Genomic DNA, 57,671 nt, shown 5'->3' on the forward strand with positions numbered 1-57,671 from the left:
GCCACTTGCGGTATTGGGTATCAAAAAACAATACGATGTATGGCAAGCAGGCAATCATTCTGGCACGTTTAGAGGCAATCAATTAGCCATGGCGACTGGCCTTGCCACCCTCAATTACTTAAAAGACAACAACGTTGCTGATTATGTTTTAGAAATAGGCGCATGGTTCATGTCGCAGCTAAAAATACGCCAACAGCGCTATCCAAAAATGGGTCAAGTCAGAGGGCGTGGTCTCATGATTGGCATAGAAATTATCAATCCAAGCCTACCTAAGCAAAATGACGGTAGCTATCCAGCAGATAGCGATATGGCTGCCAAAATCCAGCAATCATGTTTTAAGCATGGATTGGTGATTGAAAAAGGCGGTCGTGGTGGCACCGTACTGCGATTATTACCGCCACTCAATATAACCAAAGATGAGCTGCAGCAAGTCTTGCAAAGGCTTGAGTTGGCGCTAGAAGACAATCAATAGTCTTGCCAGCGCTTTAGCATGATTCACATAAAAAACTCTGATAACAACTCTAATAATAAGTCACTTATTTGCGATTTATACCATCGTAGAATAAACAAGTGAGGACATTTTGCATTTATTAAATCAGCAAACCAGTGAGCAATATGTCACGCATATGCAAAAAACCACAGCTGTCATCAAACAGTGGCTAGACGACAATAACGTCTATTTGGGCGGCACACCGCAACAAGTGCAAGCGACCAATTCCTTTAGCATCCGTGAACAAGGCCGAGACATCGACACGATACTCGCTGATATTCAAAGTAAGTTTTTACCCAGTTGTGTGTTGACGGCTAATACGAATTGCTTAGCCCACTTACATCCGCCCACACTAGTCATCGGTCAGATTGCTGAGATGATTATCGCAGCCACTAACCAAAGTATGGACTCGTGGAACCAAAGCCCAGCAGCGACCTATATCGAAAAAGACTTAATCCATTGGCTGTGTCAACGTTGTCAGTTTGGTGACATCTCTGGTGCCCTTTTTGATGAAAAAACAGACAGTAACGCTGGTGGAGTCTTTACCAGTGGCGGTACGCAGAGTAACCTGATGGGTCTACTGCTGGCACGCAATCAATTCTATAGGGTTAAGGGCGTTGATGTGCAAAAGGACGGCCTGATGGGTCAGCCTAGCGGCAGTATTCTATGCTCAGACCAAGCGCACTTTTCTATTGAAAAAAACGCGGCGCTACTGGGTCTAGGCCAACGTTCCGTCATTAAAGTAGCGACCGATGCATCAGGCACCATGCTAATGTCTGATTTACAACATCAGATAAATCGGCTAGGCGCTGACAATGTGATGGCCATCATCGCAACTGCGGGCACCACCGATTTAGGTGCGATTGATCCTCTAATGTCTATCGGAAAAATTTGCCGTGATGAACAGATATGGCTACATGTCGATGCGGCATGGGGCGGGGCATTGCTACTATCACAGCGCTATCAACACTTGATTGAGGGTCTGAATCAAGCTGACTCTATCACCTTGGACTTTCACAAACATTTCTTCTTACCGATCAGCTGCGGCGCTTTTCTCTTACGAGACAATCGGAATTTCGAGAGTATTCGCCATCATAGCGAGTATTTAAACTCTGCTGATGATGAACAGGACAATATCCCAAACTTGGTGACGTACTCTTTACAGACCACACGCCGATTCGATGCCTTAAAGCTGTGGATGGCGCTGGACTTACTGGGAACGGATGGCTATGCAGCCTTGATTGATAGCTGTCTGGATACTGCCAAGCAAGCAGCACAGCTGATTGATGCAAATGAAAATTTTGTGCTGGTACATGAGCCTATTATCAGCAGTGTTTTGTTTTACTTTACAACCAAAGACACCGCGCTATCTGATGAGCAACTCGCACAGCTCAATCGTCACATTGCCCAAGCGTTATTGGTCAATAACATTGCCAATGTGGCCACCACCCAGTTTGAGCAGTGCCTTTGCCTTAAATTCACCATTCTAAATCCCAATACCCAAATCAATGATATTGCAGACATCATTGAGCAGATGGCTATTGCTGGTTTTAACCGACTCAATTCTGACAACCTGAACGTTGATGGGAAAAAATAACATGATGCAGCATAAAACGCTTGATCGACTCACACTACAAAATCTAATCAATGCTTACTGTTTTGAAACTGGGCACGGCGATATTATTGCCGTAGAGCAGCAGGATGATATACAGAAGCAGGCCTCACAAAACAAGCCTCTATTAGTGCTAATGCTATTGCCTTCGAACACGGTAATGGTCGTACCTGTCGACAGAGTGAGCCAATTGGGTCAGCATCGTTTGGCGGGCACGCCGCTTATATTGAATAAGCAGGTAAGCATACGATCAGAATCAAAATTAGACACGCAACTGGACGACCCTTTGCAAAACAGCCGATGGATAAAGTCCTCTGCTATGAGCCTGGCGTCTTTGATTATTGAAGACATTGTACATCGTTATAAAGACAAAGCGACGCTAGATGCCAATGGTGTATTAAAACGCTGGATTGAGAGTTATGAGGGGCTACAGATTATTTTAGAGCATCGCAATGATGAGATTGATGACATCGTTGACTATCAGCAAGATTTTATTCAGACCGAACAAAACCTTATTTACGGTCATGCCATGCATCCTACACCCAAAGGCCGTGCCGGCTTTTATGGTGCCGAATGGGCGAAGTATGCGCCCGAGACCAGTAGCAAAACCCAGCTGCATTATTGGCTAGTGCACCCCAGCTGTATTACAGAAGAATTCGTAGATGGCGAGAGTATTACCACAGCGCTCAAATCAAAGCTACAAGCTGATATGAGTGGCTATCAGCAGCAACTTGTGGATGAGCATCCTGACTATAAGCTGTTGCCATTGCACCCTTGGCAAGCAAGGTTTTTGCAGCAGCAGCCGTGGTATCAAAAACTGCTAGAACAAGGTCAATTGTTTGACTTGGGTGAGCTCGGTTGGTATCTGCATCCAACGACATCAGTACGCACACTGGCTGCATTTGATGCACCTTGGATGTTTAAACTGTCGTTATCTGTAGCAATCACCAATTCGGTGCGGATTAACCTGCCCAAAGAGTGTAAACGCGGTATGCATGCCTGCCGAATCTGGCGTAGCGACTATGGTACTCAGCTCAAAACTGAGTATCCTACGATTGCGGTATTGAATGATCCTGCTTGGATTGCCTTACGTATGGATGGAAAAATCATTGATGAGACCATTTGTATCTTACGTGACAACCCTTTTACAGAAGATAAGCAAGTCACCAATCTTGCCAGCTTAAGCCAAGACCATCCAACTCGTCTTACCAATCGCTTAGATACATTGTTTAAGTCTATCCATAAACGGACAGATGAACCTTTAGAGCAGGTGGCTATCCAGTGGTTTGACACTTATTTACAAGTTGGTTTTATACCACTTATTCATATGTATTATCAGCATGGTATTGGGTTTGAGGTACATCAGCAAAACAGTCTGATCGAGCTAAAAGACGGCTATCCTATTAAGTTTTGGGCCAGAGACAATCAAGGGTTTGGCTATATTTCGGAGTATGCCACGCCGCTCATTGACGCTTATCCCGAGCTTATTAGCGAAGGAGAATGCGTCATTCCAGAAGACTTTGCCGACTCAAGATTTGCCTATTACCTAGTTGGTAACAGTATATTTGGTCTTATTACTGCTATTGCTCGTACTCAGCTTGTGAGTGAGGATGCATTAATCACGACGTTTAAAGAATGCTTAATAGCGTTAGAGCAACAATACCCACATCGCTCGTTATTTGACTTGTTGTTGCGTAGTCCTACATTGCCGTTCAAGGGCAATCTACTCACCAGACTCTATGCACTCGATGAGCTGACCGCACCTGTTGAGACCCAGTCTATTTATGTCGATATCCCAAACCCTATGATGACGTAGCACGTCATATTGGAACGGCAAAATTAGCACACGATAAAAGTTAGGGTTCAACAAGAATTAGTATCAGAATTAATGTGACCACCAGATCACTAAGGGGCGACAGTGTTAGATATTATTGGTATTGGCGTAGGGCCGTTTAATTTAAGTTTGGCGGCATTACTGAAAAAGACAAGCGTAACCGCCAAGTTTTTTGAGCAAAAAGCTGAGTTTAATTGGCATAAAGGCATGATATTGCCAAACACTACGCTGCAAGTACCTTTTATGGCAGACTTGGTGACGATGATAGACCCAACCAGTCCGTATTCTTTTTTGAATTATTTGCATACTCAGCACCGATTGCTCAAGTTTTACTTTTTAGAAGAGTTTAAAATTTATCGTAAAGAGTACAATCATTATTGCCAGTGGGTAGCAGGGCAACTGGATAGTCTGAATTTTGATGCGGCAGTGATAGACGTGGCGTTTGACGACACCAATGATGGATTTGTAGTGACAGTCTCTGAACAAGGCATTCAAAACACCTATCATACTAAAAATCTGGTCATAGGGACGGGCACACAAGCCACGCTACCACCATCGCTGCAAGACATTGCCAAACGAGCACCCAACCGCTGTATGCATACCGCCCATTTTGCAGACAATTTTGACTTGGACAGCCTCACTAGTAGCCTTGATCTGAATAGCACCAAGACAGACAACAAGCTGACCAAAATATTGGTGTTGGGATCTGGGCAATCTTCAGCAGAGGTGTATCGAACGCTGTTTGATCAGCAGTTTGATGGCGATGATAGTACTAATGACGACCCTAAGTTTCAATTAGATTGGATGACTCGCTCGGCAGGTTTCTTTCCCATGGAGTACTCGCCATTAGGTTTAGAGCATTTTAGCCCGGCGTATACAGATTACTTTTATGATTTAGACTCAGCAACCAAGCCACAAGTTACTGCCAAGCAAGATCTACTCTATAAAGGCATGGGCTTTGAGACCATACGTGATATTTATCATCGTCTCTATGAGCGCAGTATTACCAATCAAGATTTGTATTCGACGTTGCTGTCTAACTGTGAAGTGGTTGAGGCAACGCTGACAACAATGCTTGAAGTGCCAGAGCCGACAGACACCATAAAACTGGTAGTTAAACAGCGTGAGCAGAATCAAGATTTTACTGCTGAGTATGATTGTGTGATTGCTGGTACAGGCTATCGTTACGGTCTGCCTGAGTGCTTAAATACGCTACTACCTAGCATCGCGCACGATGAGTTTGAGCAGCCAATCATTGATAGAGACTATGCACTGAAATATGTGCTGACGGATCAAAAAGACATCGAGACTGAGAGCAAGATTTTTGTACAAAACCAAGAGGTCCATACTCATGGCGTTGGCGCACCAGACTTGGGGCTGGGTGCTTATCGAGCAGGATGCATCATCAATCAGTTGACAGGTGAAAAAACTTACGACACTGACGCCTTAAAAGTATTTCAAAAATTTGGCGCGTAGTGTTTTATAAGCATTATATTGAACAGAAACTATATTGAAAAACACTAGGGCGTGTCCTCATTTTAAAAATGGTAATAAAAATGAGATAAATTGCAGTCAAACAAGGAAAATAGCGCAGATAATATCGAGATATTAGTCAGCTATTTGACACCGTTTGGCAAGATTTAGACATTTTTAACCCATTTAGATAACTATCGATTGAATTGAGGACACGCCCTAACCACATAGCAAAATAATAATTAGGAGCAAGTCATGCCGACCATCACCCAAAACCTACCCGATACCTTTAGTATCGAAGCTTATCAAAAAACGTTTGCGTTGAGACCTGTCAAATACCCAGATGATATGCCATTGCTGTATAAATGGATGCATGCTGAGCATGTGGTCGATCAGTGGCAGCTACATCTCCCGATGCCGCAGCTAAAAACCCATTTTGAAAAAATGCTGGCCGATGATCATCAGCGTCTCTACCTCATACTTTGTGATGATAAGCCGATTGGTTATACAGAGATTTATGAAACGGCTCGTGACCGCTTGTCTCATTATTACAAAGCCAAGGAGACGGACATGGGCTGGCATATTTTGCTTGGCGATCCAGCGGTGGTTGGTAAGGGCTATCTCAAACCAACCGGCATGATGATCAGCAAGTTTATATTTGAGCATACTGAGGCCAAAAAAATCGTGGTCGAGCCGGATAGTAAGGTTGAGGTGTATCAATGGATTGCTGATAGCTTTGCCTATAGAGTGCAACGTCTGATTAAAATGCCAGAAAAAACCGCCTCATTATATTTTTGCAATCGCGATGAGTTTTTGGAATCTAGAGGTTATCTTAATTTCTATGGTGCCACTGCTTAATGAGCAAAGCACTTATAAATAAGGCATCTACAAATGAGTCGCCTATAAACGAAGCCTCGAATAGTAGCGGTAATGGCTTTACTGACAAACAGATAAAGCAGGTGTTACTGACACTACTGCTCGGCGGTACGGTGGTCAGCTTCAGTAATAGCGCGCTCAATCCGGCTATTCCTGTTTTTATGTCGGTGTTTGATGTCGATATCGTGATGGGCGGCTGGGTGTTAAATGCTTATGTCTTGGCCATGAGTGTGGGGCTGATGCTAAGCGGCTACTTAAACAAAAAATTTCCTTTTAAGCATGTTTATTTGGCGGCAATTTTTGGATTTATGCTGGGCTCAGTCATTGGGATGCTGGCGTCTAGTATGAGCTTTGTCATCATTGCCAGAGCCATACAAGGACTGAGTGGCGGTCTCATTATCCCGCTGTCTATTGGTATGCTGTATCAGATTTATCCGCAGCAGCAGCACGGCAGAGTCATGGCGCTATGGGGCATTGTTATCATGATGTCGTTGGCGTTTGGCCCTTTGGTCGGTGCTTATTTGGTTGAGCAGTTTGCGTGGTGGACACTGTTTGCCATTACGTTACCACTCAGTGCAGCGGTCATGGCGATGGTGTGGTGGTTAATACCTGATATGCGCTCACATGATGAAAAAATCCCTTTCGATACCATCGGGTTTATCAGCTTACTCACTTGGCTGCTTGCGATGATGGTTTGGCTGAGCACGCTGAAGGTAGACTTCACTGGTGGATTGTTCAGCAGTGACGGCTTATTAAAGATAGCCACGTTGGGTTTATTGTCTGTCGGATTTTTACTGTCCGCGATGGTTTGGTGGGCCTATGAGCGGCGGCAGCGTCATCCGTTATTAAACGTGCGTTTGTTTAACAACAAAACCTATTTGCACAGTAATATCATCAGCATTAGCCAAACAGTCGGTTTGATGCTGTGTCTCTTGCTATTGCCCGTATTGATACAAGACGTTATGGGCGAGAGTGCTTTATGGACAGGTGTTGTACTGATGGTCGCGACGCTCGTGGCCAGTATCACCACGCATTACGCTGGCAAGATAGTAGATAAGCAAGGTGCCAGAGGGATTGGCATCGTAGGAATTGCGATTAGTGCACTGTCTACCTTGATGCTGGCATGGTGCTTGTATCAGCCCACGCTTTGGCTGTTAATGTTGATTATGAGTATGCGCGGTGTCGGAGTGGGTCTAGCATACCTACCAACCACGACCGTTGGGTTTAGTAGCTTACCCAAAGACGCAGTCACTGATGGAGCCGCACTTAATAACATCAGTCGCCGCATCATCTCTACCATATTTATCACGCTGTCCACCCTTTATATAGGCAGTCGAAGTGCGCAGTTATTAGCAGCAGGTAGTAGTGACGGCATGGCAAGCGCGATCCAAGAAATACTGGTGGTCATCGCGGTGATTTTATTATTCACGATTCCTTCAGCGTGCAAATTACCACGATCCCCATAAACAAATACCCCGTATCGGGGTTTACTTTAACTTATTAACGTAAATAATTATCATTCGCTTTACATGTATATAAATTTATACTTTTATTTGATTCAATTTCCAGACAGGAAGCTTATATCTATGTCCAATAATCTAGCAAACTCTATCAAAAATAATAATAGTGCAAATGTCACTTATGCGACTAAACCGTGGCAAGCACCTGTTAATTATCAAATTATCGCACGCGCTGAGCAACGAGTGATGAAGCAATTGCTACAAGCGTTGTTATATGAAAATATCATTGAGTTTGAATCTGAAAGTGCGAACACAGCTCATGAAAGTACTAGTAATGAGACGCTGCTGAATTTTGTTATCAAAGCAGGTGATGATGTTCGTTATACCGCGCAAGGCCATATTCATTACAGTTTTGACATCATCCGTTTAAATGACTTGAATGTACAGCGAGTGGTTAACGGGGTTGCCGAAGACGCTATTCTTGAGCATGTAATCAGTGATATCTTGCTCAACATTGAGGGTGCAGAATTCAAAGACAGCTTTATCAAAGAGCTGCATCATACCTTAGTGAACGAAACACAGTCTCAGATACTGGCTTCTAATGTGCCTGTAGCTATTAATAAACTCACTTATGAGCAACTCGAAGGCTATTTGACGGCAGGGCATCCTTATCATCCTTGTTTTAAGTCTCGTATTGGTTTTGATTTGCAAGACAACTATGACTATGGACCAGAGTTTGATCAAAACATCGGTGTGGTGTGGTTGGCGGTCAAAAAACAGCTCCTGGTGAGCAATACCACTACTGACATCGATATAAATGAATGGGTGAAAGATTATGTGGGTACTAGTGAATTTGATGCACTCAATGCCAAACTCACAGAAGTACTTACAACCACAAATGAGACGGCTAATAATTATTGCCTAATACCTGCACACCCTTGGCAATGGCAAAACACCTTAATTCAAGCATTACAACCACTGATTGCCACGCAAGAAGTTATCTACTTAGGTAGTGCGGGTCATCAGTACCGCGCTCAGCAGTCTATTCGCTCACTGACGATGCTTGGTAATAGCGATGACAATGTTAATGGTGATAATGACGTTAGTAATAATAAAGCCTACTTAAAGCTGAGTATGCATCTGATTAATACCTCAAGCACGCGAATACTAGCAAAGCATACCGTGATGAATGCGGCTGTTGTCACCACTTGGTTAAATCAACTGATTGCAGATGACAAGACTGCCCAAGCATTACCCATTGCGTTTTTAGGTGAGACCGTTGGCGTTAGTCTAGACCATGAGGCGCTACGCACACGTGGCTACCAGCATCCAAATATGTATGGCGGGCTAGCTGCGATTTGGCGAGAAAACGTGAACCAGTATCTATCAAAAGGTCAAACAGCATTTCCGCTCAATGGTGTGAGCTATGTCAATGCTGATGGCTCGCATTTAATAGCACCTTGGCTTGACAAATATGGTGTAGATACATGGATTGCGCAGTTGATTAAGGTCACTGTCACCCCTTTATTACATATTTTATTTGGTTATGGTGTGGCATTAGAGTGCCATGCGCAAAACATCGTCTTGATACATGAAAATGGCTATCCCGTAAAAATAGTATTAAAAGATTTGCATGACGGGGTTCGTTATTCACCTAATCACTTAACTCAACAACATCTGCGTCCAGACTTTTATAGCTTGCCACCTGCTCATGCTGCCTTAAATAGAGGCTCATTCATCGAGACCGAAGATACAGATGGCATTCGAGATATGACGGTTGCTTGCTTGTTTTTTGTGGCGTTGTCAGACATTGCGATTTTCATGCAGACGCATTATCACTATTCTGAGGTGGCGTTTTGGCAACAGGTTGCTGACTGCGTGACCGACTATCAAACCTCCCATCCAGAGCATCAAGTACGGTTTGACTTGTTTGATGTATTCGCCGAACAAACACGCATTGAGTCATTGGCTAAGCGCCGATTATTCGGAGATAAAGCATTCCCGATTAAATACATCAATAACCCATTATTTAAAAGTCAGGGGTAAGACGATGCATACCTTATTTCCTGTACAAAATTATGTGAAAAACAGCCAACCTGAGGCAAATTCTGAACCAGATATCGAGGTCATCCAATGGTCGCTGATTAGTCATTTGGTAGAGTGCTTTCTATTAGAGCAGTGGGTGGATGAGCATTTTATTCAAGTGACAACTACCACTGAGTACTTGGCAAATCATCAGACGTCACAACCTCAAGACGCGCATCAATTTTTAGCTTCACTACCACAGCAGTATCAAGGCTTCTTTGACCAAAATAACCCATTAATGGTGATGCAAGTTGACCAAAATAGACAGTTATTACTACTGGTCGAGCCTGCTTACGCGTCACCGTGGCGATTGTCTAAATCATGTCTGCCTATCATACATAACAAGCATCACAAAGATAGCGCTTTGCTAGAGACAGTAGGCTCAGCACAGCACTTGTTAGATATCTTTTTATCAACGATGGATAGTGCCGCGTTATCTGATATCGGTGTGTTAAAGCTAAAAGAAAGCTTAGAGGCCTCCTTTATAGCGCAGCAACAGTCAGCGGTGGCAAATATCACAACTACAGTATGTCAGAACCCGCATTGGCATCAAACCTTGATTGCAGCGGAGCAGTGGGCATCACTGATGGATCGTCCATTTCATCCATTGGCAAAGGGTAAGTTGGGCTTTACATCAACAGAATATAAACGCTATATGGCAGAGTTTAACCAGCCTATCACGCTCGTATGGGTCGCCATTGCTAAAAGTCATGTCATGGTGGCAGAGCAGGTCAAAGACACGACAACACAACATCCAGCAGCCTATCTTTTGGACACTACGCAACAGCAGAGGTTGGCAAAAGAGCTAGATGACAAAGGTATTGCAGAGACGCACATTGCGATGCTCGTACATCCTTGGCAAATGACTCATGTGATTGATGCTATGTATGCCGACGATCTTGCCAATGGCACAGTTATCGCTCTGACTTTTGAAGCGCTTATCACTTATGCCAGCTCATCCATGCGCAGTATGTTAATTGATACGGATACACCAAATAGCATTAAGCTACCTATAGGTGTGTATGCACTGAACTCAAAGCGCTACTTGCCAGCCCTCAAGCTGATCAATGGTGAAAAAAACCAAGCCATATTGATGCAGGCAAGAACGTTAGACCCTGTACTATCAGCACAGTTACGGTTATGGGATGAGCGCCTATGGTGGGGTTACATGTCTCCGCCTCATTTACATGATAAAAGCGCTATCAATCCTTATTTTTATCAAGAAAAGCCCACGCATTTAGGCGCGATGCTACGTCAATTACCAGCAGATCTATGTGACGATACGATTCGACTATTACCGATGGCAAGCTTGGGTATGTTGGTCTACAAGCAAGGTGTTAGCCATCATTTTTTTGACGGCATTGTTCAGGAGGGTATTCATAGTACTACCCAGAATAGTAGCCAAAACAGTGATCAAGACAGCTTTCAAGAAGGCTCGCCACAGAATAAAAAACTCGCTGTCATAGCGTGCTTTAAGAATCTTTGTGATGTATTTTTGGGGACTATGCTGCGCTGTTTACGCCTAGGGTTCGCACCTGAGATGCATGGGCAAAATATTGTTATCGTATTAAAAGACAATCGTTTTACTAGTCTGTTATTGCGTGATCATGATTCCGTACGCATTCATCTACCATGGCTGGCACGTCATCAAATAGTAGATCCTGAGTATTTAAGTCCGCCAGATTTTAAAAACCGTCTATATCGCGAGACGCCGCAAGCGCTGATATTTTATCTACAGTCGCTAGGATTGCTAGTCAATATTCGAGCGATTATCGAGTCATTGGTTGAGCACTATCATATCAATGAAGATACGCTGTGGCACGAGGCAATGACCAGTATCGAGGAGGCATTAGCGACTATCGATTTTGATGATGATCAGCGTCAGATACTCCGTGACGAGTTATTAAACAGTTCACACTATCCGCATAAAACATTGCTATTGCCTGTGATTGCACGTGGTGCTGACCCTCATGGCAGTATGCCAGCAGGAGAAAGCAGGACGATCAATCCGTTTATGCATGTTAAGAAAGCAGCTAGCCGAACAATAAAAATTATAAAAAATAGCCATAATCTAAAAAGCACGATAGTGAGAACATCATGAATAACATCATAAATGACATCGATATTCACGACCTTATAGACAGTTATAAAGAGATAGGTACCTCAACCATTGGTCATCTGACAGGGGTAGGGTATTTGCCAGATATTAAGCCACTCAACCCCTACACGGCTACCATAGTAGGCCGAGTGTTAACAGTGCAACTAACCTCTGACAACACGGATGTGATCAATCAAGCATTGATTCGAGCAGCATCTAATGATGTGTTATGTATTGATGCTCAGGTATTAGGCATTAAAGCATGTTGGGGAGCGTTGCGTACTTGTGCGGCTATCTATGAGAAGCTATCGGCGGTCATTGTCATTGGACAGGTAACGGATTCGATACAAATTCAGCAGCTGGGCTTTCCTGTCTTTGCACAAGGTATCAGTGCTGTGACCACGTTCAAGAGCAACCAAACACAAGGATTATTAGCCTCTGATATTGCCTATCGCTTTGGTGAGCAAACAACGATTATCCGTTCAGGCGATATCGCTATGATGGATAATGATGGTGTGTTTGTATTGCCTATTGATGTAGCGCAGCAGCTGTTATCAGATTGCCAAAAGAAACATAAAGAGGATGAGGTTAAGTTTCAGCTATTTTTTGAGGCATATCGTAATAATCAGTTAGATAAGTTGTTTGAGAGCTAGGGCGTGTCCTAGTGAAGTTATCAAAAATTAGATTTTCAGCTGAACCCAGAATCATCATAAGTAAGCACTTACTAACAAAGTATAAATACATATAGAAATAAAAACGATTATCATTTACAATATCGTTCACAAAGTTAGTACACACAGTATTGTTAGCTAAATATAACTGATACCACTATTTGACTATCCAACTAAGTGAAGTAAATATGAAAAGCCATCATCAAGTTGCTCTATCCGTTCTTACCCTTTGCATCAGTCAGCAATTATATGCACAAACCGATGTCAGTACTACGGGTGTTGCTGTCAATACGGCTACGTCAGAAGCGTTGGCCTCAAATTCAACATCAAGTTCGGCATCAACTGAAACTCCCAATGTGACTTTAGACACTATCAATGTCACTGCTAAGGCCAGAACAGGTACGGCACTGGCGCAAAAAATTAGTGAGATGCCAGCCGTCACGCAAGTGATTACTGAAAATGAGATTCAGATGCAGGCAACGGGTGACCGTACCACTGGTGATATATTGGCTCAGCTGATTCCAAGCCTAGGTGCCAGTAGCGGTTCAACCAGTAACTATGGTACGACCATGCACGGCCGTCCAGTACAGTTCTTGCTGAATGGGGTGCCATTGAGCAGTTCACGTAGCCTCTCACGTGAGTTAAATAGTATTGATTCTGCACAGCTTGAGCGGGTAGAGGTACTCTCAGGCGCTACCAGTATCTATGGTGCTGGCGCGGCAGGTGGTCTTATCAATCTCGTGACCAAATCTTTGGTCGGTTATGGTCCTATCAGACAAACCAGAGTCGGCGTCAGTAGCAGTCGTGGCTTTGAGTCAGACTCATTGGGTTATCATGTGGGCCAGACCTTGGGGTATGGCGGAGAGCGGGTTTATGGGCGTTTAGATGTCGACTATGATAGCAAAGGCGGCAAGTTTGATAGCAAAGGCAATCGAATCAGCCCAGATGCCAATCAAACTGACCAGCAAGATACCGAATCGCTAAGTGTAAATGGTAGCTTAGGTATGGAGCTCACTGATAGCCAACGTCTTGATCTCGCCGTGACTTATTATAAAGATGAGCAGGACACCGACTACGGCCCAGATTATGGTGATAATTTACAGGTCTTGTTAAAACCTAAGGATGCACCACCGTCTTTGAAAGCCATTAATGGTGCCAACGTAGAAAATGAGCCATATACCGAAAAAAGCTCAGTAAATTTAAGCTATAACGATGATGACTTTGTAGGCTCAGGTTCTAGCTTAAGCTTGACAGGCTATTATAGAGATGAGAAAGGCCGTTTTTATCCTTCTGGTAAAGATTTCCCTAAACAAGCGGGCAAAGTCTGGGTGGCTAATGGCCTTACCGATGAGAATACGCTAAAAAAATTACTAGGCGGTGCAGTCGTCGTCACTCAGTCAGAAGCTGATATCGAAGTAATGGGTTTGCGAGCAGCCATGCAAACCGAGACGGAAGTCGCAGGTAAAAAGACACTGTTTAGCTACGGCGCTGATTTTGAACGCGAAAAAAGCGAGCAAACTTACGACGGACAAGACTTAAATAAATTTAAGGCCAGCAACGGTCTAAGCGCTCAGCCAAATGGACTTAGCTATAACGGTGGACCAGATACTACCATCGATAAATGGGGCGCTTTTGTCAATGCAGATGTAGACATCACTGATAAATGGCATGCCAGTGCTGGCGTGCGTTATCAAAAGCTTAAGTCAGAAACCGATACTTTTACGCCCATCTATGAGCAGCTGCTTGAAGAGTATTTTAATAACCCTGATATCAGTAGCATAAGCGATGCTTACGGCATTGACTATCAAGCAGGTACTGTCGAAAAGGGCAACACAGACCATGACAAAACCTTGTTCAATCTCGGTACTAGCTATCAGTTAACCCCAAATGATCAGATATTTGCCAATTTTTCACAAGGGTTTACCACAGCGGATATCCAGCGTGCGCTGCGTGATGTGCGTGCAGGTTTTGTGGTCAACTCAGACAACGTACAGCCGATTGCTATTAACAACTACGAGTTTGGCTGGCAAGGCAAGCATGGCGATACAGCAGCGCGCTTGAGCGGTTTTTATAACGAATCAGATAAAGTAGTGCGCTTTACTGACAGCTATACTGTAGAAGTCGTCGATACCGATGAGCGCGTTTATGGCGTAGAAGGGTCGCTCAGTCATGACATTAGTGATAAATGGCAAGTGGGCGGTAGTGTCGCCTATACCCGTGGTCAATATGACAAAGATGGTGACTGGTTGGAGCTAGATGCAGTACGTCTAACACCGCTCAAAGGTACCGCATTTGCACAATACAACTTTGATGAAGGCAGCAATATTCGTCTACAAGCATTGGCAATCGGCGGTGATGACAAGGCTTTTAAAGACCAACAAAAAGACCCTGACTCTAGTGCCTTGCCTGTCACTGGTTATATGACCCTTGATGTATTGGGACAAGTAAAAATGCCAGTCGGACGAGTAGATTATGGTGTTTATAACTTGCTCAATAAGGACTATTTAACAGTCTATCATCAAACCACATATGGCGACCTGAACCGTTTACCGGCATCAGGCACCACCTATGGCTTAAGCTACACCGTTGATTATTGAATAATAAGTACTCAAAAGCCTTTCATACTAACTGTTTGATAGTATGGAAGGCTTTTTTATTTAGGGCGTGTCCTCATTTTAAAAATGGTGATAAAAATGAAATAAAGTCTCTCTATTTGATATTATTTAATACTACTACTGAAAATGGAAGACAATATGCTTGAGCTAAGACCCAATTGTGAACGCTGTGATAAGGACCTGCCGCCTAATGCTACAAATGCGATGATCTGTAGCTTTGAATGTACGTTTTGCACCTCTTGTGCGGCTAATGTTTTAAATAACTATTGTCCTAATTGTGGTGGTAATTTAACTAGCCGCCCTATACGTCCTACGTCTTTACTTAAGCAGTATCCGGCATCATTAAAGCGTGTGGTCAAAAAAGACAGTTAAAATGCAGTTAAAATATAGTGTTTAGATGTCTATTTATTGCCATGCCATTTACTAGGGCGCGTCTTCAATTCAGTCGTTATCAATAAATGCGCTGCTTTATCCGCTACTAAGTAAGAATAGCCTTCCTTCCCAGTCCTATCTTCACATTAGCCAAAATCAGTCCAGATAAGATGAGCATCATCGCTAGCATCTTCCACCATGTCACCACCTCTCCTGTGAACAACACAGAGGTCGCCATACCGAATATGGGCACCAGTAGAGCAAAGGGCATAACTTTTGAGGCGGTATTTTGCGCCAGCAGATGTGCCCACAGTCCAAAGCCAATCAGGGTTGAGATATAGACTATAAAACCAAGCGATAGCCAAGACTTGAGCGATGCTTGCGTGAACGTCGCTAACTGCCATGCTTCGGTTTCGAATAGTAGAGAAGATAACGTCAAAATCACACAGGCGATCAGACCGCCCCATACCACCAGTGCTAGCGCCGACAGTGCCGATGTCTTATTTGAAGCTTTGTTGTTGCTATTGACAGGCAAGGCAGTAGAAATATTACTGGTACTCTGCTGCGTTGAGGCCTGTTTTGAAGCAATATTTCCAAAGCTCCAGCCTATGGCTGCAATCAGTATGCAGATAAAGCCAACCAAGGGCATATCACCGCCAAGGTTTAACGCAATGACACCCAGTCCTAGCACACCGACTACCATCCCGATGATCTGCATGCGACTCACGGCTTCACCCAGCATGACAAAAGCCAGTAATACGGTAATAAAAATCTGAACTTGTAGCAATAACGCCGTTAATCCTGCCGATGCACCCAAATGCATGGCGGTGAATACAAAAGCATACTGCATGACAAAGGTGCCGATCGCATAAATAAATAGCGTACGGTTGAATTTAGGCGGCTTGAGAAAAAGAACCAGGGGCACAGCGGTAAAGAAAAAGCGTAGGGCAGTGAGCATTAATGGTGGAAAGCTTTCAAGCGCCCATGCAATAAAGGTAAAGTTCACGCCCCATATAAAGGTAACCAATACGGCTAAGGCAATGTGGATTGGGGTCATATAATTATCCTAAATAATGATTATTCGTTGTTGATTTACTCAACTATAGTTTAAATGTCCATAACAGACCCGATACAGTTTCACTAATGGTGAACAAAGTGTATAGTTATTCTCAGCATGACACTTCTTTTATTCATAAACCTCATATAAAAATAGGCGTCCTTCATTATGGTCGAAACCTATACACTCAATCCTAATTTAACCAAAACTGCCGCCGTCGCTGAATGGCTACAGCAGCGTATTGACTGGCAGATTTACTTGCCCAACCAACGCGTACCCTCGGTGCGAAAGTTAGCGAAACTATTAAATATATCAACCTTTACAGTGGTACAAGCTTACGAACAGCTGGTCGCTACCAACATATTAACCGCCAAACCCAGCTCGGGCTATTATGTCAATACGCAAGCAAAAGTAGTTCAGCCCAATGATGATAAAAGAGTAGTCGTTAAGCACCCAGTAATAGATACGCGCTGGCTGGTACAGCAGGTCTTTAGTGATATTCCACATCATCGCTCGCCAGGAGTGGGAACATTACCGAGAGACTGGATACGTAATGATAAGATGGAATGGGCCATACGGCAGGTCACCCAGCAAGCCGATAGCTTTATCTATGATTATGGCAATGTTCACGGCTATCTACCGCTACGTCAACAACTGGTTCAACACCTGCATACGCTAGGCATGCAAACTAATGCTGACCACGTAATTACTACAGCAGGAGTGTCGCAAGCCGTGACCATGGTGGCGCGGCTTCTTACTCAATCTGGGGATACGGTGGTCGTTGATGGGCCGGGCTGGTATTGGCTATCAAGCTGCCTGCAACAACAGGGATTAAACGTCGTCTCTGTAGAACGTGACCATCAAGGGCCTAATATCGAGCACATGCAAAAGCTATTTGCCACGTATCGCCCTAAGTTATACCTGACTAATAGCGTGCTGCACAACCCAACATCCTATAATCTGCATCCCGCCCGCGCGCACCAAGTACTCAATCTTATTCATGAGTACAATGCTTATATTTTTGAGGACGATTTATACGCCGCATTCGTACCAGGTGGTCAAGTATTGCGTTATGCCAGTCTTGATCAGTTTGAACGGGTGTTTTATGCGACAGGGTTTTCAAAGTCGATGGCGTCTGGCTGGCGCGTCGGCATGTTAGTCTGTCCTGATAAGCATATTGATGATGTATTACGTATGAAAACCTTGAGTAATTCAAATACGCCAGAATTTGGTGAACGAGTTTGTCATCATTTATGGACGCATGGTGAGTATCGTCGGCAGATTAAAAAAGTGCAGCAGCATTTATATAGCGCTCATGAAAGAATGCGCAACGCATTACCAAAGATAGGGCTTATCTACCCTGAGCATACACAAGCAGGTCTCTTTGTTTGGGTAGATACTGGGCAGGATACGAGCCAGCTGGCACTAGATGCCTACAAAGAAGGCTGGCTGGTCGCACCGGGGCAGTTGTTTTATCCAGATGCGCGCGCCTCAACCCATCTGCGACTCAATGTATCAACAACTGGCGATGACTTTTTGGCGTGGTTAAGGAAGTATTTAGATAATTAAATCTACATACTCTACATTTGCTAAAGACAGTTCACCACCAATACGTTGGATACTGTCTACCTTTACCCAGATTGTTATAAATCAGCGCTATCACTACCAAAACGATTGAACCGAGCAGGGTAGGCGTTATCAAGAAATTCCAATTTACTGCACCAAGCATGACTATCAAAGGATTGGAACCCGCAGGCGGATGCGGCATTCTAAACACTAGCATGAGTGCAATGGCAGTGCCTACAGCGGTTGCCATACTCCACCAGTGAATACCAAATAATGTCATAAATACCAGTCCCGTAAAGGTCGCAATGAAATGCCCACCTACGACGTTTCTTGGCTGCGCAAAAGGGCTGGCGGGATACGCAAATATCAATAAACAGCTCGCGCCGAACGAGCCTAAAATCATAACGAGTTCTATTGAGCTTCCTAATATAGCAAGCGTTGCTGTTGCAATGGTGCCGCCTAACCAAGCGATTACTATCATCGATAAAGGCACTCTTTTTGGGCATTGACTGCCTTGACCGCTCAACTTATGCCAATTAAAAAACGACTGCATACTTATTCCTATAACAATTAAACAATGAGAAGACGTCACTACTGATATACTGATCAGTATATTAGCTAAGTATACCGAACGGTATATGTAAATCATAGTTTTTTATTGAATAAAATAATAGGAACGAAAAAACGGGAGGACCAACTAATGGAATTACGAGATACCATTCTACGAAAAAGTTATGAGATTTTTTACAAGCAAGGCTTTCACGACAGTGGAGTGGAGCTTTTAGCAAGGCAAGCAGGGACTACCAAGCGGACTTTGTATGCTCACTTTGGTAATAAAGAGGGCTTAATCGAAGCAGTGCTTGAATATCGTCATCATATGTTTATGAATCAATTAAACAATTACTTCGACAATTCTGAGATCAAAGACGTGGCAGATATTGCAAGGTGCTATTTATTCTTCATAAAAAACTGGACATTATCAGAGAATTTTTATGGTTGTATGTTTATTAATGCTTGTGCAGAGTATTCAGATACTGGGTCTTCGCCGCATCAAATAGCTAAACAGCATAAGACTGAAGTCAGACAATGGCTACTGGCTAAGTTTGAACAGGTAGGTGCGGAAAATGCTAAGCAGAAATCTGACACTCTGTTCGTATTTGGGGAAGGTATTATTGTAGCCACACAGGCAGGGCAAGAATCACTAGAGCTAGAGGATGATGTTTTTAAAGGTTTTTCTTAAAGCGCTTGCAACAAGTCCTCAGTATTTATAACCGTAGCAAATTCTGCATTCGATTCAAACCCTAACAAAATTGTCTATATAAACACCCTATAGTCGGTTCAATACTAAAAAATACTGGTTAACACCTGATAAAACAAAACTTTTGTCATCATATTGTCATGACGGCATCGTATCCTTGAGCCCACTATAAATGGTGGTTGCGTATCACTGATGTCTTTATTCATTAAGTGATTCATTGATGATGGTAGACGCATCAATATAAGGTTTATCTATGAGTGTTGCTGGTCGGCTTGGTAGTATTTCCACACGTATGCTGATTATTTTAGCATTGGCTTTTTTACTAATTATCCTGATGGTGTACTGGGTCATCGAAACCCAAGCTAAGCCGCGCATACTGGAGATGACCTCAGAGACGGTAGTTGAAACGGGTAACGAAGCTATTAATAGCATTATGGCGAATATCAGCCACGTCGACGGACTGGCAAAGGCAGCCAGTGCGATGGCTGGCGGGTTGCCAAAAGAAGACCGCCTTTATAAAGAAACCTTTGGCAATCTCATGCAACAAACCGATCAACGGATTGTGGGCGGTGGCGTATGGTTTGATCCAAATATGTATGCTCAAAACCGAGAGCGCCAGTCTTTTGTGTGGGCGCGTGATGACTCAGGCAACATGCAGCCGTTAGAGTATTATAATCAAGTGCGCCAAACGCCGAGTCCCTATTATCGAGAGTGGTGGTACATTCCTGCGATGTACGCACGTCACGACCACTGTGTCTGGAGCCGTGCGTATGTCGATCCGCAAAGCAATCAGCCGATGATGACTTGCGCCAAGGCATTGTATGACAGTCGCAATCAAGCTTTTGATGGGGTAGTGAGTTTTAATCTGCTATTAGACAACCTCGATGACGCCATGAAAAAGTGGCAAGATAAGCTGGGTGGTTATGTCTTTTTGGTAGACTTGGACAATCGGTTTTTGACCTTTCCTGATCAATCTATAGTCACGCAAGTGACTGAGGATAACCCCCAAGGCGAGATGGTAACTGCGCATCAATTGGCCGAGAAAAACCCTACCTTTGCACCTATTGCGGATAGCCTAGATAATATTAACCAAACACTCATTGATGAGGCCGTTGCCAAAGACGAAGGTCGTTATACGCTCGCGGCACGTAGTATTTTGAGTACAACTAACCTGAATAAAATCGGCGAACAAGAATCCAAGTTACTGTCAGCATTACTGCTATTAAATATTGACCAAACATTTAATTTGGTAGACAGTCACTTGATTGGGACCATCGCTGTGCCCAATGATTTTGTGTTGCAGCAGCCTGCCACCGCCTTTGTGTTTCGTATGCCGTTTACCTATTGGAAGATGGTCATCGTCAAGCCCAATAATGACATGATGAGCGTGGCAAATGCATTGTCAAACCAGCTGATTCAAACCATGCTACTGGGCTTTATTCCTATCCTGTTGTTGACCGCATGGGTGTTCCGTCGCTACTTTACGCGACCGCTAAAGTATATGGCACTAGCAGTGGCTGATATGGGCGCATTGATTGAGCAAAAAAAATATCAACAATTAAGCGTGCTTAAACTGCCACACTCAAATGTCAGCGAAATTCAAATCATCAGTGAGCAGACCAACCAATTGATCGACCGCGTCGTCGAAAATGAAGGCGCACTTGCTGAAATCAATGTTCATCTAGAAAAACAAGTCGCCGCCCGTACGCAAGACTTACAGCAAGCCATGGATGAGTTAAAAGCCTCACAAGTGCATCTAGTGCGCTCCGAAAAAATGGCTACATTAGGTCAAATGGTGGCAGGCGTGGCACATGAGGTCAACACGCCGCTGGGCTACGTGCGTAGTAACATGGAGCTGGTCGGCGATAATCTTGTTCGTTTTGATGAGCTGCTACAGCATACCGATCAACTATTGCAGGCGTTAAAAGCGCCAACTATCAACCAAGAGCAAGTCAAGCAGCTAATAGAGCATACTCTACAATGCTGTGACGAGATTAAAGAAGATGAAGTCAGTGAAGATTTGACCAATCTAATTAAGGACGGACTGTATGGTGTTGATCAAATTGCTGAACTGGTCGTCAGCTTGCGCGATTTTTCTCGAATTGACGAATCTAAGGTAAAAGATATCGATATCAATGAGTGTATCAATACCTCATTGATTATGGCTCGCAATAACTTAAAAACGCTAGACGTCAAAACCAATCTAGCCGAGCTGCCGCTGATTCAATGTAATCCTTCACAAATCAACCAAGTACTATTAAACCTATTTAATAATGCCGCCCAAGCCATACCGAGTGATCATAAAGGGACATTACAAGTCAGCTCGTCTGTGGATAAGGCGCAGCAGTCTGTTGTGGTACGCATTATAGACAATGGATCTGGTATCAAAGAAGATGTTTTAAATCATATCTTTGAGCCGTTTTTTACCACCAAAAAAGCAGGCGATGGCACAGGGTTAGGATTGGCCATTACAGCACAAATTATGGAGCAACACGATGGACGCATTGAGGTTAGCTCAATAGTTGGGGAGGGCACGACGTTTACCCTCATGCTACCGATACAGTCTATCGCTCATGAAAAGAAACCTTCACAAGTCTTATTTGAAAGTTAAGAGACTTCCAGCCACTTATTTAAAGAGAGCGTCATGCAAAAACCAAAAATCGCTTTTATCGATGACGAGCCGCGTATCCTGCGCAGCTTAAAAATGCATTTTCGCCAGTCACATGACGTATTTATTACAACCGATGCTACTGAGCTGATGGAGTATGTCAGCCAGAATGAGGTACAAGTGGTCATCAGCGACCAACGCATGCCAGATAAGCAAGGTACGGAAGTATTAAGTGACATTAAAGCGGCTTCGCCAAATACTATTCGTATCTTGTTAACCGGTTATGCGGATCTAAATGCCGTGATGGATTCTGTGAATGAGGGCGAAATTTATCGCTATATCACTAAGCCATGGCAAAATGATGAACTCAAAAAAATCGTTAATAAAGCCACAGAAATTGCTCAGAAAACCCAAGAAATCACGCAAAATACTACGGAAAAGGATGCGACTCAAAACCATCCTGATAGTAGCACTGTTAGCAATCGCAATATATTGGTATTAGATGACGATGAGAGCGTCTATCAACAAATAAAAAGTCATTTTAAGAGCGCTTATACCGTGAGCTGGGCCAGTAACCTTGAACAGGCCGCGAAGCTATTACAAAAAAAACGCTTTGGCGTCACTATTACGGATTCGACGCTCAATAAAGAAAATATTACACCCATCGTTTATGCCTTAAAAAATATCCAGCCAGATCTGATGGTTCTGATGCTGACGGAGTTCAAAGACGCTCATATGGTCATTGATTTAATTAACAAGGGTCAGGTGTATCGCTGTCTACCAAGGCCAACTAATTTATCTATCATGAGTATCAGTCTTGATCGTGCTTTTGATCATCACGAAAGATTGGTGCAGCAGCCGATACTGGCAGCGCGCCATCATGTCGAAGAAGTGCCGGAGTCAGAGGCTTTTAACTTTTCTGAAAGATTGAAAGGTTTCTTTGCCAAATTCAGAGGTTGGCGCATTAGTAGATAGAAAGAATAGGGCATGCTAAACATTCTCTATTCATGGTTTGAAAAATCATCGCCTTATATTTGTATGAGAGGCGTTTTTATCGATACCAGCTTCAATCGATACATTATAATTATAATCTCATGAACTTGTCATTGGGTACTGTCTATTTAACATAATATACATTATGCGAAAACAAACCAATGGTCTTAAAAGGTAAGTATCTTATACTTAAATACTGTCTTAGCTCAGATATTTCTGGTATCAAGTTCAACTATTAACGACACGTTTCCTGCAAATATCTGCGTAAAGTTTTGCCATCGTCATTTAAACTTACATCTGCGACTTGGCAACCAGCACGCTTATCATTAGCATCACATGATAACTCATAATAAATATCGCTACCTTGCGCCAAGCTAACCTGAACCAAACCTTGCTCAGTCATCGAAAACTTTTTGTCTTGCGTATAATCAGGATCTTGAGAATCCCACAGCACATCATAATCGATATTGCAGGACGTTTGATTTTTATCAAAATAATCTTGTTCAAGTTGCATGGCTGCTTGTAAGTCAGCATTTGCATATTGCTGTAGCATCACAGGATTACTCATGCCTTGCTCGTCTATGTCTTGTTGATACATCTGTGTGATGGTCGCAATCTTCATAGCAGCCATAACAGATTGTTTCTGATCTGATTTTGTCACATCTGCTGTAGCGCTACCGACAGGCATCAGTCCTATGGTCAGCAGAAATATGAGTGATTTATATGTTGGCATGATGTTCTCTACAAGCTTTTATTCTATAAGTGTTACAACCTATTACATCATACCCATATTTGGACTCTGCTGTATTATCGTATCATTCAGGTTTACTTACCAAAAGAACCATTTCATAGCGCTCTTATGATACTTTTTTATTTGTTCTCATGACAATTTTGAGTGATTTTTTATCTCTGATAATCGTGTTAAGGATGATTTTATGACGATATTACCTGTTTTTTTTAAGAAAAAATCTGCGACATTGGCCTCTAGTAGCCTTTTATTGCTTACTTTGACCGCGACTGGCTGCCAGTCTACTTCTGAGTCCAGCGAAGCCATTGTGTCTCAACCAACCAGTAGCTCATCAATGCCTAGCAATGCTGATAGCAGTCAGCAAACGCTCAAACAGCAATCATTGCGCATTCAGCACGCACTGGCTAATGGCGACTATGCCAGTATCACCAATGATATTCATCCCACACGTGGCGTCCGGTTCTCGATGTATGCTTATGTGCGCCCTGAGTCTGATAAAGTCTTTAGTCGCGGGCAGTATGCACAGTATCTACAACAGTCCAATATTCGCTTTACGTGGGGTGAAAAAGACGGCACGGGTGATTCATTGATCACGCCGCTACCTGACTATTTGAGCAATTGGGTCGCTGCTAATGCATTTGATCAGAACGCAGAAATTGGTATTAATAGTAGTAAAGCGATGGGCAACAGTATTAACAACTTAAACAAAATATATCAAAATTCTGACTTTGTTGAGTTTTACAGTAATGGCAGTGAAAAATATAGCGGTATGGATTGGCGTGCGATGCGTTTGGTGTTTGAGGAGTATCAAGGTAAGCCTTATCTCGTGGCTGTCATTAATGACCAGTGGACAGTTTAGACTATATGAAAACGATTAACTGACCACTTTTATAGGGCGCGTTTAGAATAGCAGACTACTCTACTTGGTTTATCATCAGGGTTATATTCAAATATAAAGATATGTGTTGCAACTTATGCTACAGGATTGTTGACAATAATCCTGTTTATTGGCCCTCTAACGACAACATATTCATAATCAGCTTAATCAAAGTCTCTTTTTGATTGGGGTCAGATTCAGCGACCAATAATGTTAATGCCGCAAGCCCAGTATTATTGATGACCATATCACCTTTATCATTCAGCAGTCGGTGATTACGGTGTAAAAAATCCACGAATAAAAAAGCGCCGCTGCGTTTATTACCATCAGTAAAAGGATGGTTTTTTACCATAAAGTACAGTAGATGTGCCGCTTTACTCTCGATAGTTGGGTACGCAGGCTCACCAAAGACAGTTTGTTGCAAATTACCCAATACACTATCCAAACCATCACCACGAGGTTTAGCAAATAACTCAGTCGCCTCACCCCTATCTATCAGCTGCGCTTTCAAGTTCGTCAGCGCTGCCATCGCCTCAGTCGTACTGGGTAAGACACCACCATCTTGTCCTGTAGGATTATCAAGTAGACCTTCATCATAGCGCTGTAACCATAAAAATGTCTGCGTATAGCGGCTTATAATCTCAACCAGTCCGCGTCCTTCGTCGGTGTTAAGCTCGGGACTTTGGGCGGTTTTTTTGATTAATTTTAGCGCTTGTTGCAATTCAGTAGAGTTTTTATCGAAGCGCTGTTGATTGAGCGTATAGCCTTGTACCAAGTATTCACGTAAGCGCTGTGTTGCCCAACGCCTAAATTGCACACCTTGAGGAGATTTGATGCGATAACCAACTGATATAACCACATCTAGGTCATAAAAAGTCACTGGACGGTCTGAATTTGCAATATGCATTTTTTGCATATTGCTTTTTTCATCGATTTCTTCATCTTTTATGGCATTGGCAATATGACGAGAAACCACTGATTGATCACGACCAAATAACTCGGTCATTTGGGCTTGTGACAACCAGACTGTCTCTTGCTCAAAACGCACATCTACTTGCGCCTTTCCATCAGCGCTTTCATAGATCTCTACTGTTGACATGTCGTCATTTATAGCGTTAATCATCTCAGCTTCCCAATCCTAAAGCCTTCAATTGATTAGCCCGTATTGAAGGCTTTAGGTTCTGTACTCTTTCTTCATAGTGGTGTTTGCTTAAAGAATTTCACCATAATCTCATAAATATCTGGATATGCGTCCACTAGCTTTTGCGGTGTCTCAAAAAACACCTCACTCAGAACCGCAAAAAACTCAGCAGGATTGGTCGTTCCATAGCGATCTAGCCCTGACTTGCGATGGGTTTGAAAGTCCTCAAAATCTCGCGCCATAATCTCAGTCCAGCGCGCAGGATCCATATCAGGTTGCATCGGTGGAAAACCGTTGGCGCGGCCATTCATCATATCGAGTTTGTGCACAAACTCATGAATCACGACATTATGACCATCACGTTCGCCTGAATGTTTGGCATCTTTCCATGACAAGATAACAGGACCTCGCTGCCATGCTTCCCCGCTACGGTGCTGACTGCCTTCGTGGACAATACCAAATTCATCTACAGTAGTGCTGTCGCTTTTGTATGAACCTGGATAGATAATGACAGATGACCAGCCAGCGTACCATTCAAGGCTTAGGTTTAAGATAGGCAAACAGGCTTGCAGCGCAATAGACTGCCTAACAGCATTGGTGATTTCAAACCCTTGCGCACCAGTAATGGATTTATCAGCCAAAAACAAAGTTGCCAGCTCAAACAGATGTGTCATCTCGTCATTGTTTAATCTATCTAGTATCACAATACGCTCAGCCGCTTGTACCCAATCGGCATGGGTAAACTCGCTGTTGTCCAATATACGCTGTTCACGCCAGTCTTTTATAATGCCAAACATACACGTCACCCCTATTCTTATAATATTTGGAACACATTTTTTATTACCACCTCTGAATATTATAGCGGTAACCAATAATACGCCATTATAATTGGTATATTGAAATATATAAGAAAAAAACGCTGCTCATAAATCAATTATTGAGCAGCGCAGGTTTATATTCACAAATTATGACATTCATACATTGAGATTTAAAACTGATATTGCAAGCCTAGTTGTACTGAGCTGTCTTTATCGTCACGTGCAAAGGTGGTGTCGCCATTCAGATATGCATAAACGTTTTTATGAACCTTGTTACTCACACTCAGCTCAAAACGTCCATAATCGTCGTCTTTATCTGCTTCAGTGATACTAACCTCTCTTGTCCGGCCGTCAGCTAAAGACGTGGTCGATAAATTATCTATTAGACCATCTTCGATCACATGCACATAAGCGACTTTGCCTTGAAGCTTGGCAGGCGTGCCCATCAAATTAAAACCATACTGTAACTGGTAACCAAACTCTGAATCCCATGCCTCGCTAGAGGTGTCATCAATCTTGAGCGCAGTGCGAGAATTACCATTGCCACTGGTATAACCCTCTATGTCTGTATCACTGTAATTGAGACCCAAAAAGGCACCATGGGCGACATTTTTTTGCATAAGAAAGTTGTAGCCAAGCTCATTGTGTGCGCTAAACACATCGGCATCAGAATTACCACGTTCGCTATTGTTGATAATATTGATACCATCATTACCATCCAGCCTGACGGTTCTATTAACGTCCAAGTCATGCTTAGACAGACTTAAAGAAGTAGTATTCCACCAAGCTGTGTCTTTGCCGCCCAGCAATGAATAGGCTTGAACACCATAACTCGTATCTTTTTTAATACCGTTTTCTACGCTTTTATTGTTTTGATTGGCCGCTTGCACACCTACGCCAACACGCCAGCTAGGTTGTATAACGTACTCGCCATATAGACCAATATTGGCACGAGTGCCTTCTTGTGCATTATCAGCGTCCACATAGCTTTGAGAGCCATCTACCCAAACCTGAGCACGCGACTCATAATCCATTGGATTGGTGTTATCCATTGCCTGTAGCGCCAAAGCATTGGCACGTTCGAGCACAGCTGAATGTGAGTCGGTAGCATTAATTTTTAATGCGGCGCCCATCGTGTTTTGCAGAGTGATAGCGCTTTTGGTTGAGGCGATGATATCGGCATTCGTTTGCTCGACAATCAATCTACTGATGATACGAGAGTAGTCGCGCATTCTTTGTGATAGTCGTTCTGCGCCAAAAGCAGCAGTAAGCACTTCCTCATTGTCTAATGCAGGGTTATGCCACGTATAGCCACCTGGAATGTCTGGGTTTTCAGTTTGTGTATAACCATCATAGTCAGGCCCGAGGCTCCAGTTAGTTGCCTCAAATCCTACGACCTGCATGACACTATCAAAAGACTCCTGATCACTACAGCAGCCAACGCCATAAGGCTCGTATGGTTCTGTATTACCTGGTGCAATAATGGCTGGATTGACCTCCACTGTAATACCAAGCTCTTTAGCAATACGCAGCGCATTTTCACGCAAGCTCACATTGGCAGCCACTTCATTGCCGTTATTATCATAAGCATTTCGCCCTGCGTTGGCATACATTTTGTCGCCTGTAATCAGACTGTCTAGGTTAATCATACCCAGTGCGGTCGTTTTTTCTGCGTCCGTGAGCTGATCAACAAACGCCTTTGAACCATTGAGACCACCCTCCTCTGCACCAAATGCCACAAACTGAATGTCATGCTCCGTCTCAATGCCAGTCAGGTTTCTGGTCAACTCAGTCAAAACGCCAGATCCAGAAGCGTTATCATCCAACGCCTCTAAATTCTCATAATTTGGATAGGCGACGGCAGAATCATAATGTGCACCGACAAACAGCGTTCTGTTGGTATCAGCACTGCCTTTTTGAGTCACGACAACGTTATTGCTCGTTAACGTCTCACCTCTGAATAAACCACGAGGCGCTACGAAATCGAAAGTTTGGCGATTGACTTGGTTATTACTGCCATCGATGGTCATACGCTGCTGCATATAGTCAGCAGCTTGGACTTCTTTATCAGATCCTGTATACCTGCCAGCATAATCGCGGGCAAGCGTTAATGCCGTTTCTTCACCATAAGTACCGTACTGAGCATCTGCAAATGTTTGCGAGCCTGTTAGCATTGCTAGAGCCGCAACGACTGAAACGGTAAGCGGGGATAAGATAGTATTCAAACGGCCTCTCCTTGGTCAAAGAAATGTAATCAATGTTAAAAAGTAACCTAAAAAAATATGGTTTACAAGACAAAAAATCCATGTTTACTTATTTATTTATTTTTAATAAAGCAGCGATTGATTGAAATGCCATTTGCCTGCTTATTATGAGTATTTATTGATTGCTGTTTGATATCTATACTGCTAATTACGATCGTTTTTAGAAGGGCTTTACTTTAGCTTTAGTTATGTCAACGGCATCAAGCTGTACTTCTACCACTCGCAGAGCCATCGTCTTCCAATCTAAATCTATATCATGGGTAAACACCATATGGTGACTAATACTCACGTATCCGTGCACAATTGCCCAAATATCTAGCGCTATTTGTCGACGCTCCATCATACTGGCATCTTCTGGTAAATAAGAACCCGCCACTCGAACCAATTTTGAAAACGCGCTATCTCTTGCCGCAATAGCTTCTTCAGAGGGCTGATAGCCTGCATCAGACTCCCCAAAAATCAGTCGATAATGCGCCTCATACTTCTCTCCGACATTCAGGTACCCTAGGCACGCCTCTAGCACTTGCGCTTTGCTTGCTTTACCTTCCGGAATAACATCCATGGCTTCGCGTACTAGATTGAATCCCTCAATATATATCGCGTCTAGTATGCCTTGCTTACCTTGGAAGTGACTGTATATTCCGATAGTAGACAGACCTGCGCGTTTAGAGATACCACGCACGCTTAAGGCATCCCCGCCTCCTTCTAAGAAAAGCTCCGATGCTGCGTTTAGTATTTTGGTTCTGGCATCCATTAGATTCTCACTAGGTCTTGACAATTATAACAGTGTTATTTTAGTATATAACACTGTTATGCACAAACAGTTATACAAGATTTATATGGATAAATTCAACTTAAGAGTAAGGATGCTATGAATACTCAACACCTAGAAACGGATTATCTAATTATTGGCAGTGGCGCGGTGGGCATGGCTTTTGCCGATGTACTACTTACAGAGACAGATGCCAATATTATTATCGTTGATAAACACCATAAGCCAGGTGGTCATTGGAACGATGCCTATTCGTTTGTCACACTGCATCAGCCATCGTCTTTTTACGGCGTTAGCTCGCGCGAACTTTGCGGCGGTATGATTGACAAGATTGGTTTAAACAAAGGCTTGTCTGAGTTGGCATCAGGCGCAGAAGTCATGGCGTACTTTGATAAAGTTATGAGGCACACGTTTTTACCAAGTGGCCGTGTGAAGTATTTCCCGATGTGTGAATACAAAGGCGATGGTAAGTTTTCATCCCTACTGTCTGACACCAGTTATGAGGTCAAGGTCAACAAAAAAATCATTGACGGTACTTATTTTAAAACCTCGGTGCCAGCGACCCATACCCCAAACTTTGAAATTGCTGATGGTGTTAAATTTGGCCCGTTAAACGACTTACCGAGTCTAACCACATCACATAATGGCTATGTCATTATCGGTGGTGGTAAAACAGGTATCGATGCGGTTTTATGGCTACTAGAAAATCATATCAACCCAGACCATATCACGTGGATTATGCCCAGAGACGCTTGGCTAATTGATCGTAAAAATACCCAACTCTCTCGTGATTTTTTCACCCATACTATTGGAGCACAGGCTACTCAGGCAGAAGCGATTGCTGATGCTGAAAATATCGAAGACCTTTTTGACCGTTTAGAAAAAGGCGGCGTATTAATGCGTATTGATCCAAATGTACGCCCGCAAATGTTTCATGGCGCCACCATTAGTAGTGAAGAGCTTAAGCAGTTACGTCATGTTAAAAACATTGTGCGTAAAGGACGCGTGACCCGTTTAGAGACTGACAAGATTTATTTCGGTGATGACAGCATTGCTACCACTCCCAACACCATGCATATCGACTGCTCCGCACGGGCGGTACCAGTGACAGAGACGTACGATGTATTTAAAGGTAAGACCGTAGTGGTACAAACCGTGCGTACCTATCAGCCTGTATTCAGTGCCGCGTTCATCGCTCACATTGAGGCCAATTACGATGACGAAACTGTCAAAAATGAGTTATGCCAAGTGGTGCCAATCCCAAATCATGATACAGACTTTTTGGTTGGGCTCGTTAAACAAATGCAAAACCAGATGCGTTGGTCAAAAGAGCCTGCGCTACGTGAATGGATGATCAACAATCGCTTAGATGGCTTCACCAAATTGGTACGAGCCAGCGAAGACACGCCACCTGAAGAGTTAGCCATCCTTAAGCGTTTAAAAGAAGCAGGACCAAAAGCCGCTGCAAACATGCCAAAGCTCATGGGTGAAGTCATGCAAATTACGGCAGCACGTCAAGCTAAGGCTGCCAACGCTTAATCTGATACCTATAAAGTAAAACAAAAAAGGAAATGTCCATGCAAGAATTTCAAACCAACAAAGCAAACCTAATCCAAGCTCGCCTGCAAGACACACCTGTACATACCCTCGGCGATGGCGAAGTACGCGTCAAAGTTGATCGCTTTGCTTTTACTGCCAACAACATTACTTATGCAGTCATGGGCGACCAATTACGCTATTGGCAGTTTTTTCCGCCAAATGGTGACGAGCCTGAAAAATGGGGCATTATTCCTGTATGGGGCTTTGCCGATGTCATCGAATCAAATAGCGATGCACTACCTATCGGTGAGCGCTTATTCGGTTACTTCCCGCCTGCCAGCGAATTGGTTATCACTCCTAAGCGAGTCACCCAAACCAACTTACTCGATGGCAGTGCCCATCGTGCCGAGCTGCCGCCTGGCTACAATATCTATCAGCGCGTCAATCATGAACGAGGCTATGACCGTGCCAATGACAATCAGCGCATGCTGTTGTTCGTATTGCACTTGACCTCATTTTGCTTGCATGACTTATTAAAGAGTAATGACTGGTTTGGCGCTGAACAAGTCGTGATTATCAGTGCCTCTAGTAAGACCAGTACAGGCTTAGCATATGGCCTAGCTGATGATAAAGACGCACCGCACGTTATCGGCCTTACTTCAAACCGTCATATAGATTTCGTCAATTCAATCGACGCCTATGACAACGTATTGAGCTACGACACGCTTGAGCAGATTGATGCGACCAAACCTACGGTCATTGTCGATATGTCGGCCAACACTGATGTGCTTAGTCGTCTACATACACACTTAGGCGATAACATGCACTACACCAGCAATGTCGGTCTCACGCATTGGGACGAGCCACGCCATGTAGACGGTATTATTCAAGAACGTAGCCAGCAGTTTTTTGCACCCAGTCATGTACAGCAATGCATGAAAGAATGGGGTGCAGAAGAGTTTAATAAACGCTCTATGCGCTATATCATGAATAGCACCGCAAAAACCAATGCATGGCTAAAAATTCAAGAGCTTGACGGAGTCAATGGTTTATTGGAAGTCTATCAAGACATTTGCGCAGGCAAAGTAGCCGCTGATGAAGGTTTGGTGGTAGTCATGGGTGACAATCAATACAATGACTGGGCTATAGAGGCCGGACTATAAAATTTATCATTTATTCATCATTAATAATAAAAAAGCAGAGTGCTTAGTCAATAAGCGCTCTGCTTTTTCCGTATTATGTTCTTGATGCCAAACACATACGCTCTACTCACGATTTTTAAGGTTGAGATTCGCCGCTTAATACATCCACCCTTCGTCTTTTAAATAACCATGTAATCCTTCAGCGAACTGTCTATAGCATGCAGCATTGGCATGTATGCGGTCTGATTTTAAATCATCATCCGACAGCACAGTCGACCAGCCATAAGAATATAATGGTATTCCTGCTGCTTCTGCAACGTCTTCATAAATAGGGTTGTCACTAGCCTTGCCAAACAAGGCACTGGTACTAAAATAAGGCTGTGCCATCAGTACCACTGAAATGTCAGCGGATTTAAACTGATTAATCGTTTCGGTAATATTGGCACGCATCGTATCAGGTGCAATACGCTGCAATACATCATTACCACCCACACCCAATAAGACCAAATCAGGGTTTTGCTCAGTGATCTCATTCACTCGAGTCAATACATCTGCAGAAGTATCACCATTGACACCCGCATTAATGACCCTCCATTTGCTTAGCTCTGCCAGTACCATGGGATACGCTGTTTCAGTATTTGCTCCATATCCATAGGTCAGTGAGTCACCAAGTGCGACCACTGTACTTCCTGCAGGTAAAGCCGTTTGCATCGGCTCATTACCACAGCCTGTCACGCCAACAGCTGCGGCAAGTCCCATGCTTGCTAGTGCTAAAAATCTACCACCTATATTCATATCTGTTCCACTCCTACATTCTCACCAATTGAGCTAAATTTATTTGCGTTAATAATTTGAGGCTACCCAAAATCCATTATTTAACTTCTGTTGTATATCAATCAGTATACGTTGTATAGTTAATACAGGAGATAGATTACCTGTTGGGCGCAATACAAGTGCTACGCGGCTTAGCATAGACAGTGTATTCATCATAAAGTGTAACTTTACCAAGGATACGTGAGGTATTTATGAATAAAACAGCATCTCAAAGTCAGTCTAGCGATAACACTCAAGACAAAGAAAGCGCTGGCAATCAAACCCAAAGTCAGAGTCAATCCACCAAAGCGCCCAATACCAAAAGTCCTGTTTCAACGACGGTCAAAGATACCTTAGAAGGAAAAGAGGCTTTAGAAAAACCTGAGAAAAAAGCAAAAAGTTTCGATGAACTGCAAATAAGTAAGGGTAAGTATCGCCCAGTGGCACAAACCGTTGGCAACTGGCTTGATAACATCAACATGGATGCCCTTAACTATCTAAACGAACAAGCCGAAAACATCTTTTACCGTAAAGGCGTCACCTTTACTGTCTATAGCGATGCCAAAAACATCGAGCGAATGATACCGTTTGATATTATCCCCCGTATTATTGCTGCAAGCGAGTGGCGTCTGATAGAAGCCGGTTGTAAACAGCGCATCACCGCACTCAATGCATTCTTGCACGATATCTATCATGACCAAGCCATTATGAAGGCCGATATTGTACCTGCCAGTTATGTCTATGCCAGCGGCTGTTATGAGCCTTGGATGATGGGTATTGAGCTTGACAAACCCATCTACTCGCATATCAGTGGTATCGACTTGATCCGTGACGAGTCTGGCAAGTTCTGTGTATTAGAGGACAATTTGCGTACTCCGTCTGGTGTCTCCTATATGCTTGAGAGCCGTAAAATATCAGAGACATTATTGTCTGATATGTTTGCTGACACCTCTATTATGGGCATCAGTGATTATCCCGACCGCCTCAAAGCCTGTCTTGCCAGCTCAACATCCAAATATGATCCACAAGTTGTCATCTTGACACCTGGCCGCTTTAACAGTGCCTATTATGAGCATGCGTTCTTAGCACATGAGATGAATGTGCCACTCGTACATGGTTATGATTTGGTAGTTGAGGACAGTAAGGTCTATATGCAAGGTATTCGTGGCAAGGTACAAATCGATGTGATCTACCGACGCATTGATGACCCCTATATTGATCCGCTCGCTTTTCAATCTGACTCGATATTGGGCGTCTCAGGGCTAATGAGCGCCTATCGCGCTGGTAATGTCGTTATCGTAAATGCACCAGGTACAGGTGTGGCTGATGATAAGAGCCTATATCCTTTTGTACCAGACATGATTAAATTCTATCTAAACGAAGAGCCGATTCTGCCTAATATAGAAACCTATCAATGCCGCAAGCCTGATGAGCTCAAATACGTGCTTGATAATTTAGACAAGCTAGTCGTAAAAGAAACCCAAGGCTCAGGTGGTTACGGCATGCTTATTGGGCCGACTTCTACCAAAAAGGAGATCGAAGAGTATCGCCTGCGCCTACTTGAAAACCCAGCTGGATTTATTGCCCAGCCGACTATTTCGTTATCGACCAACCCCACTGCTGTCAGCGATGGCATTGCGCCGCGTCACATTGATCTGCGTCCCTTTATCCTCAGTCACGGCGATGGCACAGTCGATATCGTACCGGGTGGCTTGACTCGTGTGGCCATGGTTGAGGGCTCATTAGTCGTCAACTCATCACAAGGTGGCGGTATTAAGGACACTTGGGTCGTCGATGACAGTCACCTACAATCTGAAACAAAAAAACCAAACGGTAATGGTCAAGCTGGCAAATACACGCCTGTGCCTTTAGATGCCAACAACTCAGATCACGCCAACTATTATGATCGTGTGCAGCCTAAAGAAGCAGGCTATGAGATGCTAGATGACGCACCAATGATCTTGCTACTCTCCACTGCCAGTCATCTCATATGGCTAGGACGATACAGCGAGCGCCTGTATTACTATGATAATGTCATGAAGCAACTGGTCAAAGACGATCTTAAAAAATCACAGCTGAAGCACTTAATCAGCCATTTAGGTTTTGACGCGGATGCGGATGAATCGTTTAAGACCATGAAAGCGCAGATGCTGTCTGATCTGGAACGAAATATCATACCGAACATCGTTCAATCGATAGATGACAATGTGCAAGAGGCCAAAGGCGTCATTGGTAAAGACACGGCTGAGTTATATAATTTGATTAAGCGGCTTTCAAGTGCTGGTACTTATCGGGCTGCAACCTTGCAGCTACATGCATGTAACGCAGCTATGAAACAAGAGCATCCAACGGTGACCTGCTTCTGGCAATTAGGGCGTCATTTTGAGCAGCTAGAGCGGGCTGTGCTACTGGAAGAGGACTCAATAGAAGTCAGTCTTGAGTTTAAGTACTGGATCAATGAGCTGCCTGAAAACACGCGCTGGCGTGAGCTGACACGTCTGGCCAATCAGATGATTAGATCGAAGAAATTTAGTGATTTTCAGCTGATTAGCAAAGAGTTTAATATCATCTTGCGTCAAGGTGTCTAGTCGCAAGATGATTACAGGCGCTAATGATACAGTCGATTCAAGATAATTTGGATAATAGCAAGGCGAGTAACAGTACTACCAATAGTAAACTAAGCAAGCCTGACGCCATATCCGATTTATATGGGATTGACCATACATATGAAATAAACAGAAAAATAGGAAGCTATCATGAAACTTCAAATCAGCCATCAAACCAACTATTATTACGGCGAGCTTGCACAGCGCAGTGTCCAGTATATACGCATGACTCCAATGCAGATGCCGCACCAAATTATTCACAAATGGGAGGTCATGCTGCCTAAAGTGGCGACCAATCAAAAGGATGGCTTTGGAAATGACTGGCTTACCCTCAGCCGTAACGAGGCGCATAACAACCTGCAAATGCAAGCGTCAGGTATCGTCGAGATTGATACAGAGACCAAGCGTGTAGCGGATATGGATCATGTTCCCTACCTACTGTTTACGGTACAAACACCATTGACCAAATGCTCACAAGAGATGCGTGAGTTTTCAGCGCCCTATCTAAAAAACCCCACCCATGACAGCCTAAAATCGATGGCCAATGCCCTCATCATGAAGATGCCGTTTGTGAAAGATGTGACTCATGTAGGTACGACAGCGACTGAGTCTTTTGCGACAGGCGCTGGCGTTTGCCAAGATCACACCCATGTGTTTTTAGGCTGCTTACGGGATCAGCATATTCCAGCCCGTTATGTGTCAGGCTATCTATACGACGATACCGAAAACCATATGGCCAGTCATGCCTGGGCAGAAGTATGGCTGGACGGTTACTGGTACACCTTTGATATCTCAAATCAGCTGTTTCAACCAAGCTCTCATGTCTACGTCGCCATTGGTCGAGACTATTTAGATACAGCTCCTGTCCGCGGTGTTAGAATGGGCGGCGGTTATGAAAACCTTTACAGTCAAGTATTGGTTTCGAGATTATCATAGGCTATTTTTAAGCCTATTCTACTAAGGATCAGTTATGACTTATTGTGCCGCTATACGTCTGAAAGAAGGGATGGTTTTTGCTAGCGACACACGTACCAATGCTGGGGTTGATCATATCTCAACCTTTAGAAAACTCTATCAATATGGCGTTGAGGGCGAGCGCTTTATCGTATTACAGACAGCTGGCAGCTTAGCGACATCGCAGGCGGTGTTTAACAAGCTGCAAAACGATATTGACCAGCGTCTTGAGAGTAATCTCAATACGGTCCCGACTTTATTTGATGCCGCGCAAATGGTTGGTGAATGCATGCGTGAAAAGATGAATCATGCAAAAAAAGTCGCTAATTCTAGTGTCGATGGCGCCTTTACCAGCTCTTTTATGCTGGGTGGTCAAATAAAAGGCCAGAAGCCTGAGTTGTACATGATTTATCCTGCAGGAAATTGTATCAAAGCCACTGAAGACACACCGTTTTTTCAGTTGGGTGAAAGCAAATATGGCAAACCCATTCTAGATCGTTCTGTCAGCTACAATACAGACGTAAGACATGCAGCCCGCGCGTTGATGCTATCATTCGACTCAACCATTCAATCCAACTTGTCAGTGGGCATGCCAATTGACTTTATACTGTATGACAATGACAGCCTGACCATGCCCACTGGCCGACGTATTGATGAGAATGATGAGTATTTCAACAGCATTCGCCATCAATGGTCAGAGGAGCTACGTCGTATTTTGGTGGAACTGCCTAAATGTCCTGATGGTTATTGGGGATAGGTATATGAAGGGCAAAAACTGTTTTAAATGAATGGTACGGATCAACCGACAGACGTAGAAAAAGCAGCATAAGATCGATCTTATGCTGCTTTTTTTATAACCATTTTTTCAAATTATAAGGTTATGTCACCACCAATCGCATTAGCTGCGTACTGATATAACCACCAAACGTGCCCACTGCATAACCCAAAATACCTAAAAACACGCCAACTGGTGCTAACGATGGATGAAAGGCCGTTGCGACAATCGGTGCCGATGACGCACCGCCAGTATTTGCGTTAGAGCCAACCGCCAAAAAGAAAAATGGCGCACGAATGACTCTAGCGACCGCAAAGATGATAACGACGTGAATACTCATCCACAATAGACCAATGAGTAGTAGTCGCCACTGCGAGACAATACCTGCTAGGTTGATTTGCATACCAATAGCCGCAATTAATACAAAGATAAATACGGTCCCGATTTTGGAGGCACCCACATGATCAAGGCGACGTATTTTGGTGAAGGAAAAAACCACTCCTATTAAAGTGATAATCACCACCATCCAAAAGAACGAGCTGGCAAAGCTGTATTGTACTGCCCAGCTATAAGGTGCAAAAAACTCTGCAATCTGACCACCTATGAAATGTGCCACCCCAACCATCGCAAAGCATAAGCCAAACATCACCATCAAATCATTTAAAGTCGCTGGACGTGTATGATCACGCTCGTAGCTTTCAACCGCTTTAATCACTTTATCGATACTGCTGGTATCCGCGCGTAGAAAACGGTCTATCTTGTCACTGTGTTTTGCCATCACCAGAATAGCCAATAACCATAATGAGGCATTGGTAGCATCAACCAAAATCATCATACCAAACAAATCATCACTGACCCCGAATAGCTCCTTCATCGCGGCTTGGTTGGCTGCACCGCCGATCCAACTGCCCGCCACGGCAGAAAATCCACGCCACAATGTGTCATCTGTGAACATCGCAGGTGATATCCATTTAGCAATCCCTAAACTGATCGGACCGCTGATGACGATGGCGATACTCGCAGCGAAGAACATGGCGATCGCTTTCCAACCTAAGCCCAATATCTTGGGCACATCCATCGATAAGGTCATCAACAGCAAACTTGCTGGCAGTAAATAAGTCGCAGTAAAACCATAAATCTGCGAACCAACACCATCAGCAAACACACCCAAGCTATTCAGAGTGGCTGGTATAAAGCAGCACAACACAATACCTGGTAGTACCGCATAAAACCGTCGCCAAAACCTACCGGGTAGACTTTGTGTATAAAACACCAAGCCGATAATGGCCATAATGATGCCAAAGGCCAATGGCAAACTATCAATGGCTAAATTAGAAATGTCGGGCATCCAATGGCTCCAGTGCGCACGATAAAAGCTTGTCAGTATAGAGAAGGCAAAAAAAACGTGCAAGCCACTATCGAGTAGAAAGGCATTTTTACTCTGTTAGCTAAGTTAATCCTATGAATTATGCTCGAAGAGTATTAAGGCGGACAAAGATAAAGTTAGCAGACATAAAAAAGCCAGATAACAAGTATCTGGCTTTTCAATGCTAGGTTATACGGTTAAACTAAGTGATTTTATTCAAATCATTATTAACCGTTAACGATAGCGTTATTACGAGTTGTTACCACGGTTGCCGCCGTTTGGACGACCTTGGCCACGGCTGTCAGAACGACCAGCTGGACGACCTTGGCTGCCGCTTGGACGACCGCGACCCGTTGCAGCGCGCTCACCACGTGGAACGCCAGTGCTATCACCGCGGCTAGGGCCACCAGTGCGCTTGCCTTGATAAGGCTTGCCACCTGAACGCTCATTTGGTTTGCCTGACGTGTCACGTGGCTTACCTTGATAACCGCTGTCATTGCTAGCGCGTTGACCAGTTGATGAGCTGTCGCTTGAACGACCACGAGCATTAGCAGGATTACCTTGATAGCCACCGCTTGAACGACCACGGCCTTGACCATTACCACCACCGTTAGAGCGACCACGACCACGGCCACGACCATTACCTTTGTTTTCGCTAGGTACGTAAGTTTTCTTAGGCTCCATGCCTTCGATGATACATACTTCCATTTTGCGATCTAAATAACGGTTGATGGCGTTAAGCTGTGGACGATCATCCATGCTACATAAGCTGATAGCGATACCAGTACGACCAGCACGGCCACAACGACCGATACGATGGACGTAATCTTCAGTTTGGCGTGGAAGATCATAGTTGATAACGTGCGAGATTGCTGGGATGTCTAGACCACGAGCAGCAACGTCAGTCGCTACTAGGATTTTAACTTTACCATTACGCAAGTCTTGAACGATACGGTTACGCTTGCTTTGTGGCAAGTCACCATGTAGGAAGCTTGCTTTATGACCAGCTTCTTGTAACTGTTTTGCTAGTTTTTCAGTGCTACGTTTGGTAGCAGCAAAGATAATGATCTGTTCCATATCTTGCTGGCAAACGATTTTGTCAAGTAAACGGTTTTTGTGATCGAAATCATCACAGTAGTACACTTTTTCTTCGATGTGTGCAGATTCTACTTTGATTGATACACGCTCAGGGTTCTTAGTGAAGCTGGCAGCGATTTTACCTACTGGGCCATCCCAAGTTGCAGAACACATGATAGTTTGGCGATCCGTTGGTGCGGCACGTAGGATATCACTGATGTCATCAGCAAAACCCATGTCCAGCATACGGTCAGCTTCATCAAGTACTAATACTTCTAGGTTTGACAAGTCAACGCGACCGGCATTGATATGGTCAAGTAAACGACCAGGGGTCGCAACGATAACTTGTACACCTTTTTTCAAAGCAGTAATCTGACCGTTGTACGGTGCGCCGCCTACTAATGGCACACAGAACAAACCGCGCATATCTTTAGAGTATGTACGCACGCTGTCATGTACTTGCTGAGCAAGTTCACGCGTTGGCGTTAGGATAAGTGCTTTGGTTAGTTTGTCAAAGCTAGTGGCGCGGCTTAAACGATCAAGTACAGGGATAACGAAAGCTGCCGTTTTACCACTACCGGTTTGCGCTGATAGAAGAAGGTCACGACCCGCTAGAGCAAAAGGAATAGCTTGTGCTTGAATAGGCGTTGGGTTGGTGTAACCACTGCGATCAAGCGCGGTAAGAATTGGCTTGGCAATACCGAGGTCAGTAAAAGTAACTTGATTTTCGTCAGAAGCGTCAGTAGAAGCTGCTTCATTAGTAGTTGTGTTTTGAGTGTTGTCTTCGATAATGCCATTTTCAGCGGCGATTGCAGATAAGATGTCAGTCATGAGAATCCTTGGTAAGTATAAGTTGCTGTAAATTCAGCAAACTTGATGCATACCACTGATAACCGTTCACCACGCTGCTTTTATTGAGAGATTATCGAGCAATATGAAAATGTCGATAATCAGAAGCCAAGCTAATAAAGCTCTACTTCTTCAATAAATGCGTTCGTGCTGTCTGACGTATTTTGGTGGTAGTGCCGAGTGTCTTATCCTTGCCTGATATCAGCGCATTATCAATGCTTTGTCCAAAGCAGATAAAGGCAAACAACAACCAATCTAGACCGTATTATTTATGGGCCAGTAGATAAGATATGAGTCAAAAATAACTGATATTTTTTAAAAGGTTATTTAAGTACACAAAATCATCGGCAACAATTACTTATGGTCATCCTAGACCCAAAATCGCAGGCGATGTTATCAATCTCATAATTCACGCTAGTCAATGCTAACGTGGCGACGCAGTATAGCACAGTACAAACACTATCTGTATCTATTTTTCCATTTACTATTAAAATAAGCGCTATCTTCTTAATAAACAATCATTTATTTAATGAAGACATGCCTTAGCCTTTAAATAGATGATTGGTCATTAAAATGAACGTCGAATGTTCTAGCGTGGCATTTTTACTTCAGTCACATAGGTTGGCATTTGCCATGCCCCGCCTGCTTCAACCATACGGCACAGCCCCGTAGTGCTTTCATGACTTTTTTCAAAAGCTTTACCTGTCCATATCCAGTCGACTTTGGATAAGCAGTCACCTATCCCGCGACCTTTTTGTACCGAGGTGATTTTGCCTTTGTCGTAATCGGTTGCATTGGTGGTAACCAAGGTCGGCTTATAGGGTTTACTGTCATTTATCACCCAAACGCCCATGCCTGCATTATAAGCCCCTACCCAGCATCCGTGTTGTGCTAATAACTGCGTATTGTTCAAACGGCTGACACGCCATGAGGTTTCATCGAACAAATTTGGGCAGTCACTATCGGCATCTCGCATGGTAGTTTTCATCATTGCTGACAACTGCGAGGATTTCATCACAAATTTTTTGTTGCTGCTAGATATAGCAGCAGGGTTGGGTGCTACAAAACGGAGCGACGGTGCAGGCTTAGGTGGCAAGACACTACTATTGGGCTTTTTAGCATCATCGCTACGGATAAAGGCACTCGATGTGCCTAGGCGGCCCTGTGCCTCATCTGCCTTGAGCATGACAGCGCTAGCTCCTTTATCAGACAACTGCCAACGTGAGTTACGTAGTACCAGCTCGATTTTGCTTGATTTAGTCAAGGCATCTAGCAGTGCGGTCACCTGTGACGAGGTCAGCTCCGCATTGCCTGCTGCTGCGGAGAAAGGTTTGGTTTCACCCAAGTCTTTGCCGTCGATAACCAAAGAAATGCGATGGCGATTACCCAGTTGCATCAAGGCTTTCGCAGAGCTTTCTTTCGCACCGCCAAACTTAACCTGACCGTCTACGGTGGCATTGGCCCCTGCACGGCGCACCAGCAATACCGAGACGGGCAACTGGCTATTGTTTTCTGCTTGGTATCCTGCCAGCCGGCAAGTACGGGTATTATCACAAGCAACCTGCCAATCTTGGTTGGTAAATTCAACGGCGGCAGCATGAGCGTGGCTCATAGAGCTAAATGATGTGATAGTCAGTGCCGTCAGTATGGGTAATAAAATTTTATTTTTTGACATGAATAGGCTTATTTTTGTTGTTTTAGCTTTATTTGCAGAATGAGTCATATTTTTTGCATTAAATTTTTTATGAATATTGATATAGCAACTGGCATTGTGGTCAGTTAACAATAATGGTGCAATTAGAACTTTATGCTTCTTCATAATAATGACTCATCAATAGAAGAATTATAAACACACGCCCTTTAAGACGGCGACCTGTTATCTTAACGTATCAATGTTTCTATCTGTTGTACTAATGTACCATTATGTAAATATACAAGTACACTGCTAATTTAATATATCGATACATAAATATAGCACTATCAATATGTTAAAAAACAAGGCTGACAAGCAAATTGCCTACCAGCCTTGTTTGACAGTCTCATTATTTTTATTTTTCTAATGAAGACCTATGATGCTGAATTACTTAAGCCATTGGTTTTAGTGACAGATTGACTGCCCGTTTTACCGCAGGACGTTCAGCAATTTGCTTCGCCCAGCGCTGTACATTTTTATAATCGTCGACCTGTAAGAATTCAGCGGCTTCATAAAGCTTACCCAAAACCAATTGTCCATACCATGCCCAAATAATGATATCCGCAATATTATAATCTGCCTCGTCATTGCCGCACATGTATGCACTGTCTTTTAGGTGTTTATCGAGTACGTCGAGCTGGCGCTTGGTCTCCATGGCATAGCGATTGATGGGATATTCCATCGGCTCCGGCGCATAAGCATAGAAATGACCAAAACCACCGCCTAAGAAAGGCGCACTACCCATTTGCCACATCAACCAAGACAGACAGTCTGCTCTCGCTTTACCAGCGGCTACAGGTATGAACTGACCAAATTTTTCTGCCAAGTATATTAAGATGGCACCGGACTCAAAAAGCGCAATAGGCTCGCCAGCGGTATCGGCAGAATGATCGACCAAGGCTGGAATCTTTGAGTTAGGATTTATCGCCACAAAGCCCGAACCAAATTGATCGCCTTCTGAGATGTCAATTTTATAGGCGTCATATTCGGCGCCTTCCACACCAAGCTCGGCCAGCTCTTCTAATAAGATGTTAACCTTGACACCATTTGGCGTATTTAGTGAATATAGCTGTAATGGTGCCTCGCCTACTGGCAGCTCTTTCTCATGACGCGCGCCAGCCGTTGGCCGGTTGATACTAGAGAATTTACCGCCACTTTTTTTATCTTGTATCCATACCTTAGGTGGCGTATAAGTCGCTTCTTTTACATTATTATTGGTCGTTGATTGATTGTTATCATTACTCATCAGAGATCCTATTTGTTATTGTGTCACAAAATATAATTTTACTAAAAATAGCCCGTTCAAGATAATTTGGATAAAAAAGCAGGCGAAAACACTATAAGCAGTAGACTGAGCGAACCTAACGAATTATTTAATTCATGTATCCAATTTATACGAGACTGACTGAATGTGTGCTCTACTATAACGGCTATCTCTCGACCTATTAAAGTCCTGTCGTGTAATTAATGTAGTGGTTTTTAAGATAAAAAGTCCTTTGGTTACTTTGCTCACCTTTAACTACTCTGCCATTGTTTCTATACTACGCACAATTTAACGGTCTTTAGAGATAAAGGCAGTCGCTCACGAGCACGCTCTTTGAATACCTTAGCCTTAAGATATGGTGATGTCAGTATGGTAACGCTAACCTCCACACAAAATAAATACCTACCCTATGTGCTGGCAGTGGCGCTGTTCATGCAAATTTTAGACGCCACTATTTTGAATACCTCGCTACCACAAATGGCACAAGCACTGGGTGAGTCACCACTTAAGATGCAATGGGCTGTGATTAGCTATGCGTTAACCTTGGCTGTTTTTATTCCAATCAGTGGGTTTTTAGCGGACAAATATGGCACACGTCGGGTGTTTTTATCCGCGATTATCGTCTTCTGTATTGGTTCATTGCTGTGCGCAGCTTCACCAACCCTAGACTTTTTAATTGGTTCACGTGTGATACAAGGCATTGGCGGTGCGATGATGACACCTGTTGCTAGGTTGATATTGGTCAAGTCATATCCTCGCAATAAGCTATTGACCGTGATGAACTTTGCGGTTATTCCAGCATTGGTAGCACCCTTGGTAGGACCAGTACTCGGCGGTTATATCGTGCAATATGCCAGCTGGCAGTGGATATTTTTGATCAATATACCGATGGGTATTTTTGGTTTTATTATGGGCAAAAAACTGGTACCGGCTTTATTTGAAGATACTAAGCATTTAGATTGGACAGGGTTTTTATTGTTTGCCACTGCAGCTTGTGGGTTTACGCTGGCGGTAGAGTTTGGCTCACAGGCAGGGCGAGAGCTTTATGGATTGTTCTGTGGTTTGGGTGCAAGCCTGCTGATAGGTGCTTATATCTGGCATGCCAAACGCCGTCAAGCGCCGCTATTCCCCTTGACCCTATTTGATATTCGTACCTTTAAGATTGGGATTACGGGTAACTTATTTACGCGCTTAGGCATTAGTGCCGTGCCGTTTCTACTACCGTTACTATTACAAGTGGTGTTTGAATACTCACCGTCGCAGGCGGGTTGGCTACTGGCACCTATCGCGGTTGGGGCGATTGGTATCAAGCCTTGGGTGAGTAAAATTATTCAGCGTTATAGCTATCGCACGGTATTGGTCTACAATACATTTTTTATGGGTACGCTCATCATTATGTTGGCGCAGTTTAATGATGCCTCACAGTGGCTTTGGTTCATCCCTATATTGACCGTGATGGGTGCTTGTAACTCTATGCAGTTTAGCGCGATGAACACCATTACCATTGGTGATTTGGAAGGCGTACAAACCAGTAGCGGTAACAGCTTGATGGCCGTTAATCAGCAGCTCGCGATTAGCTTTGGTATTGCCTTTGGGGCTGCGCTACTGAATCTATTACGAGAGCGGTTTGAGCTTGATACCTTGGCTGCGTTTCAGACGACGTATTGGATATTGGGAATACTAACGATTCTCTCAGGACTGTATTTCTTACGTCTTAAACCTGAAGATGGCCGCGGTCTGTATTAGGGCGTGTCCTCATCTAAAAACTGAAGACAAATGATGCTATAAACACCAGACACAAAAAAGCCAGTAGAGGTTTGAATGATATCAAACGCCTACTGGCTTTTTAATCGATGAAAAGCTTAAGCGATGAAGGATTAAGGCGCTTTGTCATCATCCATCTGTGATTGGATGTAGCGTTCTACACCAATGCTTTCGATCAAGTCTTCTTGTGTCTCTAGCCAGTCTTGATATTCTTCATTGCCATCTTTGAGCTTCACCAATAGCTGACGAGATACATAATCACGATGTGTCTCGCACAAAGTAATCGCATCGGTAAGAATATCGAATTTCTGTTTTTCTAAACGCAAATTGCAATCAATAATCTCTGGCACATCTTCACCCACCAGCACTTTACCCAGTTCTTGCAAATTGGGTAAACCATCAAGTAACAAGATACGCTCGATTAAATCGTCTGACCATTTCATCTCAGCAATTGATTGATGGTATAGCGAGTCATTCAGCGCTTCGAGACCCCAATGCCGAGCAATCCGTGCATGCAAAAAATACTGGTTAATAGCGATTAGTGATTGACCGAGCACTTTATTGAGTGCACGAATAACGTCTTTATCCCCTTTCATAATATCTCTCCCTTTATCATTACCTAGTAAATTAAATGTCGTGTAACGCTATCGATAGCTATTAAACAAGATGAGGAGATACCTCAGCCATTTGACTTTGTAGGTAATTTGGTAGACCAATCATATCGATAAGACGCAACTGCTGCTCAAGCCAATGCGCATGATCTTCTTCAGTGTCTTTTAGCTGCACAACCAACATCTCGCGAGTGACGTAATCATGTTGTTCTTCACACAGCGCAATACCGTCTTTTAGATGCTGTTGCACTTCATACTCTAGATCAAGGTCAAGCTGCAGCATTTCAGGAACAGTGCTACCAACATTGATATCGTTGACTTTCATCTTTGGCGTGCCGCCGAGCATTAGAATACGGCGAATGATAGCCTGTGCGTGTAAGGTTTCATCTTGCATCTCATGATTGATACGGTCGTATAATTTGCCGTAATGCCATTCCGCATACATCTCTGAGTGAATGAAATACTGGTCACGAGCTGCAAGCTCGCCACCTAATAGAAAATTTAAATACTCAATAACTTTTGGGCTACCTATCATCACACGCACTCCTATATTTATTCGTCTTTCAGATTACAGTAATAGTAATAATACCTGTATTGATAGCATTATCAGTAACCTGCACGGTCAAATTGAAAACAACAAAAAATATTCTAAATCAAGATAGATATAGTAGCATATAGACGCTGTATGACTTGTAACGTTATTAACTAAGAATACGATGCTAATTGAGAATCATAATTAGCCAGCTTTTTTGAAGACGCTCAATAGGTATTTGAGCAATATAGAGAAAGTTCAGTGCGGGATATAAGCATGATAACTGCCCTACCCTTTATAACAGCTAATCTAGCTATAAAGGGTAAACAGCGATAATAGAAAAGGCGGTTGTTCGAAGGTAGGACTACTTGTCATGCGCAAGCGTAAACGGTGCTTATCTAACAATCGTTAAACGGCATAAGCTAGGACATCTAATCTAGCATGGTGTTCATCAAGATAATCGTTGACCATAGGTTCGCAGCAGCCACAGCACGTCGCAACATCAAGGGTATCTTTTAGACCGTCAAGGGTATCGATGCCAGCAGCAATAGCGGCTTTGATTTGCTTTTCTTTTACGTCGTTACAGATACATACGTACATGTGCTTGCTCCTACGATGGTTACCATATGCTTTGCTGAAGTACTTAAAAATAAATAGGTACTTAGAAATAAAGAGGTACTTAAAAATAAAGAGATGTGTTTTGGACGATATAGGTTACTTGATGTTCAATACTTTATCTTGTTGGTCGTTATAATAACGATAATTATTACCATTTGCAATAGCATTGACCTATCTGTTTGTCATAAATCTATCGCTATTGAATCTTGATAAAAACTCAATTCATGTAACTGCATACACACAAACATGTAACCGAACATTTTTAACGGTATTAAATTGACGATGAAGTGTAATTTTGCTCACTTTTTAATCGATTTTATTGATAACTGCTGTTATATTGGCGTCCTATTAATAAAAGCTCTCTTGGGATTACCCTATGTCTGATAATAATTTTACGATACAACCTATCGAATTGTTTAAAGTTTTATCTGATCCGACACGCTTAAAAATCTTCCAAATTTTATTCAAAAAAGAGGCACGCTGTGTAGGCGCATTGGTAGAAATATTGGATCAACCGCAGCCAACCATCTCTCGCCATTTAAACCATTTGAAAAAACTGGGTATTTTAAGCTGTGTTCGCGACGGTACGTGGATGTGGTATGAAGTAGCAGATGACCTGCCTGACTGGTGCCAAGATATCTTAGACATCACTTATGAGCAAACCTCACTTGGAGACTTAGACGGTGATATGCAAAAACTCGCGTAGTTACTATTAAGTAGTTACTACTAATAAGTGCTTAGATGGTAATCGATTAGGATAGTAGCTAATTAGAAGCTATTCATTAAGCGTTACTATCTGCGGGTTTGGTCATTGCTCTACCTCTAAAGTTGACACTTATAAATAGCTTAATCCATAAAAAAAAGACCTAATAATTTAGGTCTTTTTTTATCTACAAATGACAGCAACTGCACAGACTGGTTGTCTTAAACATAGCTAAAACGCGATGAGATATAGTCAAAATATCCCAAAAACGTTACGATACTGCTGATATTAATTTTTTGTAGCCTCTGTCTGCTCAGGCACAGCAAGCAAGAAAAATTGATATCAGCAGTGCGTGATGTATCGATATTACTTTGCACTGACTATATGACTTAAAGAAGTCTGATTATACTAAATCTAAAAAGTCGCTGACAAAAGCGTTAGCTGGATGGTGTATCAGCTCTTCTGAAGTACCTACCTGCTCGACATGACCATGATTCATCACCACAATCTCATCAGATATTGCGCGCGCCTCTTCTTGATCATGGGTCACCATGATACTGGTAATACCAAGATCATGATGAATGTCTTTTAGCCAGGTACGCAACTCTTTACGCACCTTGGCATCAAGTGCGCCAAACGGCTCATCCAGTAGTAATAACTTTGGTTTTACCGCCAGTGCTCGTGCCAGTGCAATACGTTGGCGCTGACCACCAGATAATTGATGTGGGTAAGCATTGGCAATCTGCGGCAACTGTACTAATTCTAGCAGCTCTGCCACCCGCTTATTGATATCAGCTTTGCTTGGGCGTTCGTTCTTTGGCAACAGCGTTAAGCCAAAGGCGATATTATCAGCGATATTTTTGTGGCGAAACAAGGCATAGTGCTGAAACATAAAGCCGATATGGCGTTTTTGAACCGGCGTGTTGGTAACGTCCAAATCATCAAACAATATCTGTCCCGAATCCGCATATTCAAGCCCAGCAATGATACGTAACAGTGTCGTCTTACCGCAACCAGAGGGGCCTAGCAAGGTCGTCAATTTACCAGTAGGCACAGTGATATTAATATTGTCTAAGGCAGTAAAATTGCCAAAACTTTTATTAACGTTCCTAATTTCGATGCTCATAATAGTGTCTCTTATTATATCTTTTGTCTTATCGTGGCAGATTGTCTTCGATTACTGTTTTATTAGTAGCTAAATATAAGTAGCGAACTATTAACAGCTACTTGAACCATTTACAGGCTGTTATCTTCGTTCTTTGCTACGGTGGCATTGGCACTCACTGGCAGCTCAGGGGCACTTGCCAGCCGTTCAGATTTGGCAAATTTACGCTCTTGTACTTTGGTCATGACTTGTTGTATCAGCAGCGTCACGAGAGCAAGCGCAGCAAGTAAACTTGATAAGGCAAAAGCCGCGGTAAAATTATAATCATTGTAAGCAATCTCAACCAAGAGCGGCATGGTATTGGTCTCACCGCGAATATGGCCCGAGACCACGCTCACGGCACCAAATTCACCCATTGCTCGAGCATTGGTTAAAATCAAACCATAGAGCAATGCCCATTTGATATTGGGCAAGGTTACATGCCAAAAAGTCTGCCAACCGGTAGCACCCAAAGTAAGCGCGGCCTGCTCTTCACTATCACCTTGTGTCTGCATCAGCGGTATCAGCTCACGTGCCACAAAGGGAAAGGTCACAAATAGCGTTGCCAACACAATCCCTGGCACCGCATAAATCACTTGAAAGCCCATGCTCTCAAGCCAGCCACCAACGGTAGAGTTGAGTCCAAATAACAACACAAACATCAAACCGGCGACCACTGGTGACACCGAAAACGGCAAATCAAGCAAGGTTGTGACCAGCTGCTTACCTTTAAACTGATAACGCGTGACCAACCATGCAATCGCGATACCCATCACCATATTAATGGGTAACACGATAGCAGCGGTAATTAACGTCAGCTTAATGGCTTGCAAGGCTTCTGGATCGACCAGCGAGGCAATGTACAGCTGCCAGCCACCTTTAAAGGCTTCGTAGAACACCGCAAACAATGGCACCACCAACATGATAACCATGAATAAAACAGCAATCGTGATAAAGGTACGTCTAATCCATGGGCTGTCTTTAGTCGCTGGATTACTTTGATAATCGTAGCTATTGGATATCTGCATCTTAGCGAGCTCCTACACGGCGCGACAGTTTCCACTGTACGATGTTGATGGTCAATAAAATCACAAATGAGATCAGCAGCATAAATAACGCCACGGCGGAGGCACCCTGAACATCAAACTGCTCAAGTTTACTGATAATAATGAGCGGTAAAATCTCAGACTGCATCGGAATGTTACCAGCGATAAAAATCACCGAGCCATACTCGCCAGTCGCACGAGCAAACATCATGCCTGCACCCATAAGTAAAGCGGGTAACAGCTCTGGCAAAATAACCTTGCGAAAAGTGGTAAAGCGATTTGCGCCTAATACCGCAGATGCCTCTTCAAACTCAACCGATAGCTCGGCCAGTACGGGCTGTACCGCACGAACAATAAACGGAAAGCTGACCACTACTAAGGCGAGCCAAATACCAATAGGCGTAAAAGCCACCTGAATATCGAATTTATCGAACCATTGACCAATCAGACCATTAGGTGCGTAAAGAGTGGCAAGAGAGATACCGGTGACGGCGGTTGGTAGTGCAAAAGGTAAATCAACCAAAGCATTGATTAGGGACTTACCCCAAAACTCATAACGCACCAGTACCCAAGCGACCAACGTACCAAACACCATATTGGTGAGCATCGCTAAGAACGACATCCACAAGCTTAATTTTATAGCAGCGGTCACTTGCGGCTGGGTAATGGTTTCCCAAAAGCCAGTCCAGCCCATTTGCGTTGTGGTATAAGCCATCATAGCAAACGGCAGTACCACCAGTAACGATAAGCTAAAGACGGTGATGCCCATGCTCAGACCAAACCCTGGCAGCACATTGCGCTGACGCAAACGGTTCAGCCACCCTTTGTTTCGCAGGGGTTTATTGGCAGAAGATAGTGGTGCACTCATAGTAATGTCCTATTGCCTATCTGATGGTACTTATCGTAAAGACCACGTTTTATCAAATTTATTATTAGTACGCTTATGGTATAAAGGACATAGCGCGGGTGCCATGTCCTTTATATGATTGGACGTTACTTTAGAATTGCTGCGCTGGTAACGACAGTACGTTTAAAACATAGCAGACTGGCTACTGAGGGGCATTAATTGCTAACTGATCGAATACGCCGCCATCACTAAAGTAAGTGCCCATGATCTCATCCCATGACCCAAACGCATCGTTTGGACGGAAAGTTTCAACCGGTGGTAATTTGTCACCATTTTTATCAAGAACGCTTTTTACGCTAGGACGTAAGTAAAGGTCAGCAGCCAATTGCTGAGCAGGCTCGCTCCATAAGTAATCAAGATAGGCTTTTGCTGCATTAGTCGTGCCTTTCTTGTCCGTCACCGACTTAACGATCGCAACAGGGCTTTCTGATTTGATAGAGTATTTAGGATAAACGATGTCAACTTTACCCGCACCAAAATCAGTGGCGGCAAGGTTGGCTTCGTTTTCAAAGGTGACGAGTACATCACCAATACCGCGCTGAACGAAAGTCGTTGTCGCGGCACGTCCGCCATTCTCATAAACTTTTACGTTTTTAAGCATATCTTTTACGTATTTTTTCGCTGGTGCTTCTTCGTTATTAAAGGCGTGTAAACCATAACCATAAGCCCCTAAAAATGCATAGCGACCGTTACCAGTAACTTTCGGATTAGCCATCACAATCTCAAGGCCATCTTTGGTCAAATCTTCCCAATCGTTGATGCCTTTTGGATTGTCTTTACGCACCAAAAATACGATGGTGCTGGTAAATGGCACGGCATTATCTGGGAACTTGCTTTCCCAATCTGACTCAACCAACCCTTTTTTCTCAAGCAATTCAATGTCTGAGCCTTGGTTCATCGTCGCAACATCCGCTTGCAAACCATTGGCAACTGACAGTGCTTGCTTACTTGAGCCACCATGTGACTGCTTAATTAGGATAGTGTCGTTTGGGTTCTCAGCCTTATAGTGCTCAACGAACAGCGGGTTGTAGTCTTTATAAAAATCACGCGCCACATCATAAGAGACGTTCAACAGCTCGATATTCTGACCTTCTGCACTCGTGGCTGTGCCATCAGCATTGGCAGTTGTATCTGCCTGCTCACTGTTGCTACAGCCAGCAAGTCCAAGTGTCAACGCCACGCCAGCGACACTTAGAGCGCTCAGCGCTTTGTTTTTTTGTTGATAACGAGCTGCGTATGTCATAAATACCTCAGAGATGTCTGTTTTTTATGTAATGCAGGTATGCTAACAGCGCCATCTTATTATGTTTAATGATGAATATGTGTATGTTATTGCCAAAATGGAATAACTGTATTATATAGATAAAGTTATCAATTACTTAAGGGTTGCCCTCTACTCTACCCGTGCCAGCTGATCGAAACGCCCGCCATCGACGAAGAATGTGTCCATGATCTGTGCCCAAGACCCGAAAACTTCGACTGGCTCAAAAGTGTCAATATCAGGTAGGGTGTCTTTGTGCGCTGCTAATACCTGCTCATTACTAGGACGCATATACATCTGTGCCATGAGTTCTTGTGCGGGGGTCTCCCATAAACCTTTGAGATAAGCGGTTGCGGCCTCAGTTTTACCGCCTTTTTCGGTGACAGCGGTCACTACGGCAACGGGGTTTTTAATAACAATCGAGTAGCTCGGATAAACAATGTCAACTTTTCCTTTTGCGAACTGCTGCACCGCCAGATGCGCTTCGTTTTCGGTAGTGATAAGTACATCACCTAGCCCGCGTTGGGTAAAGCTGGTCGTCGCTGCTCGTGCACCATTGTCGTAAGTAACGACGTTTGCCAATAGTTTCTTGATAAAGTCATCCGTTTTGGTAGGATTTTCCACACTTTCTTTGAATTGATGCAGACCATAACCATAAGCGCCCAAAAAAGCATAACGCGCCGTACCACTGGTCTTTGGATTCGGGATGACCACATCGATACCATTACGCGCCAAATCCGACCAATCTTGGATATTTTTTGGATTGCCTTTCCGTACCAGTAGCACCATAGTGCTGGTATAAGGAACGGCATTATTCGGTAGGGCTTGTTGCCAGTCGGCTGCGACCAAGCCTTTTTCAACCAACAAGTTCATGTCGCTTTCTTGGTTGAAGGTCACCACATCGGCTTGCAAACCATTGGCAACCGACAAGGCCTGCTTACTTGAACCACCATGTGACTGATTGATATCGATCTTACTGTCTGGATTTTCTTTCTGATAATTCGCACTGAATAATGCGTTATAGTCTTTGTAAAAATCGCGCGACACATCGTAAGAGACGTTCAGTAAGCTGATGTCTTTTTGCCCACTGGCAGATTCGTTTTGCGTGGCTTGCGTTGGGCTACAACCTGCAATTAGCATCATCGCTGTCAATGCGCTGCCAATCATGAGGATGCGTGGTTGTACGCTTTTAGATAATGATGGGGCACCAGCAATACTGCCAATGCAAGATGAGATTTTGTTGATATTAATTTGCATAAATGTTCTCTATAGTTTCGAGTTTCATATCTTTTAGTTTCGATGCGACCATTTTTTATTAAAATACTTATTACGGTCTCAATGGCTATTGCTCAGTGAATTTGGCTTTTTGAATTTAATATTGAGTATAATGAGAGCCATGCTAGCAGCTTGTTTCATGAACGCTTAGTGACAAATTAGCTTATCGAGTGAAGCACTTGGCATAAGCAGGCAGGAGCAATACCTATCATTCACTTAACCACAAGGTGCGACCATATGATTCAATACCAAACCCGCTCAGTACTTTCTATTGCGTTATTATTTGCCAGCCCTATCCTTGTTAGCGTCAGCGGTTGTAGTTATAGCAATGATAACTACGGTGATAGCAAAGTGAAAAGTACTGCTGTTATGCCGACACCTGCTGTGCAAAAAGTCGTTGGTGACTACGCCTCAGAGAGTTATGCGGCTCGCAAGCAAGGTTATGATTGGGTGGGCGTCATGGTGAGACCTGACGGAGCGACAGACATTACTATAAAAATGTGCGCCCGCAGTGATGTGAAAAAACCAACCTGTCATTTTGATGGTAAGGCGACCTTGCTGGGTCAGGATGATGCGCACGGCATTATTTTTCAGACCAAGATAAATAGCAGCAATGACAGCAAGGTATTCTTTCAATTTAAAGACGATACGCTGACCATTGATAGCCCAGATAAATATGCATTGAACTATTTTTGCTCAGGTGGCGGTACACTAGCCGGAAACTATGAGAAGCTTTCGGGTACTTTAGAGTTGAATTAACATTCAATGACGTTAGGCTTTACTGTAGACAATAAAAAAGGTGCTAGACGATAAGTCTGACACCTTTTTTTATGACTGATTTTATTTATCAACGATACAAATTAATTATACGGCTGATGCACCAGTGAGCTTAACCTCAGCACGCTCCTCACGAGCGATACCAGCATAATAATTGCGCAAAATTTCTAGTACTTCGGGACGGCTAAAGTTCTCTGGCACCTCTTCATCTTCTGATAGTGCTTTACGTAGCTTAGTACCTGACACTTTGACATGTTCAGAGGCGTCATGCGGGCAAGTTTTGTCGGATGCCATCGCATTACAAGCATTACACCAGAACGTCCAGCCAATTTTTAACGGCTGAGTGATCAGATCGTCTTTGCCAACGTGCTCAAAGATAGTCTGAGCATCAAAGGCACCATAATAATCGCCAACACCAGCATGGTCACGACCAACAATCAGATGACTACAGCCATAGTTTTGACGGAATACCGCATGTAGTAACGCTTCACGAGGTCCAGCATAACGCATGTCTAGTGGATAACCCGCTTGAATCACCGTATCTTGTCTAAAGTAGTTGTCAATCAAGGTTTTGATGGCTTCTTGACGCACGTCAGCAGGAATATCACCTGGCTTGAGCGCACCTAACAATGAATGTATCAACACTCCATCACAAATCTCGATAGCAATTTTGGCAAGATACTCATGTGAGCGATGCATTGGGTTACGCGTCTGGAATGCTGCGACTGTTTTCCAGCCTTTGGCATCCAATATTTCGCGCGTCTCCGCTGGTGTTTTGTAGATCTCTGGGTATAAGGCTGGGAATTCGCCTTCGCTCAGCACTTCTACGCTACCTGCGATGTTGACATCGCCTTGGTTTAGCACTTGCTGCACACCCGGATGCTCAGAGTCTGTCGTGGTAAATACTTGCTGGCATTCGTGTTCTTTATCAATACTATAGGTTTCTTCAACCGTCAAGATGCCCATCACTTCACCATCTTCAGCGATCAACGCGACTTTATCACCTTGATTTAAGCTGTCGGCTGTGGCTGTTGGTGCAGATAAGGTGATTGGAATCGGCCAAAACAAGCCAGCATTCTCGCCGCTTTTCAGACGCATGTTATCAACCACACCCTGCCAGTCGGCTTGATTCATAAAGCCGTTTAGCGGGGTAAAGCCGCCAATACCAAACATAATCAAATCGCCACGCTCACGAGAGCTTAAGGTAATCGTCGGTAATGTGCTGGCAAGTGCCAAGGCTTGATCACGGGCGTCGCCAGTTAACAATAATGGCTTAAGCTCACTGCTACCATGAGGAGGGACTAGTTTTGAAGCTGCTTGATTGAGGACTGAAGATGTCATATTGATTTAAAACCTTAATAATAAATGATTATACTTGGTAAGTTGGCTTAGCAAATTGGCTTATAAATAGAATACGCATAGGCTACCTAACTTTCGTTATGAAAATTTATGCTGTGTTTGGATATGGATATGTCTTAAAGGAATTTATGTTTTTTGGCACAAGCTTATATGATGTAAAGCTGAATTATTCACATTGCGATCGGCAACAAAATCTATTACACACGCAAATCATTTTCGTCGCTGCTTTTAAGTCTAAAAACAAAATTGAGATTACGTCATGTATCAATATAACTACGCTGACCAAACCTTGGTAGAGGAACGGGTCGCCCAATTTCGCGACCAAACTGAACGGTTTTTGGCCGGTGAGCTGCCAGAAGATCAGTTTTTGCCCCTGCGTTTGCAGAATGGCCTTTATATCCAACGTTATGCGCCGATGTTGCGTATTGCTATCCCTTACGGCCTGCTAGCCAGTTACCAATTGCGTAAGTTGGCAGAGATTACTCGCAAATATGACAGAGGCTATGGGCACTTCACGACCCGTACCAATATCCAGTTGAATTGGCCAAAGCTAGAGGAAGTTCCAGACATATTGGCAGAATTGGCATCGGTACAGATGCACGCCATTCAAACGTCGGGCAACTGTATTCGTAATACCACAACTGATCCTTACGCTGGTATTCATCAAGAAGAGATTGCAGATCCACGTCCCTATTGTGAAATTATTCGTCAATGGTCAACCTTCCATCCTGAGTTTGCTTTTTTGCCGCGTAAATTTAAGATTGCTGTTATTGGTACAGCCAATGACCGCGCGGCGACGCAAGTGCATGATGTGGGACTACACCTAAAAACCAATGAGGCAGGCGAGATTGGTTTTGAAGTATTGGTTGGCGGTGGTCTTGGTCGTACACCAGTGATTGGTAAAGTGATTAACGAATTCTTACCGCGTCAGCATCTGCTCAGTTATCTAGATGCTATCTTGCGTGTTTATAACCTGCATGGTCGCCGCGATAATAAATTTAAAGCCCGTATTAAAATATTGGTGGAGAGCATGGGCGGTCCTGCCTTTGCCAAATTGGTCGATGCAGAGTGGGAAGCGCATACCAAAGATGGCGCGCTGACCTTAACAGACGAGAATTTTGCCACTGCCAGCAGTTTCTTTAGCGAGCCTGATTATGTTGCCTTCGACGCTCTGCAAGCACAGTCTGATTTGCAGCAGCAACTCAATGCCGATAAAGACTTTGCCAATTGGTACAATCAAAATACGGTCGCGCATAAAGTGTCGGGCTACCGTGCCGTTGTTATTTCGTTAAAAGCAGGGTTGGTCGACGGAAGCTATGTACCTTCGGGCGATGTCAACGAGCAGCAAATGGATGCCCTCGCTGACTTATCAGATAAATATAGCTTTGGTGAGTTACGCGGTACTTATCAGCAAAATTTGGTGTTTGCTGACGTGCAAACCAATCATCTGTATGAGCTATGGCAACAGCTGACTGAGCTTAATTTAGCGCGTGCCAATATAAACACCTTAACAGACATGATTGTCTGCCCAGGTTGGGATTATTGCTCGCTTGCCAATGCCACGACTTACAATATCGCTGAGCAAATCGAGAAACAGTTTGATGATCTCGACTACCTTTATGACTTGGGTGAGATTCGTCTAAACATGTCCGGCTGTATGAACGCTTGTGCGCACCATCATACGGGTGATATCGGTATCCTTGGTGTCGATAAGAAAGGCGAACACTGGTATCAAATTAGTTTGGGTGGTAACTCAAGCAGTGATGCCAAAATCGGCAAGATATTGGGTAAAGCAGTGCCAGCTGATGATGTCGCTACTACCCTACAAAAGATTTTGGACGTTTATTTAGAGCTGCGTGCTAGTAATGACAATGACGTAGAACTCTTTACTGATTTGGTCGATCGCGT

At 43.6% G+C, this 57,671-nt stretch carries 46 protein-coding genes (2 of these 46 only partly in view); 25 read left to right on the forward strand and 21 right to left on the reverse strand.

Annotated elements, in window-relative coordinates; translation table 11 throughout:
- The 11 genes from AAEY72_RS01260 to AAEY72_RS01310 all read left to right on the forward strand — a co-directional run.
- Positions 1 to 472: the end of a diaminobutyrate--2-oxoglutarate transaminase family protein gene (locus AAEY72_RS01260; protein ID WP_352309152.1), read on the forward strand. 878 nt of this gene lie to the left of the window's left edge; 472 of the gene's 1,350 nt are visible here — the last part of the coding sequence; the start codon falls outside the window, past its left edge; it ends in the stop codon at positions 470 to 472.
- Between the two features lie 109 nt (positions 473 to 581).
- Positions 582 to 2,087: a pyridoxal phosphate-dependent decarboxylase family protein gene (locus tag AAEY72_RS01265; protein WP_352309153.1), complete on the forward strand. Its 1,506-nt coding sequence runs from the start codon at positions 582 to 584 to the stop codon at positions 2,085 to 2,087.
- A gap of 1 nt (position 2,088) precedes the next feature.
- Positions 2,089 to 3,918 carry an IucA/IucC family protein gene (locus tag AAEY72_RS01270; RefSeq protein ID WP_352309154.1) on the forward strand — a complete coding sequence of 610 codons (1,830 nt, stop codon included), beginning with the start codon at positions 2,089 to 2,091 and terminating at the stop codon, positions 3,916 to 3,918.
- A 102-nt stretch (positions 3,919 to 4,020) separates the two neighbouring features.
- On the forward strand, positions 4,021 to 5,412 hold the full coding sequence (locus AAEY72_RS01275) for a lysine N(6)-hydroxylase/L-ornithine N(5)-oxygenase family protein (RefSeq protein ID WP_352309155.1): 1,392 nt from the start codon (positions 4,021 to 4,023) through the stop codon (positions 5,410 to 5,412).
- Positions 5,413 to 5,664: 252 nt separating this feature from the next.
- Complete coding sequence (locus tag AAEY72_RS01280; RefSeq protein ID WP_352309157.1) at positions 5,665 to 6,267, forward strand: GNAT family N-acetyltransferase; 603 nt, start codon at positions 5,665 to 5,667, stop codon at positions 6,265 to 6,267.
- The gene (locus tag AAEY72_RS01285; RefSeq protein WP_352309158.1) at positions 6,267 to 7,751 is read left to right on the forward strand and encodes an MFS transporter; all 1,485 of its coding nucleotides are present in this window, start codon (positions 6,267 to 6,269) and stop codon (positions 7,749 to 7,751) included. The genes AAEY72_RS01280 and AAEY72_RS01285 overlap by 1 nt, the downstream gene beginning before the upstream one ends.
- Before the next feature lie 120 nt (positions 7,752 to 7,871).
- Positions 7,872 to 9,791, forward strand: coding sequence for an IucA/IucC family protein (locus AAEY72_RS01290; protein WP_352309160.1), 1,920 nt, complete (start codon positions 7,872 to 7,874; stop codon positions 9,789 to 9,791).
- Between the two features lie 4 nt (positions 9,792 to 9,795).
- The gene (locus tag AAEY72_RS01295; RefSeq protein WP_352309161.1) at positions 9,796 to 11,931 is read left to right on the forward strand and encodes an IucA/IucC family protein; all 2,136 of its coding nucleotides are present in this window, start codon (positions 9,796 to 9,798) and stop codon (positions 11,929 to 11,931) included.
- On the forward strand, positions 11,928 to 12,581 hold the full coding sequence (locus tag AAEY72_RS01300) for an RraA family protein (protein ID WP_352309162.1): 654 nt from the start codon (positions 11,928 to 11,930) through the stop codon (positions 12,579 to 12,581). Before AAEY72_RS01295 ends, AAEY72_RS01300 begins: the two co-directional genes overlap by 4 nt.
- 206 nt (positions 12,582 to 12,787) lie before the next feature.
- Positions 12,788 to 15,196 carry a TonB-dependent receptor gene (locus AAEY72_RS01305; protein WP_352309163.1) on the forward strand — a complete coding sequence of 803 codons (2,409 nt, stop codon included), beginning with the start codon at positions 12,788 to 12,790 and terminating at the stop codon, positions 15,194 to 15,196.
- A gap of 156 nt (positions 15,197 to 15,352) precedes the next feature.
- The gene (locus AAEY72_RS01310; RefSeq protein WP_201590599.1) at positions 15,353 to 15,586 is read left to right on the forward strand and encodes a DUF1272 domain-containing protein; all 234 of its coding nucleotides are present in this window, start codon (positions 15,353 to 15,355) and stop codon (positions 15,584 to 15,586) included.
- A 106-nt stretch (positions 15,587 to 15,692) separates the two neighbouring features.
- Here the strand turns inward: AAEY72_RS01310 and AAEY72_RS01315 are convergent, their stop codons facing one another.
- The gene (locus AAEY72_RS01315; RefSeq protein ID WP_352309164.1) at positions 15,693 to 16,643 is read right to left on the reverse strand and encodes an EamA family transporter; all 951 of its coding nucleotides are present in this window, start codon (positions 16,641 to 16,643) and stop codon (positions 15,693 to 15,695) included.
- A gap of 168 nt (positions 16,644 to 16,811) precedes the next feature.
- Between AAEY72_RS01315 and AAEY72_RS01320 the strand changes: the two genes are divergently transcribed.
- Positions 16,812 to 18,212, forward strand: coding sequence for an aminotransferase-like domain-containing protein (locus AAEY72_RS01320; protein WP_352309165.1), 1,401 nt, complete (start codon positions 16,812 to 16,814; stop codon positions 18,210 to 18,212).
- Between the two features lie 31 nt (positions 18,213 to 18,243).
- Here AAEY72_RS01320 and AAEY72_RS01325 read toward each other — a convergent pair whose 3' ends face one another.
- A complete protein-coding gene (locus AAEY72_RS01325; protein ID WP_352309166.1) occupies positions 18,244 to 18,762 on the reverse strand; it encodes an HPP family protein in 519 nt (172 codons plus the stop codon).
- Positions 18,763 to 18,909: 147 nt separating this feature from the next.
- On the opposite strand from AAEY72_RS01325, the gene AAEY72_RS01330 reads away from it, so the two are divergent.
- From AAEY72_RS01330 to AAEY72_RS01340, 3 genes are all read left to right on the forward strand, one after another.
- Complete coding sequence (locus AAEY72_RS01330) at positions 18,910 to 19,449, forward strand: TetR/AcrR family transcriptional regulator (RefSeq protein WP_352309167.1); 540 nt, start codon at positions 18,910 to 18,912, stop codon at positions 19,447 to 19,449.
- 271 nt (positions 19,450 to 19,720) lie between these two features.
- Complete coding sequence (locus AAEY72_RS01335; protein ID WP_352309168.1) at positions 19,721 to 22,078, forward strand: ATP-binding protein; 2,358 nt, start codon at positions 19,721 to 19,723, stop codon at positions 22,076 to 22,078.
- Positions 22,079 to 22,111: 33 nt separating this feature from the next.
- Positions 22,112 to 23,050, forward strand: coding sequence for a response regulator (locus tag AAEY72_RS01340; protein ID WP_352309169.1), 939 nt, complete (start codon positions 22,112 to 22,114; stop codon positions 23,048 to 23,050).
- Positions 23,051 to 23,303: 253 nt separating this feature from the next.
- On the opposite strand, the gene AAEY72_RS01345 is transcribed toward AAEY72_RS01340, so the two are convergent.
- Positions 23,304 to 23,801, reverse strand: a complete 498-nt coding sequence (locus tag AAEY72_RS01345) for a hypothetical protein (protein WP_352309170.1) — start codon at positions 23,799 to 23,801, stop codon at positions 23,304 to 23,306.
- 202 nt (positions 23,802 to 24,003) lie between these two features.
- On the opposite strand from AAEY72_RS01345, the gene AAEY72_RS01350 reads away from it, so the two are divergent.
- Positions 24,004 to 24,675, forward strand: coding sequence for a hypothetical protein (locus AAEY72_RS01350; protein WP_352309171.1), 672 nt, complete (start codon positions 24,004 to 24,006; stop codon positions 24,673 to 24,675).
- A gap of 145 nt (positions 24,676 to 24,820) precedes the next feature.
- Here the strand turns inward: AAEY72_RS01350 and AAEY72_RS01355 are convergent, their stop codons facing one another.
- The 4 genes from AAEY72_RS01355 to AAEY72_RS01370 all read right to left on the reverse strand — a co-directional run bounded on the left by AAEY72_RS01355 (position 24,821) and on the right by AAEY72_RS01370 (position 29,670).
- Positions 24,821 to 25,816 (reverse strand): virulence RhuM family protein/type II toxin-antitoxin system death-on-curing family toxin, encoded by a 996-nt coding sequence (locus tag AAEY72_RS01355; RefSeq protein ID WP_352309172.1) that lies wholly within the window; start codon positions 25,814 to 25,816, stop codon positions 24,821 to 24,823.
- Positions 25,817 to 25,887: 71 nt separating this feature from the next.
- Positions 25,888 to 26,631: a M90 family metallopeptidase gene (locus tag AAEY72_RS01360; RefSeq protein ID WP_189581987.1), complete on the reverse strand. Its 744-nt coding sequence runs from the start codon at positions 26,629 to 26,631 to the stop codon at positions 25,888 to 25,890.
- Positions 26,632 to 26,822: 191 nt separating this feature from the next.
- Entirely contained in the window at positions 26,823 to 28,877 is a 2,055-nt protein-coding gene (locus AAEY72_RS01365) for an autotransporter domain-containing protein (RefSeq protein WP_352309173.1), read from the reverse strand.
- A 199-nt stretch (positions 28,878 to 29,076) separates the two neighbouring features.
- Positions 29,077 to 29,670, reverse strand: coding sequence for a TetR/AcrR family transcriptional regulator (locus AAEY72_RS01370; RefSeq protein WP_352309174.1), 594 nt, complete (start codon positions 29,668 to 29,670; stop codon positions 29,077 to 29,079).
- 117 nt (positions 29,671 to 29,787) lie between these two features.
- Here AAEY72_RS01370 and AAEY72_RS01375 point away from each other — a divergent pair, with 117 nt between their 5' ends.
- Both AAEY72_RS01375 and AAEY72_RS01380 read left to right on the forward strand, forming a co-directional pair.
- Positions 29,788 to 31,227 (forward strand): NAD(P)-binding protein, encoded by a 1,440-nt coding sequence (locus AAEY72_RS01375; protein WP_352309175.1) that lies wholly within the window; start codon positions 29,788 to 29,790, stop codon positions 31,225 to 31,227.
- Between the two features lie 38 nt (positions 31,228 to 31,265).
- The gene (locus AAEY72_RS01380) at positions 31,266 to 32,390 is read left to right on the forward strand and encodes a DUF2855 family protein (RefSeq protein ID WP_352309176.1); all 1,125 of its coding nucleotides are present in this window, start codon (positions 31,266 to 31,268) and stop codon (positions 32,388 to 32,390) included.
- A gap of 135 nt (positions 32,391 to 32,525) precedes the next feature.
- Here AAEY72_RS01380 and AAEY72_RS01385 read toward each other — a convergent pair whose 3' ends face one another.
- A complete protein-coding gene (locus tag AAEY72_RS01385; RefSeq protein WP_352309177.1) occupies positions 32,526 to 33,164 on the reverse strand; it encodes a GDSL-type esterase/lipase family protein in 639 nt (212 codons plus the stop codon).
- A gap of 230 nt (positions 33,165 to 33,394) precedes the next feature.
- On the opposite strand from AAEY72_RS01385, the gene AAEY72_RS16650 reads away from it, so the two are divergent.
- The 3 genes from AAEY72_RS16650 to AAEY72_RS01400 all read left to right on the forward strand — a co-directional run bounded on the left by AAEY72_RS16650 (position 33,395) and on the right by AAEY72_RS01400 (position 37,499).
- Entirely contained in the window at positions 33,395 to 35,770 is a 2,376-nt protein-coding gene (locus AAEY72_RS16650; protein WP_502945338.1) for a circularly permuted type 2 ATP-grasp protein, read from the forward strand.
- Positions 35,771 to 35,938: 168 nt separating this feature from the next.
- Complete coding sequence (locus tag AAEY72_RS01395; protein ID WP_201590650.1) at positions 35,939 to 36,724, forward strand: transglutaminase family protein; 786 nt, start codon at positions 35,939 to 35,941, stop codon at positions 36,722 to 36,724.
- 34 nt (positions 36,725 to 36,758) lie between these two features.
- Positions 36,759 to 37,499, forward strand: coding sequence for a proteasome-type protease (locus tag AAEY72_RS01400; protein ID WP_352309178.1), 741 nt, complete (start codon positions 36,759 to 36,761; stop codon positions 37,497 to 37,499).
- 121 nt (positions 37,500 to 37,620) lie between these two features.
- Here AAEY72_RS01400 and AAEY72_RS01405 read toward each other — a convergent pair whose 3' ends face one another.
- The 4 genes from AAEY72_RS01405 to yghU all read right to left on the reverse strand — a co-directional run bounded on the left by AAEY72_RS01405 (position 37,621) and on the right by yghU (position 43,748).
- Complete coding sequence (locus AAEY72_RS01405) at positions 37,621 to 38,865, reverse strand: DUF819 family protein (protein ID WP_352309179.1); 1,245 nt, start codon at positions 38,863 to 38,865, stop codon at positions 37,621 to 37,623.
- A gap of 267 nt (positions 38,866 to 39,132) precedes the next feature.
- On the reverse strand, positions 39,133 to 40,791 hold the full coding sequence (gene csdA, locus AAEY72_RS01410; RefSeq protein ID WP_352309180.1) for a DEAD/DEAH box helicase CsdA: 1,659 nt from the start codon (positions 40,789 to 40,791) through the stop codon (positions 39,133 to 39,135).
- 607 nt (positions 40,792 to 41,398) lie between these two features.
- Positions 41,399 to 42,484, reverse strand: a complete 1,086-nt coding sequence (locus tag AAEY72_RS01415) for a DUF1176 domain-containing protein (protein WP_352309182.1) — start codon at positions 42,482 to 42,484, stop codon at positions 41,399 to 41,401.
- A 409-nt stretch (positions 42,485 to 42,893) separates the two neighbouring features.
- Entirely contained in the window at positions 42,894 to 43,748 is an 855-nt protein-coding gene (gene yghU / locus AAEY72_RS01420) for a glutathione-dependent disulfide-bond oxidoreductase (protein ID WP_352309183.1), read from the reverse strand.
- A 387-nt stretch (positions 43,749 to 44,135) separates the two neighbouring features.
- Here yghU and AAEY72_RS01425 point away from each other — a divergent pair, with 387 nt between their 5' ends.
- On the forward strand, positions 44,136 to 45,512 hold the full coding sequence (locus tag AAEY72_RS01425) for a DHA2 family efflux MFS transporter permease subunit (protein WP_502945339.1): 1,377 nt from the start codon (positions 44,136 to 44,138) through the stop codon (positions 45,510 to 45,512).
- A gap of 131 nt (positions 45,513 to 45,643) precedes the next feature.
- Here AAEY72_RS01425 and bfr (AAEY72_RS01430) read toward each other — a convergent pair whose 3' ends face one another.
- The 3 genes from bfr (AAEY72_RS01430) to AAEY72_RS01440 all read right to left on the reverse strand — a co-directional run bounded on the left by bfr (AAEY72_RS01430) (position 45,644) and on the right by AAEY72_RS01440 (position 47,273).
- Positions 45,644 to 46,126: a bacterioferritin gene (gene bfr, locus AAEY72_RS01430; protein ID WP_194618535.1), complete on the reverse strand. Its 483-nt coding sequence runs from the start codon at positions 46,124 to 46,126 to the stop codon at positions 45,644 to 45,646.
- Positions 46,127 to 46,187: 61 nt separating this feature from the next.
- On the reverse strand, positions 46,188 to 46,676 hold the full coding sequence (gene bfr / locus AAEY72_RS01435) for a bacterioferritin (RefSeq protein ID WP_010198016.1): 489 nt from the start codon (positions 46,674 to 46,676) through the stop codon (positions 46,188 to 46,190).
- Between the two features lie 405 nt (positions 46,677 to 47,081).
- Positions 47,082 to 47,273: a (2Fe-2S)-binding protein gene (locus AAEY72_RS01440; RefSeq protein ID WP_010198018.1), complete on the reverse strand. Its 192-nt coding sequence runs from the start codon at positions 47,271 to 47,273 to the stop codon at positions 47,082 to 47,084.
- Between the two features lie 394 nt (positions 47,274 to 47,667).
- Here AAEY72_RS01440 and AAEY72_RS01445 point away from each other — a divergent pair, with 394 nt between their 5' ends.
- Positions 47,668 to 47,997 carry an ArsR/SmtB family transcription factor gene (locus AAEY72_RS01445; protein WP_189581943.1) on the forward strand — a complete coding sequence of 110 codons (330 nt, stop codon included), beginning with the start codon at positions 47,668 to 47,670 and terminating at the stop codon, positions 47,995 to 47,997.
- 400 nt (positions 47,998 to 48,397) lie between these two features.
- Here AAEY72_RS01445 and AAEY72_RS01450 read toward each other — a convergent pair whose 3' ends face one another.
- From AAEY72_RS01450 to AAEY72_RS01470, 5 genes are all read right to left on the reverse strand, one after another.
- Positions 48,398 to 49,120, reverse strand: coding sequence for a sulfate/molybdate ABC transporter ATP-binding protein (locus AAEY72_RS01450; RefSeq protein WP_010198021.1), 723 nt, complete (start codon positions 49,118 to 49,120; stop codon positions 48,398 to 48,400).
- 110 nt (positions 49,121 to 49,230) lie between these two features.
- Positions 49,231 to 50,166 carry a sulfate ABC transporter permease subunit CysW gene (gene cysW, locus AAEY72_RS01455; protein ID WP_352309184.1) on the reverse strand — a complete coding sequence of 312 codons (936 nt, stop codon included), beginning with the start codon at positions 50,164 to 50,166 and terminating at the stop codon, positions 49,231 to 49,233.
- 1 nt (position 50,167) lies between these two features.
- Positions 50,168 to 51,052 carry a sulfate ABC transporter permease subunit CysT gene (cysT, locus tag AAEY72_RS01460; protein ID WP_010198024.1) on the reverse strand — a complete coding sequence of 295 codons (885 nt, stop codon included), beginning with the start codon at positions 51,050 to 51,052 and terminating at the stop codon, positions 50,168 to 50,170.
- Positions 51,053 to 51,233: 181 nt separating this feature from the next.
- Entirely contained in the window at positions 51,234 to 52,334 is a 1,101-nt protein-coding gene (locus tag AAEY72_RS01465) for a sulfate ABC transporter substrate-binding protein (protein WP_010198026.1), read from the reverse strand.
- Positions 52,335 to 52,484: 150 nt separating this feature from the next.
- Complete coding sequence (locus AAEY72_RS01470; protein WP_352309185.1) at positions 52,485 to 53,609, reverse strand: sulfate ABC transporter substrate-binding protein; 1,125 nt, start codon at positions 53,607 to 53,609, stop codon at positions 52,485 to 52,487.
- A gap of 255 nt (positions 53,610 to 53,864) precedes the next feature.
- Between AAEY72_RS01470 and AAEY72_RS01475 the strand changes: the two genes are divergently transcribed.
- Positions 53,865 to 54,386 carry a hypothetical protein gene (locus AAEY72_RS01475; RefSeq protein WP_352309186.1) on the forward strand — a complete coding sequence of 174 codons (522 nt, stop codon included), beginning with the start codon at positions 53,865 to 53,867 and terminating at the stop codon, positions 54,384 to 54,386.
- Between the two features lie 105 nt (positions 54,387 to 54,491).
- Here AAEY72_RS01475 and sat read toward each other — a convergent pair whose 3' ends face one another.
- Positions 54,492 to 55,745 (reverse strand): sulfate adenylyltransferase, encoded by a 1,254-nt coding sequence (gene sat, locus AAEY72_RS01480; RefSeq protein ID WP_352309187.1) that lies wholly within the window; start codon positions 55,743 to 55,745, stop codon positions 54,492 to 54,494.
- Positions 55,746 to 56,022: 277 nt separating this feature from the next.
- Between sat and AAEY72_RS01485 the strand changes: the two genes are divergently transcribed.
- Positions 56,023 to 57,671, forward strand: the 5' portion of a protein-coding gene (locus tag AAEY72_RS01485; RefSeq protein WP_010198040.1) for a nitrite/sulfite reductase. It continues 37 nt past the right edge of the window; the window shows 1,649 of its 1,686 coding nt (coding positions 1–1,649); the start codon lies at positions 56,023 to 56,025; its stop codon lies beyond the right edge, outside the window.

The sequence above is a fragment of the Psychrobacter sp. W2-37-MNA-CIBAN-0211 genome, assembly GCF_040309405.1.
Classification (GTDB): Bacteria; Pseudomonadota; Gammaproteobacteria; order Pseudomonadales; family Moraxellaceae; genus Psychrobacter; species Psychrobacter glaciei.

What these genes read in the sequence shown, in the direction of transcription:
- AAEY72_RS01270 (WP_352309154.1), top strand. Translation starts at nt 2,089, where the DNA reads ATGATGCAGCATAAAACGCTTGATCGACTCACACTACAAAATCTAATC.
- AAEY72_RS01280 (WP_352309157.1), top strand. Translation starts at nt 5,665, where the DNA reads ATGCCGACCATCACCCAAAACCTACCCGATACCTTTAGTATCGAAGCT.
- AAEY72_RS01285 (WP_352309158.1), top strand. Translation starts at nt 6,267, where the DNA reads ATGAGCAAAGCACTTATAAATAAGGCATCTACAAATGAGTCGCCTATA.
- AAEY72_RS01290 (WP_352309160.1), top strand. Translation starts at nt 7,872, where the DNA reads ATGTCCAATAATCTAGCAAACTCTATCAAAAATAATAATAGTGCAAAT.
- AAEY72_RS01295 (WP_352309161.1), top strand. Translation starts at nt 9,796, where the DNA reads ATGCATACCTTATTTCCTGTACAAAATTATGTGAAAAACAGCCAACCT.
- AAEY72_RS01300 (WP_352309162.1), top strand. Translation starts at nt 11,928, where the DNA reads ATGAATAACATCATAAATGACATCGATATTCACGACCTTATAGACAGT.
- AAEY72_RS01305 (WP_352309163.1), top strand. Translation starts at nt 12,788, where the DNA reads ATGAAAAGCCATCATCAAGTTGCTCTATCCGTTCTTACCCTTTGCATC.
- AAEY72_RS01310 (WP_201590599.1), top strand. Translation starts at nt 15,353, where the DNA reads ATGCTTGAGCTAAGACCCAATTGTGAACGCTGTGATAAGGACCTGCCG.
- AAEY72_RS01315 (WP_352309164.1), bottom strand. Translation starts at nt 16,643, where the DNA reads ATGACCCCAATCCACATTGCCTTAGCCGTATTGGTTACCTTTATATGG.
- AAEY72_RS01320 (WP_352309165.1), top strand. Translation starts at nt 16,812, where the DNA reads ATGGTCGAAACCTATACACTCAATCCTAATTTAACCAAAACTGCCGCC.
- AAEY72_RS01325 (WP_352309166.1), bottom strand. Translation starts at nt 18,762, where the DNA reads ATGCAGTCGTTTTTTAATTGGCATAAGTTGAGCGGTCAAGGCAGTCAA.
- AAEY72_RS01330 (WP_352309167.1), top strand. Translation starts at nt 18,910, where the DNA reads ATGGAATTACGAGATACCATTCTACGAAAAAGTTATGAGATTTTTTAC.
- AAEY72_RS01335 (WP_352309168.1), top strand. Translation starts at nt 19,721, where the DNA reads ATGAGTGTTGCTGGTCGGCTTGGTAGTATTTCCACACGTATGCTGATT.
- AAEY72_RS01340 (WP_352309169.1), top strand. Translation starts at nt 22,112, where the DNA reads ATGCAAAAACCAAAAATCGCTTTTATCGATGACGAGCCGCGTATCCTG.
- AAEY72_RS01345 (WP_352309170.1), bottom strand. Translation starts at nt 23,801, where the DNA reads ATGCCAACATATAAATCACTCATATTTCTGCTGACCATAGGACTGATG.
- AAEY72_RS01350 (WP_352309171.1), top strand. Translation starts at nt 24,004, where the DNA reads ATGACGATATTACCTGTTTTTTTTAAGAAAAAATCTGCGACATTGGCC.
- AAEY72_RS01355 (WP_352309172.1), bottom strand. Translation starts at nt 25,816, where the DNA reads ATGATTAACGCTATAAATGACGACATGTCAACAGTAGAGATCTATGAA.
- AAEY72_RS01360 (WP_189581987.1), bottom strand. Translation starts at nt 26,631, where the DNA reads ATGTTTGGCATTATAAAAGACTGGCGTGAACAGCGTATATTGGACAAC.
- AAEY72_RS01370 (WP_352309174.1), bottom strand. Translation starts at nt 29,670, where the DNA reads ATGGATGCCAGAACCAAAATACTAAACGCAGCATCGGAGCTTTTCTTA.
- AAEY72_RS01375 (WP_352309175.1), top strand. Translation starts at nt 29,788, where the DNA reads ATGAATACTCAACACCTAGAAACGGATTATCTAATTATTGGCAGTGGC.
- AAEY72_RS01380 (WP_352309176.1), top strand. Translation starts at nt 31,266, where the DNA reads ATGCAAGAATTTCAAACCAACAAAGCAAACCTAATCCAAGCTCGCCTG.
- AAEY72_RS01385 (WP_352309177.1), bottom strand. Translation starts at nt 33,164, where the DNA reads ATGAATATAGGTGGTAGATTTTTAGCACTAGCAAGCATGGGACTTGCC.
- AAEY72_RS16650 (WP_502945338.1), top strand. Translation starts at nt 33,395, where the DNA reads ATGAATAAAACAGCATCTCAAAGTCAGTCTAGCGATAACACTCAAGAC.
- AAEY72_RS01395 (WP_201590650.1), top strand. Translation starts at nt 35,939, where the DNA reads ATGAAACTTCAAATCAGCCATCAAACCAACTATTATTACGGCGAGCTT.
- AAEY72_RS01400 (WP_352309178.1), top strand. Translation starts at nt 36,759, where the DNA reads ATGACTTATTGTGCCGCTATACGTCTGAAAGAAGGGATGGTTTTTGCT.
- AAEY72_RS01405 (WP_352309179.1), bottom strand. Translation starts at nt 38,865, where the DNA reads ATGCCCGACATTTCTAATTTAGCCATTGATAGTTTGCCATTGGCCTTT.
- csdA (WP_352309180.1), bottom strand. Translation starts at nt 40,791, where the DNA reads ATGACTGACATCTTATCTGCAATCGCCGCTGAAAATGGCATTATCGAA.
- AAEY72_RS01415 (WP_352309182.1), bottom strand. Translation starts at nt 42,484, where the DNA reads ATGTCAAAAAATAAAATTTTATTACCCATACTGACGGCACTGACTATC.
- yghU (WP_352309183.1), bottom strand. Translation starts at nt 43,748, where the DNA reads ATGAGTAATGATAACAATCAATCAACGACCAATAATAATGTAAAAGAA.
- AAEY72_RS01425 (WP_502945339.1), top strand. Translation starts at nt 44,136, where the DNA reads ATGGTAACGCTAACCTCCACACAAAATAAATACCTACCCTATGTGCTG.
- bfr (WP_194618535.1), bottom strand. Translation starts at nt 46,126, where the DNA reads ATGAAAGGGGATAAAGACGTTATTCGTGCACTCAATAAAGTGCTCGGT.
- bfr (WP_010198016.1), bottom strand. Translation starts at nt 46,676, where the DNA reads ATGATAGGTAGCCCAAAAGTTATTGAGTATTTAAATTTTCTATTAGGT.
- AAEY72_RS01440 (WP_010198018.1), bottom strand. Translation starts at nt 47,273, where the DNA reads ATGTACGTATGTATCTGTAACGACGTAAAAGAAAAGCAAATCAAAGCC.
- AAEY72_RS01445 (WP_189581943.1), top strand. Translation starts at nt 47,668, where the DNA reads ATGTCTGATAATAATTTTACGATACAACCTATCGAATTGTTTAAAGTT.
- AAEY72_RS01450 (WP_010198021.1), bottom strand. Translation starts at nt 49,120, where the DNA reads ATGAGCATCGAAATTAGGAACGTTAATAAAAGTTTTGGCAATTTTACT.
- cysW (WP_352309184.1), bottom strand. Translation starts at nt 50,166, where the DNA reads ATGCAGATATCCAATAGCTACGATTATCAAAGTAATCCAGCGACTAAA.
- cysT (WP_010198024.1), bottom strand. Translation starts at nt 51,052, where the DNA reads ATGAGTGCACCACTATCTTCTGCCAATAAACCCCTGCGAAACAAAGGG.
- AAEY72_RS01465 (WP_010198026.1), bottom strand. Translation starts at nt 52,334, where the DNA reads ATGACATACGCAGCTCGTTATCAACAAAAAAACAAAGCGCTGAGCGCT.
- AAEY72_RS01470 (WP_352309185.1), bottom strand. Translation starts at nt 53,609, where the DNA reads ATGCAAATTAATATCAACAAAATCTCATCTTGCATTGGCAGTATTGCT.
- AAEY72_RS01475 (WP_352309186.1), top strand. Translation starts at nt 53,865, where the DNA reads ATGATTCAATACCAAACCCGCTCAGTACTTTCTATTGCGTTATTATTT.
- sat (WP_352309187.1), bottom strand. Translation starts at nt 55,745, where the DNA reads ATGACATCTTCAGTCCTCAATCAAGCAGCTTCAAAACTAGTCCCTCCT.